This is a genomic window from Paraburkholderia heleia NBRC 101817, assembly GCF_000739775.1.
GTDB classification, from domain to species: Bacteria; Pseudomonadota; Gammaproteobacteria; order Burkholderiales; family Burkholderiaceae; genus Paraburkholderia; species Paraburkholderia heleia.
This window is the reverse complement of sequence record NZ_BBJH01000037.1, coordinates 1-56802: the sequence shown is the minus strand read 5'-3', so window position 1 is coordinate 56802 and position 56802 is coordinate 1. Positions and strand designations below refer to the sequence as shown.

Sequence of the window (56802 nt, the reverse complement as noted above, 5' to 3'; positions counted from 1 at the left end):
AGATTCGCGTCAATGCGATCAATCCTGGCATGATCGAGACGGAAGGCGCACACACGGCAGGCGTAATCGGCTCGGAATTCGAAAGCCAGGTGGTCAGCCAGACGCCGCTCGGACGTGTGGGCCAGCCGGACGATATCGCCACGGCCGTCGTATTCCTCGCATCGGACGATGCCAAATGGCTGACGGGCGAACATATCGTCGCCAGCGGGGGCCTGCGCTAAGGCGGATTGTGAAACTGGCTGGCGCGCAAGAACGCATGCGAGCCTTCCGAAGATCGGTCGTGTCGCCCTCGCGGCGGCACGCCCTCGTCTCCAGCTGATCCGCGCCGCCACTGTACGAAGCCCGCGCGCATCGCTATCTGAAGCGTCGACGCGCGCCTGGCTGGCGCGCCCCCGTCCACGCAGCGCGGCGGCTGGCTGTTCCAGTCGGACCGCTTCGAAGGCGGGTCCCATCGCGCCTTGGGACCCGGTTCGTCAATGCGGACGTTTGTCCCCCTCTATCGTTGCCCGAGCCATCCGCGCTCGCCCGCCTCCGGCAACCGAAAGCGCACTTCACATTATGAAATCCGCCCTGGATTTTCGAAGCGACGCCATTCCGCTTTATGAAAACATGTTCTACAGCGCAAAAATTGCCGACTATCTCATTGATAAATAACGAATAAATAAGTCATATGTCTTATATAAGACTTTGCTGCGACGCATCGAGAAGACCCTACAATTGAGTCATGCAGTTCGCTTCGACAGACGGAGCGGCACGCTGAACGGTTCATTCAATCGCGCTTTCCTCTGAGGAAATAGACATGACTCAATATCAAGACGACATCAAGGCAGTTGCGGGTTTGAAGGAGAAACAAGGCAGCGCCTGGAATGCCATCAATCCCGAATACGCCGCACGCATGCGGGCCCAGAACAGGTTCAGGACGGGCCTCGACATCGCGAAGTACACGGCGAAGATCATGCGCGCCGACATGGCTGCCTACGACGCCGATCCGTCGAAGTACACGCAGTCGCTGGGCTGCTGGCACGGCTTCATTGGCCAGCAGAAGATGATCTCCATCAAGAAGCACTTCAACAGCACCGAGCGCCGCTACCTTTACCTGTCCGGCTGGATGGTGGCCGCGCTGCGCTCCGAGTTCGGCCCGCTGCCGGACCAGTCGATGCACGAAAAGACCTCCGTCAGCGCGCTGATCCGCGAGCTGTACACCTTCCTGCGCCAGGCCGACGCCCGTGAACTGGGCGGCCTGTTCCGCCAGCTGGACGCGGCTGAAGGCGCTGCCAAGGCCGCCATCCAGGAAAAGATCGACAACCACGTCACCCACGTCGTGCCGATCATCGCCGACATCGATGCGGGTTTCGGCAACGCCGAAGCGACCTATCTGCTGGCGAGGCAGTTCATCGAAGCGGGCGCATGCTGCATCCAGATCGAAAACCAGGTGTCCGACGAGAAGCAATGCGGCCACCAGGACGGCAAGGTTACCGTGCCGCACGAGGACTTCCTCGCCAAGATCCGCGCGATCCGCTACGCCTTCCTCGAACTGGGCGTGGACGACGGCATCATCGTGGCGCGCACCGACTCGCTGGGCGCCGGCCTGACCAAGCAGATCGCCGTCACCACGACGCCGGGCGACCTGGGCGACCAATACAATTCGTTCCTCGATTGCGAGGAACTGTCGGCTGACCAGCTGGGCAACGGCGACGTCGTCATCAAGCGCGACGGCAAGCTGCTGCGTCCGAAGCGCCTGCCGAGCAACCTGTTCCAGTTCCGCGCCGGCACGGGCGAAGCGCGCTGCGTCCTGGACTGCATCACCGCGCTGCAAAACGGCGCCGACCTGCTGTGGATCGAAACCGAAAAGCCGCACATCGGCCAGATCGGTGGCATGGTCAACGAGATTCGCAAGGTCATCCCGAACGCCAAGCTGGTGTACAACAACAGCCCGTCGTTCAACTGGACGCTGAACTTCCGCCAGCAGGCATATGACGCGATGAAGGCCGCGGGCAAGGATGTGTCGGCCTACGACCGCGCCCAGCTGATGAGCGTGGAATACGACGAGAGCGAACTGGCGAAGGCCGCCGACGAAAAGATCCGCACCTTCCAGGCCGACGCGTCGCGCGAAGCCGGCATCTTCCATCACCTGATTACGCTGCCGACGTACCACACCGCCGCGCTGTCGACCGACAACCTGGCTAAGGAATACTTCGGCGACCAGGGCATGCTGGGTTACGTGGCCGGCGTGCAGCGCAAGGAAATCCGCCAGGGCATCGCCTGCGTCAAGCACCAGAACATGTCGGGCTCGGACATCGGCGACGACCACAAGGAGTATTTCAGCGGCGAAGCGGCGCTGAAGGCAGCGGGTAAGGACAACACCATGAATCAGTTCTGATACCCGTCATTCCCCTATAAAACGCCAACCCATCCGGGTTGGCGTTTTTTTTGTGCGTCGAGATCGCTCGCAGGGCCCCCGCGCAGGAACGAGGAATGCGACGCTGAGGGCGATTCAACCACCGGAGCGCACCATCATGTCCCATCGGCTCAAAACAGGCGATCGCGTCACGTGGAACACCCCGCAGGGCATGACGACAGGCACCGTCGTCCGCCGGATCATCAGGGATACGGAACTGGACGGTCACACTGTCGCCGCGTCGAAGGACGACCCGTATTACGAGGTCGAAAGCGAGAAGTCCGGTCAGCATACCGTGCAGCCCGCCGACGGACTGGAGAAAGTCCACAAGCACTGACCTGCGCGGGATCGCTCGGTCGATTTCGTCGCCGGTCCGGTGCGGCGCCGGCGGCAGAACCCAGGTCCGACCTCTTTGAGGGGCAGGCTCACTGTTCCCTGATACAACTCGAAACGTTCTGTGCACGATGAGTCGGTAAACTTCTCGTGCGCGGCGAGCCGGGGGCTTGCCGAAACGCACCGGTGTCACCCTCATCATCCTTTTCCCGGCACGCGGCCTCACTTCGCCGCCGGGGAACATGACCTGGAACGTATTGTGGACGACCGATTCGACCGACGCGAACTGTTGCTGCACCTTGGAGAGGTTCTGGAGGCGATGCGCAGCGTCGGCGCGACTCAGCCCTTTTCGCCCATTGCGCATCTTGCGTCGCGCGAGCCTTCCTTGCAGGCGTTGCCCTTTCTGCAGCAGATGTCGCCTCGCACGCTCGCAAGAGATTTTCTCGAACGGGCCACAAGCGCCTACGCGAGCTGGCCCAAGGCGCTATTGGAAACCGAACTCGATCGCGTCGAGCTTGCCTCGACGGTGCAGCGCGAACTCTTCGCGGACGATCCGCAAGGCTGGGCCTCCTACGCCGCCTATGTGAGGCAGAAGGTTAGCTGGTTCGGACTCGAACTCGACAAAACGGCCCACGCCTCGACACCGGTGAACGATCGTGGCGACGAAAACGGCGCAACGGCTCAGTCATCCACGATGAGGACGGGCTGGCCATGGAAACCGGCCGAGTAAGCTACGCTAGCCGAGCGGGCAAAGGCGATCGTCGCGCCGTGCGACTGACTTTGCAGCCGCGTTCGTTCAACTGATCTCGCGCGCGAGATCGCACCATTCCGGGGAGTTGCCCATGCCGCTCGCTTCCGCTACGGCTCGTCTTGCCGCCGATGCGCCCAACTACGTCGTCGCCATCGAGGCTGGCCGCCACCCGCTGACCGGCGACGAAGGCCCGCACGAAGGCGGCCAGGACCGCGGCACCGCGCCGTTCGCGTTCGTGTTGTCCGGGCTTGCCGCGTGCACGGCCGCCACGCTGCGCATGTACATGCAGCGCAAGACCTGGCCAGCCGCCGCGATTGCGGTCGAAGTCAGCCTGCATGTGGATCACGACGGGACCCAGACCATCCGCCGCGGCGTGGCAGTCGACGGACCGCTTGAAGAAGCGCAGCGCGCGCGCCTTGCCGAAATCTGCGAGAAGACGCCAGTCACGCTCTTCATCAAGCGCGGCACGCGCATCGACACGACGTTGCGCATTGCATGACGAGCGCCTGCTCACATTCATAACGGGCTTGCGAAGGCATGGAACAAACCGACGACTTCATCGTGCGCACCATGTCGGCCGACGAGGTGGCCATGTCGGTCGAATGGGCGGCTGCCGAGGGCTGGAACCCCGGGTGGCACGACGCGCGCTGTTTCAGGGAAGCGGACCCGGCCGGTTTCTTTGTCGGCGTCTGGCGCGGCGAGCCGGTCGCGTGCCTCTGCGCCGTCGCCTACGACGACAGCTTTGGCTTCATCGGACTCTACATCGTGAAACCCGGATTTCGCGGCAAAGGCTTCGGCATGCGAATCTGGCAGCACGGCATGCGCTACCTGGGAGACCGTAACATCGGTCTCGACGGTGTCGTCGCCCAACAGGCGAACTATGGGAAGTCCGGATTCCGGCTCGCGTACCGCAACATCCGCTATCAGGGTCGTGTGAGCGGCATCGGGTGCGCATGTGTGGCGGCAGCCGCGGACGTGCCGTTCGAGCAGTTGCTAGCCTGCGATCGCGCCTGTTTTCCCGCGGCGCGCGAGCGTTTCCTCCGCGCCTGGATTTCACAGCCCGATGCCGTTGCGCTCGCTACGGTCGACGCGGGCCGCGTCGTCGGCTACGGCGTCGTGCGTCGCTGCGAGGCGGGCTGCAAGATCGGCCCGCTCTTCGCCGACGATGCGGGCGTTGCCACGGGCCTCTTTCGCGCGCTGGCGGCGAGCATGCCTCGCGAGGTCATCGTGCTCGACGTGCCGGAAACGAACCCCGCAGCCGTCGCGCTGGCGCAGCGGCACGGTATGACGAGCGTCTTCGAAACCGCCCGGATGTACACGAAAAACGCGCCCGCGATTGCAATCGATCGCGTGTTCGGTGTGACGTCGTTCGAGCTGGGGTAATAGCGCTAAAGCCGGAGGCGCTGAACATAGCCCGTGAGTTCGAGATAGCCGCGCCCTAGCGGTTTTCCTGTGGGTTTCGCAGCGGTATTTGCCGCGCCCGCGTTCGTGCCCGCGCTCGCCGCGTCCACGGCAAACGCCGTCACCGCGCCCTCCCAATACACCGCGCCGGTGCTGGCACGGCTGTCGAACTCCTGATCGTCCATGAGCGGCACCAGCGTCAGATGGATGTCCTGCGCATCGACGCGCATCGCGACCGGATACTGTGCGCCGGTATGCGGCGAACGCCACTGGCGCAGCGGCGTGAAGCGAATGCTCTCTGGCGAAAGCGTATGTGTGCTTCCATCGGCGGCGCGCAGCGTGCCGCCCGCCCAGAACTTGCGCCCTGCCCTGTCGCGAATCTGCAAGGCCATGAGCGCGCCGCCGTCATCGAAGTTGATGCCGATCCAGTCCCAGCCGACCGCTTCATCAGCGAGCGGCGCCGACGACCATTCGTGATCGAGCCACGCCTGCCCTCGCACATGCCCGGCATGGCCGGTCGAATCGTCGCCGCGCTTGAGCACGCCGTCGACTTGCAGCCACGGTACGCTGTAGTAGTAGCTCGCTTCGTCCGGCAGCGGACCTTTGCGGCTGTACCCGCCTGCGCCGTTGACGAGCACCGGCTGCGTCGGCGCCAATGTGAAGGCGAACGCAAAGCCGGGCGTAGCGACGTTCAGGCGGTAGCGGCCGTCCGCGTTGCGCGCGAGCGACCAGTCGTCGATGTGGACTGCCGTGTCCGTCTCGCTTGCATCGGCAAGACCGAAGCCGCGGCGCGCAATGCGCTGATCGTGCTGCAGGCTGCCCGCGTGGGGATCGCTCAGCGCCACGTTGGCAAACAGTAGCTGATCCGGCGCGAAGCGGCTCGGGTTCGAGTCGTCGAGCGCGGGGCGCGAGCGGAAGAAGGTCGCTTCGAAGCCCAGCGAGGCACCGGCATCCGCGGCGGCGGCGTCCGTTTGCAGCCAGCCGGTCACGTACCACCATTCGGTGCGATAGCGCGAATGCGCGCCATAGTCGCGCGGAAATACGAGCGGCTGTCCGCTCGTCACCGCCGGATAGTCCGGCATGCGCGCCCGCACGGCGCGTGGCAGGAGCGCCGCGAGCGGCCATGCCAGGCCCCTGTGCAGGAACGTGCGCCGTCTCATCGCGTCACCAGTCGTCGCGCACGGCGCGCACCGCGTCGACCGACATCACCGCGCGCGAACTCAGGAGCGCCGTGAGCGCGGCGGCCACGACGACCGCCGAGGCCAGCGCGGCCAGCAACCCCCACGGCATGTACAAGCTCATCGTCCAATGAAACGACTGCGGGTTGACGACATGCACGAGCACCATCGCGAGACCCAGGCCCAGCGTCAAGCCGGCAAGCACGCCGAGCAGCGCAACGAGCGAGCCTTCCATCGCGAGCATGACCGCGATCTGCCGACGCGTCACGCCGATATGCCGCAGCATGCCGAACTCGCGCGTACGGGCAAGCGCCTGCGACCCGAAGCTCGCGCCGACGCCGAAGAGTCCGATGATCACCGCCACCGCTTCCAGCAGATACGTCACGGCGAAGCTGCGGTCGAAGATATGCAGACTCGCCGCGCGGATCTCGCCAGGCTGCGCGAACTCGAGGCGCTGCCCGCCGTGCACACGCTCGCGCAAGCGTGCGATCGCCTGCGACGGCGCAACGCCCGCGTCGAGCCACAAGGCGGCATCGGTCACGCGTGTGTCGCGAGTCAGCCGGCGATAGTCGCTCGCATCGATCACGATGGCCCCGAACTGGCGTGCGTAGTCGCGCCAGATGCCGGCCACGATGAACGGGAGGCGCTGTCCCGCGAGCGGCAGCGTGATGCGCTGGCCCGTGTGCATCCCATACAGATCGGCGGCCGCCTCGCTGATCCACACCGGCGGCGGCTCGCCGGCTTGCGGCACGCGAGGCGCGGTCGTCAACGGCAGGCGCGCGGCGGGGTGATGCGCATCGATGGGCCGCGCGAGCAGGCTTACGGGCGGCAGGCGAGCGTCGAGCGAGATTTGCGTCGCGCGAAGAAACTCGGCGCGCGCAATGCCGGGCGTGGCGGCAATGACCGCCTGATCTCCCGGCGACAGGAATGCGCTGTCGCCGCCCGGCGAAGCGCGCAGATAGAGCGGCGCGGGCAGCAGCCACTGCAGCCAGTCGTCGACCGCGACGCGAAAGCTCGACACCATGATCGCCATCGCCGCCATCAGGCTGAAGCTCGTGACGATGCCCGCGAGCCCGATCGTCGCACGCCCGGGGGCATTGGCGAGCTGCGCCAGCACGAGCTGCGGCAAGGCGTGATGCGAGCGCGGCAGCACGGCAAAGACGGCGCGCACGAGCGCCGGCATCGCCAGCACGCCGCCCAGCAGCAACAGCGCGATGGAGAGATAGCCGAACACCGGCAAGCCGGCCACGGGCGGCAATAGCGCCGCGGCGAGCCCAGCGGCGAGCGCGAGCAGCGCCGCCGCGACCGCACGCTTCGTGCGCAGCCGGGCGGCCGGCGCTTCCTCGTCGCCGGCCTTCAGCGCCCGCGCGGGTCGCGCCCTCGCGGCTTCGAGCGCCGGTGCGAGACTGCCGAGCACCGACGCGGCCATCCCCAGCGCAAAAAATATCGCCGCGGGCATCGCATCGAAATGCACGCGCGGCTGCACCCCTTCGAAATAGCCGCCGCCCAGATCGCCGCCTGCATAGCGGAGCACGGCCGCAGCGAGCGCGAAGCCGATAGCGAGACCCGCTGCCGCGCCGAGCACGCCGAGCATCGCGCCCTCCGAGACGACGAGCCACAGCACGCCGCGTTGCGTCACGCCGATCGCGCGCAGCAGCGCAAACTGCGCACGGCGTCTCAGTACGGCAAGGGCCTGCATTGTGAAAACGAGAAACGCGCCCGTGAATAGCGCAACGAGTGCGAGCACGTTGAGATTCGCGCGATACGCACGCGAGAGCATCGAGGTGCGGTGTGCGTTGTCGCCCGGCGTGACGGCGGCGACACCCGCGGGCAAGCGTGGCGCGAGCGAATGCGCGAACACTTCGGCATCGACACCTGGCTTGAGCTTGATGTCGATGCGCTCGAGCGTGCCGAGCCGCTGCAAGCGCCATTGCGCGGCGCCGATGTCCATCACGCCGACGCGCACCGCATCGCCCGATGCGGGCAACACACCCGCGACGCGCAGCGCGACCGAGGCCAGCCCGACCTGCACCGTGAGCGAATCGCCGGGCTTGAGCGCGAGCCAGCTCAGCGCGGCGGGCGAGAGAAATACGGTGTCCGGATCGAGCAGATCGAGCGTGGTGGCCTTTGCGCCGTTCGTGCCGTTCGTGCCGTTCGTGCCGTTCGTGCCGTTCGTGCGATCGGCCAGCTCCACGCGCCCGACGAGATTCGGCGTGACATAGCCCGCGCGAAACACATCGACGCCGAGCAGCTTCAACGACTCGTCGCGTCCCGCCACGCGCGCATCGACCTCGACCACCGGGCTGGCCGCGGCGACCTCGGGCAGACGGGCAATGCGCGGGTACAGCGCTTCATCGAAGCCCGCGCGCGGACCGCGCAGCTCGATATCGGCGTTGCCCATCAGCGAGTTGACGGTGGCCGACAGTTCGCTGAGCGCCGCGCGATTGATCAACTGCACGGCATAGCCCATCGCGACGCCCGCCGCGATTGCGAGAACGCCGATCAGCGTGCGCAGCGGATGCGCGCGCATTTCAGCGGCGATGAGCGCGGCGCCGACGCCGCCAGCGGGCATGCGCTTGCCCAGGCAACGTGATGCGCGCGATGCAGCAGCGTCGCGCGATGAACCCACGGCGCCGAACCAGCGCATCGCCTACGCGCCGCCCGCGCCGGGCGTGTACGGCTCGAGCCCGGCGGGCGTGAGCCGCAGCACGCGGTCGGCGGCAGCCGACACGGCACCCGAATGCGTCGCGAGCAGCACGCCCGCTCCGTTCTTTTGCGCCAGCTCGCGCAGCAGCGCAAGGATACGCATCGCCGTGTCGTGATCGAGATTGCCGGTGGGTTCGTCGGCCAGCACGAGACGCGGCTGATGCACGAGCGCACGCGCGATCGCCACACGCTGCAACTCGCCGCCCGACAATTCGCGCGGCAGCGCGCGCTCGCGCCCGCCGAGCCCGACTGCGTGCAGCACGGACGACACGCGCGCGGGCACGTCTTTCGCCCGTATGCCGTTCAGGAGCAGCGGCAGCGCGATGTTTTGCGCCGCCGTGAGGTTCGGCAGCACGTGGAAGGCCTGGAACACGAAGCCCATTTTCTGGCGGCGCTGCAGGGTGGCCGCGTCGTCGTCGAGTGCGCCGAGATCGTGTCCGTCGAAAACGATGTGTCCCGCGTCCGGCCGGTCGAGACCGGCTGCGAGATTGAGCAGTGTCGATTTTCCGGCGCCCGATTCGCCCATGATTGCGACGCATTCACCTGAGCGCAGTTCGAGATTCACGCCGCGCAGCACGTTGCGCGGCGTGGTGCCGTCATAGTGCTTCGATACGTTGGCGAGCGTCAGCATCATGTCGAGCCGCACCCAGCGCCGCTCAGGCGGGACCCATGTCCTGCTGCGGCGACGTCGCGGTAGTGCCCGGACGGCGCAGCATCTCCCGCCCGCCCGGATTCGAGGATCCTGTTCAGCACTGCGACGACGGCCTCCTTCTCGATCTCAGTCATGTTGCCTCCCATGCACGGCAAATGAGCGATGGGCCATGTTCACAACACCTCCGTCTCGCAGAAATCTTGCAGAAAGCGTGTGCAAGCGCACTGACGAATCCGATTGTTGCACTTATCGCCGTTGGCCGCTGCAGTCGATGAACCGTGCCTCGAGCAGGCGCGCAAGCGCGAGGCCGCCTTCGCGCATGATCGAATCGTGATTCCAGCGGAATGCCAGCTGTGCGAAAGGCGCGAGCGCGACCGCGCTCATCCACGCGCTGGCCGTCCTGACGTGCCAATCGTAGCGCACCACCGTGCGGCCGCCGTCGGCCGCGAAATGCCAGCGGCCCACGCCCTGCAGCGCGCCGCTGGCCTCGCCCTCGAGGGCAACAAGCGGCGCGACGCGCGTGACGCGCACGTCGATAACCACGCGATAAGGCAGCACGCCTTTCCACGTGTAACGATGCACCGCCCCCAGCCCGTCGGTCTCGCCCGCCTGCAGCTCGCGTACCGCTTCGACGTTCTTCCACCACCTCGGCCAGTTCATCGCATCGTGGATCGCGTCCCATACCGGCTGAACCGGCGCCTCGATACACCATAAGGTGGTCAGACGGAATTCCGCCATCGTTCGCTTCCTCCTTGTCTGCGCCAGCGCCAGGCGTGGATTGCGCGGTGTGAAGCCGTGCTCCAGAATGACCCATCTTCCACGTTCGAGTATAGGAGGGGGCAATGACGCTCCCAGACCGGGATTTCGTGGCCCTCGCGCAGGCACGCTTCGATGCGCTCGCCAACTACCAGGTCACGTTGAAATCGACTTCGGCGGGCGCTGAAACGGTCGAAGTGCTCTATGGCTACCGCAAGCCCGGCCTCGTCCGGATGGACTTCATCCGGCCGCATGGCGGCGCGACGCTCACCTTCAACCCGGAATCGGGGAAGGTCAAGCTTTGGCCGTTCGGTATCGACACGTTTCCGAGGCTCACGCTGAGCCCCGACAATCACATGATTCAGAGCCCGCAGGGTCATCGCGTCGACGAGTCCGATATCGGCGCGCTGCTGGTCAATGTCCGCGAGCTTCAACTGCGTGGCGACACACAGGTCGTCGGCGCCGAGACGATCGGCAGGCGCGAGGCGGCGCATGTGATCGTGACGTGCCGGACTGGACAGTTCGTGAGCGGCGTGTTTTCCTATAAGTTATGGTTCGACTTGAGCCATGGGCTGCCCGTCAAGATCGTGAGCGAAGGCGAGTCACGCGAGCCGATCGAAACGGTGCTCATGGAAAACCTGCGCGTCGACGTGCCGGAGTCGCAGCTCAGGCCGTTCGGCTAGCCGCGCGAGCGATCACGGGCATTGGGGGATGTTACTTAATCCTCAGGATAATCAACGCGTAAACACGAGATCCTAAAATGCCTCAACCGCTCAGGATGCCAAATATCCAGTCAATCCAGGCGTGCGAGACGATCGAGTTATCGCCGGAAAACATACGTCTCATCCCTCAATCGTTGCTAACGCAGTTAAAGGCGCATCCATCGACGGGTTCTACCGTGTGCGCACCGCTCGCCTGCGAACAGGACGCGGCGTTGCCCGGCCCGAAAGGCAATCCACGTTTTCAGGATCAAAGGGACACGGCATGTTCAGAAACCTCATTGAAATCGCAAGGCAGGTGCGGCGCAGCGAAGGCTTCAAGAATGTGCTCAATACGCCGAATCGCCTTTCCCTCCATGCGAAGCAGCACCTCAACCGTGGCCACTTCGTCATCGAGATTCGCGCCAGTTCGGGCTTTTTTTCCATCATGCAGATCGTCTTGTGCATTCTCCTGTACTGCGACGAAAAGCGATTGACTCCCGTCATTTCGGCGCGCGGAGGCAGTTATGGCGACGCGCAAGGCAAAATCGACTGGCTCGCCGAATACTTTGAAAACCTCGCACTGTCCGCCGTGCCGCACGCCGCAAGAGCCGGTTTGCGAACGTCGATCGTGCGCGATCTCGGCGATCTGGGCTTTCGCCGTTACGAAGCGGGCCTCGGGCTCGCGCGGGCGAGTACGGTATTCCTGTCGAACTTCCGGCCGGGCGAATCGATCCGCGAGGAAGTCGCGCACATCGGCGAGCGGCTCGATATCGGCGCCTCGACATTGGGCGTCCATTTTCGCGGCACCGATAAAAAGTTCGAGGCCCATACGATCGAATGGAGTGCGTTTTGCCGCACGGTCGAGCAAGCACTGGCCGACGATCGCCGGCTCACGAACATCTTCGTCTCCAGCGACGAGCAGGCCTTCCTTGACTTCTTCCGGCAGTGGGGCTTCGCGGTGCCCGTCAACGTCGCGCCTGCCACGCGGCTCGCGAGCGCAGGGAAGCCCGTGCACTTCAGCGGACATCCCGGACTCGCAATCGGCCGCGAAGCCCTGGTCGCGAGCCTGCTACTCGCAAACTGCGGTCAGTTGATCAAGACGCCCTCCTATCTTTCGGCCTGGTCGAAGATCTTCAATCCGTCGCTGCGAGTGAGGCTCGTCGTGCCGCCACGCGAAAACGCATTCTGGTTTCCCGATAGCCAGATCTGGACCGAGCAGAACAAGCACGACAACGATCCGGTGAATCCCGAAATCGCAATTGCGGCTTTCGACTCGCCGTTCACGGCAAACGGAACGACGCCAAACGCGGGCCCCCTGCCCTGACCCCTCGATCTCCGAGGAACGTATCATCGAAGCCAGGTACGCAGGGCGAGGGCAACGGCGAGCATCGTCATGAACTGGCTGGCCAATACCGTTCTCGTGCTGCACGCGCTGCTCGTACTCTTCATCGTCGGCGGATTGCCCGCGATCTGGATCGGCGCATGGCTCGAACGCGATTGGGTGCGCAACCGCGTGTTCCGTCTCACGCATCTCGTTGCGATAGGCGTCGTCGCCCTCCTTGCGGTCCTCGACATCCCGTGCCCCCTCACGGTGCTCGAGGACTGGCTACGCACCGGGCACGCGGGGCCGCAGGGATTCGTCCAGCATTGGGTTAGCGCCTTGCTGTACTACGACTTGCCCGGCTGGGTGTTCGCGACGGCCTATGCAGGATTCCTGCTGGTCGTGGCAGTCACGTGGTTTCGCGTCCCGCCCCGGTCGTAGCGTTGTTCGTCGAGGACCGTTTTTTGCCGCAAGGCTGATCTCGCGGCGCATGTGCAACGTCACGCGCGCGAGCCGCCAGGCGCTTACGCGGCACGTGTCGCGATCCTCGCCTTAAGCGCCTCGATAACAGCCCGCACCTTGCCCGACGGGTAGCTCGTCGGCGCAAACACGGCCTGGACATTCAAAGGCACGCCGGACCATTCGGGCAGCAGGCGGACGAGCGCGCCGGACACAAGATCCGCGCGCGTCGAGAAGTCGGTCAGTGCGGCAAAGCCGCCGCCCGCGAGGACCGCCGCGCGTGCCGAAGTCGCCGTGTTCACGCTCAGCGCATTCACGCAGCGCACGCGGCGCACGACTTTGCCGTGGATGACGCGGCCCGCCGCGAGACGCCCGGCATCGCGCGTCAATTCGAGCGTCGACGGATGCCGCAGCACGGTCATTGCGATATGCGGCAAGGACGCCAATGCGTTCAGCGACCTCGGCATGCCGTGCCGCGCAACGAACGCGGGGCTCGCGACCAGCCAGCGCACGTAGCTGCCGAGCTTCACCGTGCGGTAGTTCGAGTCCGGCAGATTGCCGAGCCGCACGGCCAGATCGATCCCCTCGCCGATCAGGTCGACGTAGTGGTCGGCGCAAATCAGTTCGATGTCGAGCTCCGGATAAACAGCACGCAGATCGACGAGCGCGGGCGCGACGATCTGCGCACCGTAGTCGACAGGCGCGCTGACCCGCAGCGCGCCGCGCGCGGGCGTGGCCTCGTTCGAGACGGCCGCAAGCGCCTCCTCCGTCATCTGCAGGATGCGGCAGCTGGCGTCGTAAAACGCGCGGCCTGCATCGGTCACAGACAGCTGCCGCGTGGTGCGCGCGATCAGGCTCGCGCCGATCTCGCGTTCGAGGCGCTGCATATGCGCACTGACCATCGTCTTGGCGATGCCGAGCCGCTCGGCCGCCGCCGTGAGCGACCCCGCCTCGACCACGGCGACGAACACCGCCAGCCGGTTCAGATTCACTTCGCGTACATCGGTCATCGGCGATTGTCCACTTTCGATAGAAAATGAATGCAAGCTTAGCAGTCTTCCCGCGCGCGCCGTCATTGCCTAATCTGAACGCTCCTTGCCGCTTCATCCCGAAGCGCTATCGTTATGGAGAATGCGATGCCTGCTGTCCGTCCGGCCACGCCGATCCGCCTGTACACCACGCCGCTGTCCGGCCACGGACACCGTGTCCGGCTGTTCCTGTCCATGCTGGATCTGCCGTTCGAGATCGTGCCGGTGGATCTCGCCGCGGGCGAACACCGCCAGCCCGCCTACCTGAAGCTCAACCCCTTCGGCCAGGTTCCGACGATTGTCGATGGCGACACGGTGTTGTTCGATTCGAACGCGATTCTCGTTTATCTGGCGAGGCGCTACGGCGATCCGTCGTGGCTGCCCGACGATCCTCATGGCGCGGCTGCCGTGCAACGCTGGTTGTCGCTCGCAGCCGGCCCGATCGCGTCCGGGCCGTGCGCCGCGCGTCTCGTCCACGTATTCAAGCGCGATCTCGATCTGGCGCATGCACAGCAAATCGCGCGGACGCTGCTGCCGCTGCTCGACGCCGAACTCGCGCACAAGCCGTTCGCCGCGGGCGATCACGTGACGATCGCCGATATTGCCGCGCATACCTACATCGCGCATGCACCTGAAGGCGGCGTGTCGCTGGAGCCGTACCCGCATCTGCGGGCGTGGCTCAAGCGCGTGGCCGCGTTGCCGGGCTTCGTGCCGATGCCGTCGACGAAGGCGGGCCTGCTCGCCGCCTGAGCGGCCCTTGCGCGCCGCCAACCCGGGACCGTCATGACCACTCACCCCGAACTGCATCCGTACCGCGCCGCCGGGCCGTTTCACGACGGCGAGCGCGAGGCCCAATGGCGCGCGGGCGTGGCCGGCGTTGCACTCGAAAACGGCTCGCGCGGCATCCGCGACGCGATGCCGGACCAGCATCGCGCGTTCTTCGCGACGCTGCCGTTCATGGTGTTCGGCGGCGTGGATGCAACCGGTCAGCCGTGGGCGACGCTGCGCGCGAACGCGGCGGGTTTCGTGTCGACCCCGGACAGCCGCACGCTGTGCATCGACGGCGGCGCGCTGCCGGGCGATCCGCTCGAAGGAAGCTGGGTGCCGGGCGCGCGTATCGGCGGGCTCGGCATCCAGCCGCACACACGGCGGCGCAACCGCGTGAACGGCGTGATCCAGACCGTCGATGGCGGCGTGGTGACGCTCGCAGTCAAGCAGAGCTTCGGCAACTGCGCGAAATACATCAATGGACGCGAACCGGCGTTCGCCGGCAATGCGCCGGCGAACGCCACGGTCGAACATGCGCAGGCACTCTCGGAGGAAGACCGGGCGCTGATCGCACGCGCGGACGTATTCTTCATCGGCAGCGCCAATCTCGATGACGCAGCGGGCGCGGCGGGCGGCGCCGACGTGTCGCATCGCGGCGGCATGCCCGGCTTCGTGCGCATCGACGACGCACGCACGTTGACCGCGCCCGACTTCAGCGGCAACCAGTTCTTCAACACGATCGGCAACCTGCTGCGCGATCCGCGTGCGGGGCTGCTGTTCGTCGACTTCGCGCGCGGCGATCTGTTGTATCTGGCCGTACGCGCCGAGGTGATCTGGGACGGCCCCGAAGTCGCGCAATTCCCGATGGCACAGCGGCTGGTGCGGTTTCATGTGGCGCAGGTGCGCCGCGTGCGGGAAGCCCTGCCGTTGCGATGGTCGGCGGTCGAATATGCACCGCAGTTCGCGCAGGCTGCAACGCAATCCTCCCCGGCGGCTGCGCCGAAAAAAGCCGACCCGCGTTCGTGGCGCACGCTGCGCGTGGCCGAGGTGCGCGACGAATCCCCGACGATCCGCTCGTTCCATTTCGAATCGGTGGACAGCGAGCCGCTCGCGCCGTTCGAAGCCGGGCAGTACCTTCCGCTGCGCATCGTCACGCCCGAATCGGACAAGCCGCTCATGCGCACCTATACGCTTTCCGCGGCGCACGACGCCGCACGTCCGGCGCGCTACCGGATAAGCGTGAAGCGCGACGGCGCAGCGTCGCGCTGGCTGCACGACCACGCTCGCATCGGCTCGCTGATCGACACGCTGGCGCCGCGCGGATCGTTCAGTCTCGATGCCCGCAGCCCCCGCGCGATTGTGCTGGCGGCGGCAGGCATCGGCATCACGCCGATGCTGGCGATGCTCGACGCGGCACTCGCGCTCGAACCGCAACGCCGCATCCATGTGTTCCATGGGACGCGCGGCGAGCACGAAACCCCGTTCGCAGCGGCGCTGCGGGAGATTGAACGCGCACATCCGAACGTCTCGGTGCATCTGTACGACAGCGCCGCGCCGCGCGACTCGCTCGATGGAGGCCGGCTCGCGGGCCGCGTGAACGTCGACGCGTTGCGACGCTTCCTGCCGTTCGACGACTACGACTTTTATCTGTGCGGCCCCGAAGCGTTCATGCGCGATCTGTACAACGGACTGCGCGCGCTGAATATTGCCGACGACCGGATCCGCTTCGAGGCGTTCGGGCCATCGAGCCTGAAGCGCGCGCACGATCGCGCTCCCGTTGCCGGCGAGCCAACGACGGCCAGACCGGTGACGTTCGCCCGCGCAGCGCAAACGGTGCACTGGCCGCCGCAGCAGGGCTCGCTGCTCGATGCCGCCGAGCGCTGCGGCGCCGACGCGGGGTCGAGCTGCCGCTCCGGCATGTGCGGAACCTGCGCCACGCGCGTGCTCGATGGCAGCGTGGAATACGACGACCCGCCGGAGTTCGACGTCGAGCCGGGGTATGCGCTGATCTGCGTCGGGCATCCGGCAGCGGGCGGCGTGACGCTGGATCTCTAGCCGCCGTTTCCGGCTAATGCAAGTCGATAGTGATTTCGCTGATTTTTTGGTGGTCTCTCACGCTTCCCGATCTTGTTCGGTCTCCTCTTCTCCCCGATTCAGGCACGACTCATTCAATTTCCTGTCCCCCCGGCTCCGGCAGCGAACCGATCCAGCAAACACTGCAGCCGGCGCTCCTGAATGTGCAAGATCCCCGGTGTGCAACGGAGCTCGAGCACGCGCGAGTGCCAATAGCTCGCACCGAAAATCGCCATCGCCTTGTCCGCGCTGATCGCGCTTTCGAGGTGAGCGATCGCGGTGTCGAGCGTGTGGACAGTGTAGGGACTGGGAGGTCGCCGTTCCGTCTCTGTCTCTGTCTTTGTCTGAATCGTTTTCTCGCGCCCTGCCCGCCTGCCCCCCGCCTGGCTATCGCGCTCGTGCGCAAGCAGGGATTGCAGGCGCTCTTCATCAGGCGCGTCGTACCGGATGGCGTTGTCTCGCATCGCACGGTCTCCTCGTCGGCGATCGCTCACCAATTACCGTCGAGCATCTTCCGGTGCTCGCCGATGATGCCCCTCGGGCCCGGATTGTCGTGATTAACAAGGGTCGCATCGGTGCACATGGTGCCCGCCGCTGCGGCGCCGCGCCGGTGGCGAGCGACCGACTCCAGCAGGCTCAACGTGATGCAGAAACTCCGGTCGATCTGCTCCGTCCAGCACTTCTGGTCGTAGGCGGCGAGGGCCTGCACGAAGACGTCGTAGATCTGGTCGGGGAATTTCACGCCGCTCGACTCGATGCGGACCATGAGCGCCCTTGCCCGAAGCAGTTCCGCGAGGATCGTTGCGTCCGGCTGCGTCGCCGGTTCAGGCTCCGGCTCGCAAGGGCGGGCCCGTGTTTCGTCATCCGACGCGAAGCGGAAAACGTTCAGCAGGCTTTTGAAGTCGGGATGCGGCGTATGCATGATGGTGTCCCTTATCGTCCGAACTGCAGCGACTCCATCCTGCGCGTTGCCGGGTTCTCGCAAAACCGGCCATGGCGGGGGAAAAACGCCTCCAGAAGGTGGCCCCGGAAGCGTCCCCCGCTTTGGGGGGATCGCAACCTGAAGGAATACGGGTACAGTGGGCTAGAGCCTGTTCGCATCGCTAGCGGGCTTGCCCTGGACTAGAGAGACTCCCCAGATGGACAACCAGTATTTCCGGCACGTACTGCTCGTAGAGGACGAGGGCTTGACGCGCATCGCGATGAAGAGCCTGATCCTGACCTCGGAACCGACGCTCGACATCGACGAGGCGGGCTCATACGACGCGGCTGTCGAACGGCTGGAGAACAAGGCGTACGACCTCGTCTTTCTCGACTACCAGATCGGCGGCAATCACACCGGGCTTGACCTGCTGCGCTGGCTGCAGGAGAACGAGCGCGCGGCGCATGTGGTCATGCTGTCCGCGCAGGACGATCGCGAGACCGTGCTCGATTGCATCAAGAACGGCGCTGGCGGCTTCATCTCGAAGGCCAGCGAGGAAGGCGGCGCGGTGTTCCGGGAAGCCCTGCAGACGATCCTGAATGGACGGGTCTATTTGCCCAACAGCGTACTCGGCAAGGGCGGCCATACCCCGCAGCCCCCGGGCCCGAGCAAAGCCATTCCGATCAACTCGCTGAACCTGCCGCCGCGCCTCGCGCAAACCCTGGGTTTTCTTCTGCAGGGCATGTCGAACAAGGCCATCGCGCGAAAAATGAATATCTCGGAGAACACCGCGAAGGAGTACATCAGCGATCTGCTGAGCCGCTTCAACGTCTCGCGGCGCACTTTCCTGATCGTCGAAATGGCACGCCGCGGCATTGAAATTCCCGCCGTCGCGCACGCCCCGGCGGTCTAACTCGCCCGAGCGGATGCCCCCGTCAATTCGAGCATGCGCGCAAGCAGCAGGTCGGGAGCCAACGGCTTGCTGAGCACGCAGCGCTCCGGCAACACACCCTGGGTGCTTGCCACGGCTTCTCCCGTCACCACAAGGCACGGTACGGGCCGGGTAAAGTGCTCGCCGAGGAGCCGGATGACGTCGTGTGCGGTCGAATTCTCCGGCAACCGGTAGTCGCTGATCACGAGGTCGGGCACGCGTTCGATCGTCTGCAACAGCTCGCCGAGTTCGGCTGCGGAGCGAACCGAGTCGGACAGCACCCCCCAGCGTGCAAACAACGCCTCCATCGAGGCGCGCACCAGGCTGTCGTCCTCCACCAGCAACACGTAGAGACCGCGCAGCGACGACGGTGACGGCGACGACGACGCATCGGCGGGCGATATCGCGGCATCCTCGTGCGCGAACGGGTCCGCTACCGGCATGCGCACCGAGAAACGCGAGCCGTGCCCCTCGATCGACTTGAGTTCGAGACGATGCCCCTCGAGCAGCGACACCACCGCGTTCACGATCGACAAACCGAGTCCGAGCCCTTTCTCGCGGTCCCGCTCCGGATTTCCGATCTGTACGAACGGCTGGAAGATGGTGTCCCAATGCTCCGGCGCGATGCCAATGCCGTTATCGAGCACGTCGAGCCGCACATAATTAGGCATACGTACCAACCCGACGAGCACCGTGGAGCGGCCCGCTTTCGACGGATCCGAATATTTGATTCCGTTCGCAATGAGATTGCTCAGCACGCGGGGAATCCAGTCGGCGTCGGTGCGTACCCATGCGGGCTTTTGCAGCGCCTTTGCATAACGCAGCACAACGCCGCGGCTCGCAGCGAACGACGCGAGCTGCTCGACCGTCTCCTCGGTCACGCGGCTCAGGTCGACGCTCGTATAGGTCGGGTTGACGTGCCCCGATTCGAGCTTCGACAGGTCGAGCACCGCATTGAAAAGGCGCGCCGTCAATACCGACGCCTTGCGTGCTTCGCCGATCAGCTTGCTCGATGCCTCGATGTCGCGCGCTTCCAGCGCCTCGTCTGCCGCCGCCAGAAACAGGTTCAGCGCATGCATGGGCTGGCGCAGGTCGTGCGCGGCTGCCGCCAGAAAGCGCGATTTCGCCCGGCTCGCCTGCTCCGCGGCTTCACGCTGCTGCTCGCGCAAGGCGATCAGGGCTTCCGACTTGGTCTGCTGGTCGCGCCGTGCGCGCTCAAGGTCATGGTGCTTTTGCGCGAGTTCGGCGTTCGCGCCTTGCAACGCAGCGTTGCTCTGGGCAAGCGCCTGGACGGCAACATACCGGTCGCGCACATGCCGCTCGGCATTCACGTTGACGCTATGCCCCAGCACGGCGACGTTCAACAGATAGAACATCCCCGCGGCGAAGTTGTCCGGCTCGACCGCCTGGGTGATCAGCTGCGCCATCACGATCACGGCGATCACGCATGCGGTCAGCATGAGCGTCGCCTTGGCTCGCAGGCGCAGAAAGCCAAACAGATAAAAGAGAATTAAATAAAAACCGACAAAAAAATGGGTGAAATTGAATGGGCGTGGGGCAAGGACCGTTTGCATCAGCAGGCAAAAGCACATGAACGCCAGGCCCGACAACAGGATCCAGTGTGCAACCTTGTCCCGATGAAATTCGAGCTTGAAGGCCAGCACAATGCCGACAGTCGCGCCCAGGGCACCGGCGCAACGGAACGCGAAAACTTCCGGAAAGTATGGCCGGAACACCGAACTGGTCTGTGCAAGGCTGATTTCCCAAAAGCCAAAACATACCCAGATCAGGGTGCCGAGCACCAGCGCCGCACGGCGAAAATCGGCGAAGCGCCGGCCATACTCCTGCGTAAATTCCCGTTCGACCTGTGGATCCTCGAACCGGGCGGGCCAGCAAAGCATGTCGACCAGCCATGCGCGAACTGCGCTGGGCACATGCGAGCGTTTGAGGAATGCCGATTCCGTCGCCGATTGAAACCTGAATATGCTCATCGCATCTCGCCGGTATGCTCGCTGGCTAACGAAGCAGGAAGCACGTCTCGTGCTTGCGCGTGCAAGTCCATTCTAGCCGGTCACAGCCTGCCTCGCCCGTTTCCCCGCTGGAAGCGAGGATATCTTACGCCAGCCGACCATAAGAGATGTCATATAACATGGTGCCCGGCGCGCGACGATCGGGCATCGCGGCAGCTCTTTCCAGCCAGTCCACCTATTTCGGATTCCTTTTTTATTTTGACGAAGCAAGACTACGCCGTGGCGAGGCGTTGCTTCACTGAGCGAAGTGGCCGGCCTCCTCTCCCAATCCACGCATTAATCTATTTCCTGTTTTGAGCATCATTCATCACATGTTTTCCGCGCAACGCACGTAATGTCATGATCAGGCTGAAAAAATTTCCATGCGTGACCTTGCGCCATACACACGAAAACGACGCCGGGATGGCCAAAAAACTTTCAATTTCCTTTTTATTTAACGAAATTGAAACGGTGTTTCATCGTCATCAATGCGATCGTGTCATGTTTTGCCTCTAACATCTGTCGCGACGCTTTTACGCAACCTGGCCTGGAGAATAGTATGGATCTGGCAAGAATCCGCCGCGATGCATTCGCGATGCCCATGCACAACCCCGCATATCCGCGGCCGCCTTTTCGCTTCGTCAATCGCGAATATTTCATCATCACGTACGAGACCGATCCCGATGCACTGCGCGCCATCGTGCCCGAGCCGCTAAAGCCGGAAAACAATCTCGTTCATTACGAATTCATCCGCATGCCCGACTCGTCGGGTTTTGGCGACTACACCGAAAGCGGACAGGTGATTTCCGTACGCGATCCGCAAGACCGCCTCGCGAATTACACGCATTCGATGTATCTCGACGACGAAGGCCCGATTGCCGGCGGCCGCGAAATCTGGGGCTTCCCGAAGAAGCTTGCCCGCCCCGTGCTCGCCGTCGATGGCAACGACACGCTGCTCGGCACTCTCGATTACGGCACGCAGCGCATCGCGACCGGCACAATGGGCTACAAGCATCACGTGCTCAACAGCGAAGACGAGCGCCGCAAGCTCGCCGACACGCCCAACTACCTTCTCAAGATCATTCCGCATGTGGACGGCACGGCGCGCATCTGCGAACTCGTGCGCTTCTATCTGCGCGACGTCACGGTGCGCGGCGCATGGAGCGGCCCGGCCGCGATCGAGCTGCATCCGCACGCGCTCGCGCCCGTCGCCGATTTGCCGGTGCGGCGCGTGGTGGGGGCACGTCACGTCATTGCGGACCTCACGCTCGACATCGGCGAGATCGCCTTCGACTATCTTGCCGCCGCATCGGACCAGAGCGCGAGCCGCGACGCCGCCCTGGGCGAACCCGAAGCCGCGCTCGCATGAGCTGTTTAAAATTTTCTTTTAGTAAGGGATACACATGTCTTTGAAAGATAAGGTCGCAGTCGTCACAGGCGCCGCGAGCGGCATTGGCGAACATTGCGCGCGCACGTTCGCGAGCCAGGGGGCGGCGGTCGTGATCGCCGACCTCAATCTCGCGAACGCCGGAAAGGTGGCGGACAGCATCGTGGCGGCGGGCGGACGGGCCTTTGCCGTGGCAATGGATGTCACCAACGAGGAAGCCGTGAATGCGGGGATCGACGAAGCCGCGAGAGCCTTCGGCGGGATCGACGTGCTCGTGTCGAACGCGGGCATCCAGATCATCAGCCCGGTGGACGAGTTCCCGTTCGCCGACTGGAAGAAGATGCTCGCGATTCATCTCGACGGCGCATTTCTCACCACCAAGGCCGCGCTCAAGCATATGTACGGCAGCGGCAAGGGCGGCTCGATCGTCTACATGGGATCGGTGCACTCGCACGAGGCGTCGAAGCTCAAGGCGGCTTATGTCACGGCGAAGCACGGTTTGCTCGGCCTGGCCCGTGTCGTGGCGAAGGAAGGCGGTCCGCGCGGCGTGCGCGCCAACGTCGTGTGCCCGGGATTCGTGCGTACGCCGCTCGTCGACAAGCAGATTCCCGAGCAGGCGGCGGCACTCGGCATTTCGGAAGCCGACGTCGTCAGGAACGTGATGCTCAAGGACACCGTGGACGGCGAGTTCACCTCGCTCGACGACGTGGCCAACACCGTCGCGTTCCTCGCGGGTTTCGGGTCGCAGGCGTTGACGGGCCAGTCGGTGCTCGTCACGCACGGCTGGTCGATGCACTAACGAAGCAAGGGAGAACGTATGCGCAGCAGCAATCTCACCGCCCGCACGGAGCGCAAGCCGTTTGAGCTGCCGCGCTACGACGAAATCGCCCTTGTTTTGCAGGGCGGCGGCGCGCTCGGGTCCTATCAGGCCGGCGTGTTCGAAGGGCTCGCACAGGCCGGCGTCGAACCGCATCGCATTGCGGGCGTATCGATCGGCGCGCTCAACACAGCGATTATCGCGGGCAACGAGCCCGCGCGGCGCGTCGAAGCGCTGCGCGGCTTCTGGGAGTCGATCTGCCATCCGCTCGACTGGTTCGGGAACCTCGGCGCGCTCGCCATGCCGCTGTTCAGCCATCAGGAATTGGCGCGCCGTTGGGCCAGCATGTGGGCCGCGGGCCGCGCGCTGACCGAAGGCCAGCCGGGCTTTTTCGCACCGCGCCGCCCGCTGCCGGTCGCCGGCTGGCAAAAGGCGACACCGAATGCGGTGAGCTACTATGACACCGCCGCACTGAAATCGACGCTGCAACGTTTCGCCGATTTCGACCGTATCAACGATGGCCCGATCCGGGTGTCGGTGGGCGCGGTGAACGTGCGCAGCGGCAATCTCGTCTATTTCGACAACGCGAAGATGCGGCTCGAGCCCGAGCACTTCATGGCATCGGGCGCGCTGCCGCCGGGCTTTCCGGCCGTGGAAATCGAGGGTGAGTATTACTGGGACGGCGGCCTCGTGTCGAACACACCGCTCACGGAGGTGCTGCGCGACGCGGACCACAAGGACACGCTCGTATTCCAGGTCGATCTATGGAGTGCGAGCGGCAACGTACCCGCCGATTTCCTCGACGTGGCCGAACGAGCCAAGGACATTCAGTATTCGAGCCGCACGCGCGCCATCACCAACATGCTTGCCGATCGGCAAAAGCATGCGCGCTTTATCAAGGAACTCCTCGAGCACGTGCCTGCCGAAGCGCGCCGCAACGATCCCCTGTTCCAGCTCGCCGAGAAAGTGGCCGATGGTTCGTCGATCAATGTGGTCCATCTGATCTACAAGAACAAGCCTTACGAAGGGCATTACAAGGACTACGAATTCAGTGCCGACACCATGAAAGAACACTGGTCGAGCGGCGTCGAAGACATTCGCCAGTCGTTTGCGCATCCGGACTGGTTCTCGATACCGAGCCGCGAGCAAGGCTTCGTCACGCACGACATCCATCGGCGCGCGGGCGAAGTGCCCGAGTCGGATCGCGCCGAACTGAGCGCCGGCGCTTCGGGACAGGTGGATCTGACTCGCAAGGTCGCGTAGGCGCAGCGGTCGGGCCGACCCGGCGCCGGCCCGTGTTTGAGGGTTTTCCCTGGCATCGGGCGTTTGCCGTTCATCTCCGGGGCTGTATGGCTGCCGCCGCAATACCCGCTCCAGCGAACGCGCACGCGGCAGACACAACGGCGACGGCACGCAGCGCGTCGATCATGGCGTCCGCTTGCGCACGCGCCACCGGCGTTGCTTGCGGCGGGCCGGCGCCGCCCGACGCGGGCCCGCCTTGCCCGTCCGGCTCCAGCAGTTGCCCCGTCTGGCGAGCGCCCACCGGCACGTGCAACGCGTCGAGGCGCGCCGCCAGCGCCGCGTGATGCGACCACACGAACACGATGCCGAGCACCGCCACCGCCAGCAGGCTCGCCACGCGCGCCACGGCGTTGTTGATGCCGGACGCGATACCGGTGCGCTCGCCCGATACCGCGCCCATCACGGTCGTGGTGAGCGGCGCGACGGTGATCGTCATGCCGAGCCCGAGCACCGCGAGCGCGGGGAAGAATCCGGTCCAGTAGCTTCCTCGCACGAGCGGCAGCGCCAATAGTGCAAACCCGAGCCCGGCGACGCCCGGGCCAACGGTCAACAGCGCGCGTGAGCCAAAGCGGCTCGTCAGTCCACCGGTGAAGCGCGACAGCAAACCGATGATGACGGGCACCGGCAACAGCGCCGCACCCGCTTCGGTCGCGGTGAAACCCTGCGCGCGGATCAGCGTGAACGGCAGGAAGAAGAACGCGCCGCCGAGCCCGAAGTAAAGCAGCAGAGTGACGAGGTTCGCGGCCGTGAAGTCGCGCGAACGGAACACATCGAGCGGCATCATGGGGTTGGCGCTGCGCGCTTCGATCATCGCGAATGCAGCGAGCACAAGCACGCCCACGCCTATTGCGACCAGTACGAACGGATGCCCGAAGCCTCGCGCCGACGCCTGGGTCAGGCCGAAAGTCAGACTCGCAAGTCCTGCTGCCGCGGCCAGCGCGCCGGGCCAGTCGAGCTGCCCGGGCGCATCGGGCCGGTGACTGTTGGGTACCGATGCAACAGCGAGCGCGATCGTAAGCGCGGCGAGCGGGACGTTCAGGAAGAAGATCGCGCGCCACGAAAATGCATCGACGAGCCAGCCGCCCGCCACGGGCCCCACCGCCGACGTGATCGCGCCGACGCCTGCCCAGGTGCCGATCGCCCGCCCACGTGCTTCGTCGTCGAACACCGCGCCGATGATCGCGAGACTGCTGGGTACGAGCAGCGCCGCGCCAATGCCTTGAGCCGCGCGGGCGGCAATCAGCGCAGCGGCATTCGGCGCGAGGCCGCAAGCCGCCGACGCCAGCGTAAACAGCGCAATGCCCGCGATGAACACCGTGCGGCGGCCAAGCTTGTCCCCCATCGACCCGCCGACCAGCACGAGGGAACCGAGAAAAAGCAAATACGCGTTGACGACCCATTGCATCGCAGCGACGCTCGCACCGAGTTCGCTCTGAATGGACGGCAGTGCAACGTTGACGACCGAGCCGTCTATGAACGCCATGCTCGAACCCAGGATCGTCGCAGCGAGCGCAAGACGCTTGCGCTGGCACGGACGGTCGACTACGGAGGGCTGCGCGCGGATAAGGAGCTCGTCGCACGGGCTCGCCTGCGCGGCGACGACATGCACGCCCTTCGGCTCGCTTTCAACAAGATCCCGGTTGGTCAAGTTCGCTCCCGTGTGGATCGATGACTGGAGTCTGTTGATGCCGGGGACGCGCGTCAACCCGGGAGACCGCATACGCGTCGGCAGCGGTCACCGTGCGAACGCGATCCAGATCAGGCTGGCATACATCGGTCTGCCGGCCACAGCGCTGCGCCGTCCCCATTTCGCCACACGCTTGTGCGCGAACGCGCTGAAGGCCGCGCCCCCGTCCTTACCGGTTCCTGAGGCGGCATTCGCCGCCCACGCGTTCCCTCGCGCGCGTACGATTGCGTGCAGCGCGATGACGACGAGAGGGGAGCCATGGCGATAGAAGCATCCACGGGCGGCGTGCAACAGTCCGACCCCAAAGTCGCACTTGCCCTGCAAGGCGGCGGCTCGCACGGCGCTTTCACGTGGGGCGTGCTCGATCGATTGCTGGAATCGACATCGCAGGGCACGCCGTTCAGTGTCGAGGCGATCAGCGGGGCCAGCGCGGGCGGAATCAACGCGGCGCTATGCGCGGCGGGCCTGGCCAGCGGCGGCGCAGCAAAAGCGCGCGAGCGGCTGCGCACCTTCTGGGAAGCGGTGTCGCACGCCGGGGAGCAGGCCGGCAATGCGCTCTTCGGCTTTTCCGAGCCTGGGCCGTTCGGCGGCTGGAATATCGACTGGAGTCCTGGCGCCATATTTTCGGAGATCGTGGGACTCGTCGCTTCGCCTTACAACAATCCCTTTTATCGCGATCCGCTCGGGCCGGTGGTCCGCTCCGCGCTCCCGGAATCTGATCTCTCCACGCTCAATGCGAAACGCGGCGGCCCGCGGCTATTCGTATGCGCGACCAACGTACGAACCGACGAGCGCATCATCTTTACGCAGCCCGAAATTTCTGTCGATGTGCTGCGCGCGTCCGCATGCCTGCCAGGCGAATTCCGCACCGTGAACGTCCACGGCGAACCGTACTGGGACGGCGGCTATCTGGGCAATCCGCCCTTGGCGCCGCTGATCGCCCATGCCCAGGACCTGATCCTGATCCTCGTGAATCCGTTCGTGCGCCACGACATGCCGCCGAGAAATGCGCGTGGCATTCTGAACCGGCTCAACGAAATCGGTTTCAACGCTTCCGTGGTGCTGGAGATCAACGCGATCGAGGCGGTCAACCGCGTGCTCGACTCGGTTGGGGAAGAGGCCGCGAGCAAAAGCCGCTTCAAGACCGTCCGGTTTCACCTGATTCGCGACGACGACTTTCTCGCGCAGTTCGGTTTCGTCTCCAAGAGCAGCACGTCCTGGTCGCTGCTCAAAACGCTGTTCGACCGCGGACGCGAGGTGGCGCAGGTGTGGCTCACAGAAAACTACGCGAATCTCGGGAAAGTGTCTTCGCTCGACGTCAAGGATGCGTTGCTCGATCCAACGCTCAAACGGGTCAGCGGGACGCACACGCAGTAACGCCTGTGGCGTGGCGTGAGACACTGAAGCAGTAGGCCGGTAAACTGAGCGCGCCCGTGCTCATGGCCGGGCAGGAGCGACCGCGCCACGGTTGGGCGGATATTCGGAGCAAAACCAGGTGAACACAGAATTTTCCCGGCTTCCCGTCTACTTCTATGGCTACGACGACATAGAAACCTTTTGCCTGTCTAAAAGAGAGCAGCTGGTTCGGGAAAACACAGGTTTGATACTCGGCATCTTGCGCGGGGGCGCCATACCTGCCCTGATGCTTTCGCAGATGCTGGGCCTTCCGGTCGACTTTGTACACTACGATCGTCGGGAAGCAAGGGCCGAAATCAACAACCAGAAAGTGTTTGCTCTCGTCGATTCCTGCATCGAGCAAGGCAAGACAATCCTTCTCGTGGACGATGTTGCCGGTGTTGGATATACGCTGGCCAACTGCTACGAGTATTTGCTTTCTTTTGTTAAAGACGAGTCTTTGATCAGAGTGCTGACGCTGGTGCACCACGCCGATAGTAGAACGGAAGCGGACCACTACAAAGACTGCTCTTCGGTGCACGCAATATTGCCGTGGGAGCGGTACGTCACCAGTCGCCAGTGCTTCGACGATTTCGTGAAGGCGGAAGCGGCACTGCTGGAAGATCAACGCTACAAAAAGACATTGGCCATTGACGACTCCGCCTACCCTTTGAACCTGAAACAGGAATGGAGGGTGGACAGCCGTCTTGAATTCACGGGCGATCACCACTCGCTCCTGCAAACCATCGAAACCGTTGGGCCGGAGGAGATTTATTGCAACAACGAGTTTCTGATAAAAGTCTTGCTCAAAGCGTTTCCGTTTTCCATCATTTATAAAACGATCAACAACAAGCGATACAGAATCATCGCTTTGGATTAGCGATTGACTCGGTACTCTACCTCCCAGCGAGTACGCGTAGCGTCACATTGTAAGCAAACGGACGCCGTGAGCGTTACGAACGATTGCGATCATGTCCAGTGTGTTTGCGCCGCTTGTGTTCGCCAGATCACATACGCCGACAACCATCCGGACTTTAATTTCCTCATACTGTGCCGGCTGCCCCGACATTCTGACCTAAGTGCTGCGCCGTTCATCGTCCAGAGAACAGGAGTGAATGATGCCGGGTCTCCTTTCGTGCATTGTCAGGACCCTGCTGCGACCCGTGCGCAAGCCCGCCGCGGCTTCGACGCCTCCACCTGCGCCGTCGTGGCAACTGCCTCCGGACTTCTCGCGTCGGGAACTGGAGCAGGTCGAGCGACATCGGATTGCGGTCGATCTTCCCGAATTGCCCAGCGCCACCGATGCCTGCGGCCTGGCCATCTCGGGCGGCGGCATACGGAGCGCCGTATTTTCGTTAGGCATCCTTCAGGCACTGGCCGACACGAAGACGCTGAAGCGCTTCGACTATCTTTCCACGGTTTCGGGCGGCAGCTACATCGGCGCATTCTATGGCAGTCTTTTCGTTCCTGACGAACTACGCGCAGGGAACTTGCGACTTGAGCAATCAGCTTTCATCGCTCAGGCCCAGAGGGCGTCGGGCAAGCTATGCCCGGACGCGGCGCCCGACGAAGCGGACGCAGTCACACCCATCGCCTATTTGCGCGACAACTGCAACTATCTCGTGCCGAACGGCTTGAAGGACTACCTTCAATACCTCGTGTTCTCGATGAGAAACTGGTTCGCCGTACAGTATGTGATCGGCGTGTCGCTTCTGACGATTCTTCTTGCGTTTGGCCTGCTGGACTTCGCCGTGCACGATTTGGCCGCGCAGCTCCTCGGCCCGCCCTCGCCGGCATCGGACGTCTGGTGGTTCTACGTACTTTCGCCGCACCCTGCGTCGTGGTTGACGCATCCATCGATGGCCGTAGCGGATCTCAAGCAGCTGCACCTGGTCTCGCCTGAGGTGTGCTGGTCTCCGTTGCTCTCGTCCGTGCCGGACGTCTGGTGTTCCCCTCTGATCGTGGGCGACCCCTGGTGGGCTCCACTGCAATCGGCCGTACCCGACATCTGGTGGGCCCGCTCGCTGTTGCCCGGGGCCATCGCCGTCCTCATCGCTGCATTTGTTTTTTCTCCGCTCAGCCGCGCCTACTGGCTGACCCAGAACCTCGCACAGAAAACGGGCTTCGTAGGAAAGTGGCTGCCTTTCATATCGCTATTCATAGTCACTTCACTGGCCGTCAGCACAATCGTCGTATTCAATCACGGATCGTCAAAGCCAGTAACGGCACTGCTGCTCGGCCAGCTGACGCATCCGTCCGCCAAGCTTCTCGCCGCGCTCTTCGTCATCAGCACGGGTGTGCTCGGCACCCTGTTTCTGGTCATCGCGTGGCTATATGTCGGCAAGCGAGGCAGCGGCTCAGGCAAATCGTGGTACCGCGGCTCGGTTCCCTCCTCGTCGCCGCGCTCGGATAGCCGGGCCTTCGTCGACCGCTTGCGCAATGCGCTCACGAACGCGTTCACAACACCGCTTCGTCTCTGTGGACATCATGTCGGCGCCGGACCGATTCAGATTGTGCTCTGGATGCTGCTACTCGCGCTCGTCGACGCACTCGGCGGACTCACGTACGAAGCCACTCGCCACCTATCCATGAACTTCCTGAGCGCGCCGAACTCCGGCCCACTGGGTGTGCTGGCCGGCATCGGCGCTGTGCTATGGAGTGTCGCCCGTTTCCTGTTAGCGAAAGGCGACAACATCGTTGGCGGTCTCAGCAAAATTCCGCGCCTCGTTCTCGCATCGGTCGCCGCGGCCTTCGCGGCGCTCGCCACGCTGGCGTTCTGGTCCACCGTGGCCCTCTCGATCTCGATGGTCATATGGCGGCATTACGGCAACGACCAGGACTACGCATCGCGCATGGCAATCCTGTGCGTTGCCTTTCTCGCACTGGCGATGGTGGATGGCCTGTGCATCCAGTTCCTGAATCTCTCGACCTATCAGCGGCTTTACAGCACGCGCTTGACCCGCGCGTTTCTGGGCGCGACCAATGCCACGCGGCTGAACATGCCCGCCATGCGTGACGTGACCAATCTCGTGGCTGGCGACAGCATCACGATGGGGGAATATTTCCACTCCCGTAGTCATGCGCCGGTTCATCTCATCAACGCGACGATCAACAAGACGATCGACTGGGACTCGTCGCTGGTACAGCGTGGCGCCCGTGGGCTCGCCTTTAGCATCGGGCCTGGCGGCATGACCGTGGGCGCCAGGCTCGGCGTGCTCGAGTGCGAATGGGAAAGCGCGAACGATATTTCGACGCCGGCGTGTTACGTCCGTGGGGAATCGCGCACGCGTGACATCTGGCTCGAATCGATGACGCTGGGCGACTGGGTCGCCATTTCCGGTGCCGCTGTGAGCACTGGGCTCGGCCAGAATACGCACGTTGGTTACTCACTGCTGCTTGGCGTGGCGAATATCCGTCTCGGCTATTGGTGGGATACGTTTTCGAAGCCATTCCAGTTGGGTGCGGTGAACTTCGAGCGCAAGCGTGTGCCGATACCCGACGCGAACCTCCCTCACCGTTTTCTCTCCGAGAAACTCTTCGGCACGCAGTTCTGCCTCATGGACGAATTGATGGGTGAATTCGACGGGCCGCGTGGGCGCCGCTGGTATCTCACCGATGGCGGTCATTTCGAAAACACGGGTGCCTACGAATTACTGCGGCGCAAGCTGAAATTCATCGTGCTGATCGACAATGGCTGTGATCCGGAATATCAGTTCGGCGATATTGCAAACTTGATTCGTCGCGCGCGCGTCGATTTCGGCGCCGAAATACGCGAGCCGCGCACACGGCTCCCGCTCCCTTCCTGGTTCCGCCTGAATCCGGCTCACATCGCCTTGTCGATCGGAGAATTCAGGAGGAAGCGAAAGTTCCTCGCGCTCCAGTTCGCGGTTACGTTTGCCAACGGGACTAATGGGCAGATACTGGTCATCAAGCCTCGCGTCACCTCCGCCGCCCCGGCCGACGTGCGCGAGTATCGGAAGCAGAACCCCTCGTTTCCCAACGAGACTACCGCCAACCAGTTTTTCGATGACGTCCAGTGGGAATCGCATCGCGAGTTAGGATATTCGCAGATGTGCAACCTGCTGCGGCCGTGAAGACGGAGATGCACATGTGCGCTATCCCCTACGACCCATCGCGCGACGCGCTCAACTCGCCGGAACTCAGGCCGACGGTGTTCACTGCCGGTGGCAAATACGACATCGGCGGACTATGCGCGGAGTTCGCCCGGCTTGCCTACATACGCTACGAGAAAGGCGGGGCCGAACTCCAGCGGCTCGAACAAGCGCTCGCGCTGGTGGATTTTGAAGGCGCCGTTCCCTTCAACAATGCCGCCGACGACACGCATGGCTTCGGCGCCGCGAGGCAATCCGACAAGCTTGTCGTGCTCGCGTTCCGGGGAACGGAACCGCAGTCGCTTACCGATATCGCAATCGACCTCCAGGGCAGTCTGACAGACTGGACGGAAAGCGCAGGGAAAGTCCACGCCGGATTTGCACATGCCGCCCGCGGCTTGCGCGAAGCGGCCGACAACTGGCTCAAAGAGACAATTGCGCCGGGAACCCAACTCATCTTGACAGGCCATAGCCTCGGTGCAGCCATCGCGACGCTCTTTGCCAGCCTATGCACGCCAAACGCCCTCGTGACGTTCGGTTCGCCTCGCGTAGGCGACGCGACGTTTGTCGCGACGCTCGACGGGGTCGGCATCACCCGCTATGTCGACTGCTGCGATCTCGTCACCGATTTGCCACCGCCCATTGGCGGATACGTCCACGCAGGAGTGTCGAACTACATCACGCGCGAAGGCGCGTTGGCACCGCACGCCGACGATGCCTTCGTGCAGGCGGACCGCGCCGCCGCGCGTGACGACTATCTGCTCAACTACGCGTGGCGCATCGGTAACGTCATGGTGCGCGACCTCGCGGATCACGCCCCGATCAACTACGTGAGATGTCTCGTTCCGTGAAGCGACACGCCGCCGTCAATCAGACTAACCGGGCCCTTTCGCCTGATTGGACGCATCCCCCTCCCGATGCATCGGTTGCGTCTCCCTAAAGCGCTTCGCAAGCCGCGATGCCTCCAGATAGCCGGGGTTCGACGGCCGCTTCAGGTACCGCCCGGCACCGCGCCGCGCCCGCAGATCGCCGTTCGCCCACACGAGTTCGCCTTGCGAGACCGTATGAGTGGGCACGCCGCGTACTGTCATGCCTTCGAAGACGTTGAAGTCGACGTTCTGGTGATGCGTCTTCACCGAGATCGTACGCGTGGCCTGCGGATCCCACACGACGAGGTCGGCGTCGGCGCCGGCCGCCACCGTGCCCTTGCGCGGATACAGATTGAAGATCTGCGCGGCGTTAGTGGAGGTCACTCGCACGAATTCGTTCGGCGTAAGGCGGCCTGTGTTTACGCCCTGATCCCACAGCACCGCCATGCGATCTTCCACGCCGCCGCACCCGTTCGGAATCCTCGTGAAATCGTTGCGGCCCATTGCCTTCTGCGAAGCGCAGAACACGCAATGGTCGGTCGCCGTGGTGTGCAGCAGCCCGCCCTGCAGCCCGCGCCAGAGCGCGTCGCGATGCTCTTTCGTACGGAACGGCGGGCTCATGACATGGGCGGCAGCGCGCGTCCAGTCCGGGTCTCGATAGACGGACTCGTCGATCACCAGATGCCCGGCGAGCACCTCGCCGAACACGCGTTGCCCTTCGCTGCGCGCGCGGGCGATGGCTTCGAGCGCGTCTTTCGCCGAGACATGCACGATGTACACCGGCACGCCCAGCACCTGCGCAATGCGAATTGCGCGATTCGCCGCCTCGCCTTCGACTTCGGGCGGCCTCGAAAGCGGATGCGCCTCGGGCCCCGTGAAGCCGCGCGCAAGCAGCTGCCGCTGCAACTGGAAGACAAGTTCGCCGTTTTCGGCATGCACGGTGGGCAGCGCGCCCAGTTCGAGCGAACGCGCGAAGCTGTTCACGAGAATCTCGTCGTCGGCCATGATGGCGTTCTTGTACGCCATGAAGTGCTTGAAGCTCGACACGCCATGTTCGTTCACGAGGTGGCCCATGTCGCGATACACGCTGTCGTCCCACCACGTGACCGCGACGTGAAAGCCATAGTCGGCGGCGGCTTTTTCAGCCCAGCCGCGCCACTCGCGAAACGCATCCATGAGCGGCTGCTTCGGGCTCGGAATCACGAAATCAATGATCGACGTCGTGCCTCCCGCCAGGCCCGCCGCCGTGCCCGTGTAGAAGTCGTCGCTCGCCGTCGTGCCCATGAACGGCAGTTCCATGTGCGTATGCGGGTCGATGCCGCCCGGCATCACATACTGGCCGCCCGCGTCGATCACCGTCGCGCCAGCGGGCGCGTCGAGATTTTCGCCCACGGCCTGGATCACGCCGCTTTCGCAAAGCACGTCCGCACGCCAGCTCTTGTCCGCATTGACGACGGTGCCGCCTCGAATCAGGATCGCCATGATGCCAAGTCTCCTTCAGTTAAGCGAATTCGCGCTGCAATCCCTCACGCACTTGCCACACTCGGGCGCCGGCTCTTGCCGAGCTTCATCATCACGCCGTAGACGAGCGCCGCAATCGCGAGCCCCACGAACCACGCGTAGGTGTAAATGCTTTTGAACGCGTCGGGAACGGAGGGAAACACATTCGGGAACGCGGTGTTGAGAAAGCCCGGCAAATTGGGCAGCACGCCCAGGAGCAGCGCAATGACGGCCGCCGGGTTCCAGCCGTTCGAATAGGCATATTCGCCGTTCTCCTCGAATAGCTGGGCCGTATCGAGGCGCGTGCCGCGAACGAGGAAGTAATCGACGATGAGAATGCCCGCCACGGGTCCGAGCAGCGCGGAATAGCCGACGAGCCAGGTGAAAATGTAGCCCTGCGTGGTGGCGAGAATCTTCCATGGCATCATCACGATGGCGATACCCGCGGTGATGAGTCCCCCCGCCTTGTACGAGATCGCCTTGGGCCAGAGGCTCGAAAAATCGTAAGCCGGGCCGACGAGATTGGCGGCAAGATTGCAGCACATCGTGTCTAGCGTGAGGATGACGAGCGCGATGCCCACGCCCACGCCTTCCATGCGGCTGGTGAGATCGATGGGGTCCCAGATCGCCTTGCCGTAGATCACCACCGTGGCAGAGGTCACGACGACCGAGACCACCGAAAGCAGCGCCATTGGAATGGGCAGGCCGATGGCCTGCCCAACGAACTGGTCCTTCTGCGTTTTCGCGAAGCGCGTGAAGTCGGGAATATTGAGCGCGAGCGTGGCCCAAAAGCCCACCATGGCCGTGAGACTCGGCCAGAACGTCGCCCAGAAGAGACCTGCCTTCTTGCCGCCAGCGGCGAACTGGGAAGGCTGCGAGAGCATCGACCCCACGCCGCCCGCCTTCGAACAGGCCCACCACACGAGCACTGCGCACATCACGACCTTGATGGGCGCGGACCAGCTTTCGAGCCAGCGGATCGAATCGGTGCCGTGCAGGATGAAGTAGAGTTGCAGCACCCAGAACACAAGGAAGCACGCACCCTGGCCGATCGAGATGCCGAGAAACGGCAGCGCGTCGCCCACCAGAGCGTTGTGCGTGAGGATATTGGCGAGCGTATAGATGGCGCTGCCGCCGAGCCACGACTGGATACCGTACCAGCCGCACGCCACGATGGCGCGCAGCATGGCCGGCAGTTTCGCGCCCTGCGTGCCGAACGAGGAACGCACCAGCACCGCGTAGGGAATGCCGTATTTCGTGCCGGCGTGCCCGATCAGCAGCATCGGCACGAGCACGATGAGATTGCCGAGCAGCACCGTGAGCACCGACTGCCACGGCGACATGCCCTGCTCGGTCAGCCCGGCCGCGAGCATGTACGAGGCGATGTTCATCACCATGCCCACCCAGAGCGCCGCAAAGTGATACCAGCGCCACGTGCGCTGCGCGGCGCCGGTTGGCGCGAGATCGTCGTTGTATAACTCGCTTTCGGCGCGGCGCACGCTGGCGTCGCCTGTCAATGGCTGACTCATGGTTGCAGTTCTCCGTGGCTTTTCGTTGGTCTGGTTCGGTTCGGCTCGGCTCAGTGCTGTTTCAATGCGTCAGGCGGCTTTCGGATCGGCCACGCGTGCCGGGTTGTTGGGATGCGTGGTCCAGTTCGCGTAGCGGCCCGAGTCGACGCGCTCCATCGTGATGCATTGGTCGACCGGGCAGACATGCATGCATAAATTGCACCCGACACAGTTTGCGTCGACTACCTCGAAGTGACGCTTGCCGTCGCGCGTGGCGGTAATCGCCTGATGCGAGGTGTCCTCGCATGCGATATGGCAGAGCCCGCACTGAATACAGCGGTCCTGATCGATGCGCGCCTTGATGTCGTAGTTCAGGTTCAGGTACTGCCAGTCGGTGACGTTGGGCACGGCGCGGCCGCGAATGGCGTCGAGATTCGCGTAGCCCTTGTCGTCCATCCAGTTTGAAAGGCCGTCGATCATATCGCTGACAATTCGGAATCCGTAGTGCATCGCGGCGGTGCACACCTGCACGCTTGCCGCGCCCAGCACGATAAATTCGGCGGCGTCGCGCCAGTCGGAAATGCCGCCGATACCGGAGATGGGCAAGCCGTGCGTTTGCGGGTCGCGCGCGATTTCCGCCACCATGTGCAGCGCAATGGGCTTCGCGGCGGGGCCGCAGTAGCCGCCGTGCGTGCCTTTTCCATCCACGGTGGGCAGCGGCGCCATCACGTCGAGATCGACGCCCACGATCGAATTGATCGTATTGATGAGCGAGACGCCGTCCGCGCCGCCCTTCATCGCCGCGCGCGCGCCGTGGCGTATGTCGGTCACGTTGGGCGTGAGTTTCACGAGGCAAGGCAGGCGCGTACCCTCCTTCACCCAGCGCGTGACCATTTCGATGTATTCGGGTACCTGCCCCACGGCCGCGCCCATGCCGCGCTCGCTCATGCCATGCGGGCAGCCGAAGTTGAGCTCCACCGCATCGGCGCCGGTAGCTTCCACTTGCGGCAGGATCCACTTCCAGTCCTGCTCGGTGCACGGCACCATCAGCGAGACGATGAGCGCCCGGTCTGGCCAGTCGCGCTTCACCTGCGCGATTTCCTTGAGGTTTACGTCGAGCGGCCGGTCGGTAATGAGCTCGATGTTGTTCAACCCTGCCATGCGCTGGCCGCGCCACGTGGTGGCGCCATAGCGCGAGCTCACGTTCACCACGTGCGGATCGAGCCCGAGTGTTTTCCAGACCACGCCGCCCCAGCCCGCTTCGAAGGCGCGGTTGACGTTGTAGGCTTTGTCGGTGGGAGGTGCGGAGGCAAGCCAGAACGGGTTCGGCGATTCAACGCCGGCAATCGTGCAGCGCAGGTCGGCCATGATGCGACTCCTTCGTGTTGTCTGGATTCAGTGTGCTGCTCGCCTGGATCAAGCTGCGCAGTTCAAGCGGCTCTGGCGGACTGACTCGCGAGGTAGCGGTCGATCGCGCGCGCGGCGAGCTTGCCGTCCTGCACAGCCTGCACGGTGAGATCGGTTGCGCCATGGCCCGCGCAGTCGCCACCCGCGAATACGCCTTCGACGGATGTCGCTCCATGCGCATCCACGGCAATGCGCGCGCCGCCCGCGGTAAGTTGCAGGGCGTCGGGGCCAACCAGGCCTTCTGGCAAGAGCTTTTGACCGATGGCTTTCAAGACCATGTCGGCTTCCACGCGCACGATCTCGCCGGTGCCGCGCAACGCGCCGCCCGCATCGAGCGCGGTGCGCTCGAACTCCACGGCCTGCACGCGGGTGTCGCCGGTAATGCGCAGCGGCTTCATCCATTCGACCAGCACCACGCCCTGCGCGCGTGCGAATTCCTGCTCGGCCCAGGTGGCGCTCATCTGCGCCGCGCCACGGCGATAGGCCAGCGTCACCTGCTCCGCGCCCAGCTTGCGGCTTTGCACGGCAGCGTCGATAGCCGTATTGCCGCCGCCGATCACCACGACCTTGCGGCCCACCGCTAGCGTAGAAAGTTCGTCGGCTTCGCGCAGGCGTGCGATAAATTCCACAGCATCGCGCACGCCATCGAGCGCTTCGCCTTCAATGGCAAGCGCCTGCGTGCCGCCAAGGCCCACGCCAATGAACACGGCGTCATAAGCGGCGCGCAGCTCCGTAAGCGTGACGTCACGGCCAAGCCGCTGGCCCTGACGTATTTCGATCCCGCCGATGGAAAGCAGCCATTGCACTTCGCGTTGCGCAAAATCGTCGACGACCTTGTACGCTGCGATGCCGAATTCGTTGAGCCCGCCCGGCTTCTCGCCCGCGTCGAACACGCTCACGCGATGCCCGGCGAGCGCCAGCGTATGCGCGCAGGCAAGCCCCGCCGGTCCGGCCCCGACCACGGCAACGCGCCGTCCCGTCTCACCCGCGCGTTTGAAGAGCGCCGGCGCGCCGGCGGCTTCGCGTGCCATCTGAAAGTCGGTGGCATGGCGCTGCAGCGCGCCGATCCTGACTGGTTCGCCATCCTGATGATTCCGCACGCACGCGCCTTCGCAAAGAATTTCGGTCGGGCACACGCGCGCACACGTGCCGCCCAGCGGATTCGCGCTCAATATGTCGCGCGCCGCGCCCTTGAGATTGCCGTTGCCGATCTTGCGGATAAAGCCCGGAATGTCGATGCCAGTCGGGCAGGCAGCGACACAGGGCGCGTCGTAACAATAGTGGCAGCGGTCGGCGGCAATGACGGCTGCGTTGGCGGAGAGTGGCGGTGCGACGTCGGCGAAGTTGCAGCCTAGCTGCTCGGCCGTGAGGCGGCCAGGCGCGATGCCGTCGGCGGCATTCGGGTTGGACTGGGACATCCGGGTGCTCCTTGCGAGGCAAAACACGGGTCCGCCGGCTGTGCATGACATGCGCAGCCGGTACGTGGGATAACGTAAAAGACAGCGCGGCTCTCAGGCCGCTTGCGTTGGCATCACAGGCGTCAGCCGGATTCGTTCGCGCGTTCGAGCATGGCGTGCAGCAGCACGTTCGCGCCCGCCTCGATCCATTCGATCGTCGCGTCCTCGACCTCGTTGTGACTGATGCCGTCGATGCATGGCACGAACACCATCGAAGTCGGCGCGACCGTTGCGAGATAGCACGCGTCGTGGCCCGCGCCCGAAACGATCTCGCGGTTCGAGTAGCCAAAGCGCTGCGCCGCCGCGCGCACGGAGTTCACGCAGGCCTTGTCGAACGGCACCGGTGCGTAATAGAAAATCTGCTCGACCTGCGCTTCGAGTTTGCCTTGCCCGGCAATCCGTTCGATGCCTTCGCGCAACTCGGCGTCCATCTGCGCGAGCACGTCGTCCTGGGGATGGCGGAAATCGATGGTAAAGAACACGCGGCCCGGAATCACGTTGCGCGAATTCGGGTGCACCTGCATCATGCCGACCGTCGCACAGGCTAGCGGTGCATGGCGCAGACCAATTTCGTTCACGAGCTGCACGACACGCGAGGCGCCCAGCAGCGCGTCGCGGCGGCGCGGCATGGGCGTCGGGCCCGCGTGCGCTTCCTGCCCCGTGAGCACGACTTCGTACCAGCGCTGCCCCTGCGCGTCCGTCACGACGCCGATCGTCTTGTTTTCGGCTTCGAGTATCGGCCCCTGCTCGATATGCAGTTCGAACGCCGCGTGAATCTTGCGCCCGCCGCACGGCAGTTCGCCCGCATAGCCGATGCGCTGCAACTCCTCGCCGATGGTCTTGCCGTCGACGTCCTTGCGGGAGAGCCCGTAGTCGAGCGTGAAAACGCCCGCGAACACGCCGGAGGCGACCATCGCTGGCGCGAAGCGCGAGCCTTCCTCGTTGGTCCAGATCACGGTTTCAACGGGGCGCTCGGTTTGGATGCCGTGATCGTTGAGCGAGCGGATCACCTCGAGCCCGCCCAGCACGCCATAGATGCCATCGAAGCGCCCGCCCGTGGGCTGAGAGTCGGCGTGCGAGCCGGTCATCACCGGCGGCAGGTCGTTGTTGCGCCCCGCGCGGCGCATGAACACGTTGCCCATCTGGTCGACGCTCACCGTGCAGCCCGCCTCTTTCGCCCATTGCACGATGAGATCGCGCCCTGTCTTGTCGAGATCGGTGAGCGCGAGACGGCACACGCCGCCCTTGGGCGTGGCGCCGATTTTCGCCATCTCCATCAGGCTGTCCCACAAACGCTGGCCGTTCACGTGAATCGCGGTCGTCAGCGCGGCTTCGCTTACTGCGTTCATGCGTGTCCTCCTGTCCGTGTTCGTCAAACGTGCATTCGTGCCACCTTCCGGGGCGGGAAGCGCCATGGCGGTGCACACTCGAATGGCGCATCGCGGCTCCCGAAACCTCGCTCCGCGAATCCTGTCCGATTGGACAGGTTGTAGGCGATAAACTTCGCGAATTCAATGCGGTGTTACCAGCGAGAAGCGTGCCACCGATGCTGCAGTGCGCGAAAGCCCGCCCGCGTTCCGCGCGTTTTTCCCGAGGGCGGTGAATGCACGAGGTGCTTACATCGTGGCTACAATGAAGCCGACACGGCCGTGGCAGCCGTGCGCCGCCTCTTCGCTTCTGAACGGACCGACCATCATGCGCGACGACGAACCCACGACACGAGCCGCGGCCCACGCGATGCGCGGCACGGCGCTCGAACGCGAAGCCGCTGACGCAGCGCACAAGCCGCGCCGGCGCAAAGCCGCCATTCGCGAGTCGAACGAAGCCCATCTGCTCGCCTGCGCGGAGGCGGTGTTCGCCGAGCGCGGCTTCGAAGGCGCGAGCACCGCGCTGATCGCGGAGCGTGCGGGCCTGCCGAAGGCCAATCTGCACTACTACTTCCCGACCAAACTCGCGCTCTACTGGCGCGTGCTCGACGATCTGTTCGAGGAATGGAACGCGGCCGCCAATACCTTCGACGCGAGCGACGATCCGGTCGAGGCCATTGGAGGCTACGTGCGCGCGAAGATGGAACTCTCGCGGCGCAGGCCGCTTGGATCGAAAGTGTGGGCGAACGAGATCATCAGCGGCGCGACGCACATGCAGGACATCCTGCTCAAGCGCGTGAAGCCGTGGATGGAAACGCGCGTGACGCTGATCGATCACTGGATTGCGCAAGGATTGCTCGCGCCCGTCGATCCGAAAACGCTGCTTTTCATGATCTGGGCGACCACGCAGCACTATGCCGATTTCGAGGCGCAAATTCGTGCGCTCTCGGGCAAGCGCGCACTTTCAACGGCGGGGTTCGACGCGAGCACCGAGGAGGTGGTGCGGTTGATCTTGCGCGCGAGCGGCGCGCGATCGCCTGGGCTCTGAGCGAAGCGGCGACGGTGTTCTGCTCGCGCAAACGTGGCACGCGCCGCTTGCCTCCCTTTTTCCGCCTCATCCGATAACAAACGGATAGAAACGGATAGCAAACGCTGGCGCGAAATATTAAAAACATGGCGTCCAATCGTAAATGCAAGTTCTGCATTTGCCGTATTGTGCGATCTCAGTCGTGAACCCAGTACCGACGACACTTCGTGTGAAGAATCACGACATGACGCACGGGCCGCGACAGCATTCTCCACCCCGCTATGCGAGGTGATCGTCTTTCCCGCACGGACCGGCAAGACGGCCGAATGCGCTCCCATTTCCTTAGGATCACATATGAACGACATTGCAGGATACGACTTCGAAGACCTGTCACCAGGGATGAGCGCGAGCTTCGCCAAGACCATTACCGACGCGGATATCGTGCTGTTTGCCGGCGCGTCGGGCGACAACAATGCCGTGCACATCGATGAAGAGTTCTCGCGCAAAACGCCCTTCAACGGACGCATTGCGCACGGCATGCTCAGTGCAAGCATCATTTCCGCGGCCATTGCGGGCCGGTTACCCGGCCCCGGCACGATCTATCTCGGGCAGAACCTGCGCTTCAAGGCGCCGGTCAGGCCGGGCGATACGGTGCAGGCCACGGTGACGGTACGCGAACTCATTCCGGGCAAGCGCCGGGTCGTGCTGGACACCGTTTGCACCGTCCAGGGCAAGGTTGTCATCGACGGCGACGCGCTCGTCATGCCCACTTCGCACGCGGATCGCACTAGCGAAGCACGTTGCGCAGACGCTTCGACGAATACCGCAGTGGAACCGGCATGAACCATCACTTCAATATGCCGGACGAGGTTGCGCACGGATTTTCCCACTCGGCGACGGCCTTCCTGAGCGCATGGGCCGGCATCCCGGCGAGTGCAGCCGTTGCGCCGGCTCTGTTGCATGGAGCCGGCACTCGCTACTGGGAACAGCAGTGGTCGCTGTGGACGAACATGCTGAACCCGCAGGCGGCGGCCGCCCAGTCATGCCGCGACCAACGGTTTCGGGCAGACGAATGGACCAGCAACGCCTGGTACAGCCTGCTGCGGCAGAGCTACCTGGCCAACGCGGGCCTGCTTGAAGACATGGTCGGCGCGACGGGCCATGACGAAAGTGAAAAGCACAGGTTGCGCTTTTTCATGCGCCAGTTCATCGATGCGGCGAGTCCCACCAACTATGCTGCGACCAATCCCGATGCGATCCGGATGGCCATCGAGTCGAACGGCGAAAGCCTTCGTACAGGCATGACCAATCTGTTTGGCGACCTCGCGCGCGGCACCATTACGATCACCGACGAAGCCGCCTTCGAGGTGGGCCACAACGTTGCCGTGTCCAAAGGCGCGGTGGTCTTCGAGACGCCCCTGTTTCAGCTGATCCAGTACGCGCCGCTCGGCACGCACGTAGCAAAACGTCCTTTGCTGATCGTGCCGCCTTGCATCAACAAGTTCTATATTCTCGACCTTCAGCCCGAAAACTCGTTTGTGCGTTTCGCCGTCGAGCAGGGACAAACGGTATTCATGGTGTCGTGGCGCAACCCCGATGCGGAAACTGCGCAAACGACGTGGGACGACTATCTGGAAGCCGGCGTGATGCAGGCAATCGATGTCGCGCTTGCGATCACCGGTGCGGACAAGGTCAACACGTTAGGCTGGTGTGTTGGCGGAACGATCCTCTCTTCGGCGCTTGCGGTGATCCGCGCGCGCGAAGAAGAAAAAGTTGCGAGCCTGACGCTCCTGACGACCATGCTCGACTTCACCGATCCGGGCGATCTCGGCGTGTTCATCGACGAGCAAACCGTGTTGCAGCGTGAGCGCTCGATAGGAAGCGGCGGCATCTACCCGGGGCGGGAACTCGGCTTCGTATTCCAGATGCTGCGCGCCAACGATCTGATCTGGCCTTATGTGATCAACAACTATCTGAAGGGAAAGCGCCCCGCGGCGTTCGACCTGCTCTACTGGAACGCAGACAGCACCAATCTGCCCGGCCCGATGTACACCTGGTACCTGCGCAATATGTACCTGGAAAACAACCTGCGCGAGCCCGGCAAGCTCACCATGTGCGGCGTGCCGGTCGATCTCGGCCGCGTCGACATGCCGGCCTACGTACTGGCGACCCAGGAGGATCACATCGTGCCGTGGAAATCGGCGTGGCGCAGCACCCGGCTTCTGGGCGGTGAGGCCCAGTTCGTGCTCGGCGCGAGCGGACACATCGCGGGCGTCATTAATCCGGCGAAAAAGAACAAACGCAGCTATTGGGTCGGCGGCGCGAACGGCAATCCTGAAAGCGACGCCGACGGTTGGTTTGCATCTGCGCAGCAGACTTCGGGCAGCTGGTGGAATCACTGGATCGCGTGGCTGCAGCCGCACGCGGGTGGTCAAGTCAAGGCGCGCACGAAGCTGGGAAACACGAAGTTTCGGCCAATCGAGCCCGCACCCGGGCGTTATGTCAAGGCGCGGGCGGATTGAGCCCTTGCGCGAGCAGACACAGATGCGCGCTGGGTCATTCGCCGCGCATCTTCTGGCGAAGTTCAGGTACGCATTGGAACGCTGATCGCGATTTACTGACTACACTCCGGATACACGTGCTCACACAGCACGACCTCCCGATTGCGGCGTCGCTTTAACATCGGTCATTTTATGCGCCGCGATTCACGCCATCGCGGCGCGATGTCTATGGGAAGCACTGCGCATGATCAAAGGCCGGGTTCGCGCAGCATTGCTGGGTCTTTTCGTCGCCGTAATTGCACCTGCCAGCTACGCGCAATACACGACCGACTGGCTCGCCAACACCTTCGGCACGCTCGCCGCACACGTCGGTAACGGCGCGCGCTCGATGTGGGTCGCCCCCGAGGGTGTCATCTATACGTCATCGCGCTGGGACGAAAACGCGGGCGGTGTCGCGCTCTATCAGAACGGCGCAACGCTCGGCACCATTGGCGCGCACGACGAGTTCCAGGGCAGTGCGATCACGGGCAACGCGACGTCGATCTTCGTCGCGCTCGGTTATAGCCGGGCATTCGGCAGCGGATCGGTGGGCCGCTACGACCGAAGCTCGAACACACGCGACCTTCGCATCGCCGTGAGCACATGGACCGGCATCCAGAACGCGGACGTGATCACCGGTCTCGCGACAGCGGGCACACTCCTCTACGCCAGCGACTATTACGGCAATCGCATACGTGTGTACACAACCGACGGCGTCTGGCAGCGCGACATCGGCGTCCAGCAACCCGGCGCACTCGCAGTCGACGGCGCAGGCAACGTCTGGGTCGCGCGCGAGAACGCAGGCGTGATCGCACAGTTCAGCCCGGCTGGCGCGCCGATGAACACGATCCAGATGGCCGCGGGCGCCCGGCCATCGGCACTCGATTTCGACGCGCCGACGAACCAGCTGCTGGTTGGCGACGAAGGGCCCGACATGAACATCAAATGTTATGCCCTGACCGGTGTGCCGGCGCTGGTCGGCACGTTCGGCGTGCAGGGCGGCTATCTCGACACCACGACGGGCATCAAGGGGCAGGTCGGCGACAAGCGCTTCACGCGCGTCGTCGGTATCGGCAAGGATGCAGCGGGCAATCTGTACGTGCTCAACAACGCATGGGGCGGCGACTGGGACCTCGGCCGCAACGGCAGCACCGACATTCATTCGTACAACTCAACGGGCACGCTGCAGTGGACCTTGCAGGCGCTCAATTTCGAGGCGATCGCGGCGCCCGACCCGGCGACCGATGGCGCGAACTTCTATAGCGGCAATACGATCTACACGGGTACATCGGGCGGCACGTTCCTGGCGAACACGATCGATCCGTTCAGTTGGCCGGCCGACCCGCGCCTGAACATGAACGACTATCAACGCGGCCAACTTTTCGGGCAGCTCGTAGTGGTGGGCGGCAACCGCATTCTCGTCGCCTCCGGGCAGAATCCCGACACGTTCAACTTCTTTCATTTCCAGCCGTCGAGCGGATACATTGCCATCCCCGACGGTTCGATCCCGGGCAAGGCGTTCAACACGAATACGAAGGTGACGGCCGGCTTCTCAATCGACGGTAACGGCGACGTCTGGGCAGGCCTCGACCGGACCAACCAGATTTATCATTACCCGCTGACCGGCTTCGACGCGAACGGCAAGCCGTCATGGGGCGCCGCCAGCACGATCCAGATCCCGCGGACCGTGCGCCCGCTCACGCGAATCATCTATCAGTCGGACAGCGACACGATGATTCTCGCGCAAGGCATCGCGGGGAGCTGGGACTGGACAGCGATGAACGGACACATCGAGATCTATCACGGCTGGAAAGCGGGCAACATGAGCGCGCCGGGGCCGGTGATCGATCTCACGAGCGCGAATCCGAAATCGATCGCGGCGGCGGGGCACTACCTGTTCGTCGGCTACGTGCACACGGTTCCGAATATCGACGTGTTCGACCTCGATACCGGCAGTCTTGTCACGACATTGACGAACTCGAACCCAACGACGATGGACGTCGGCAACGACGTGGATTCGATGTACGGCATTCGTGCGTACCTGCGCTCGACCGGCGAATACGTCGTCACGAAAGACAATTACAACGGATCGAGCGTCGTCGTTTATCACTGGCACCCGTGACGACTGTCCATGGAGGTGCCTTTGCATCAGGACGCGCTGCCGGGCCTGACCCCGTTCAGGTCTGAACGGCGCCGGGTTCCCGAACCTACGCCATTCGCTAGTCTTTCTTCGCCAACCCGTTCCAACTCAACTGCCAGCCCTGACAATCCACATATAGGCCATGTCGTTTACCGGGTCTGCGAAACATACGAGTGCGATTGATTCGCAATGCGAATCAAATGAGAGATGGCGCGGATTTCCAGTCGCCTTATTCTGCCGCGATAAGTCATTGCGCTCCGCTTATGAGAGGCGCAGTCGCAACGAAGAGAGTTCTTCTGAACAATGCCGACGACACGCATCGGGAGGAACGTGTGGGGAACATCGCTTGCGCGCCCGTTGACATACGCGCGGAGCGGCTTTGCGCGGGCAGGTCGCGTGTTTGAAGCGGCTTGCGCGAAACAGGGGGGAACCATGATCCGATCAACGAAGCAGACCGTGGTATGGGTGCTCGCTTTGGCCCTGTCGGGTGCGGCTTATGGCGCAGCCGGCGGTAATGGCGGTGGGAACGGTGGCGGCAATGGTGGAGGTCACGGCGCCGGTGCGGGCGGTGGTCACGGCTCTGGCTCTGGCTCTGGCTCTGGCTCTGGCTCGGGCTCGGGCTCGGGCTCCGGATCTGGCGCAGGTAGCTCGGGCGCAGGCGGCTCCGGCGCAGGCAGTTCCGGCGCAGGCGGCTCCGGCGCAGGCAGTTCCGGCGCAGGCAGTTCCGGCGCAGGCAGTTCCGGTGCAGGCAGTTCCGGTGCAGGCAGTTCCGGCGCAGGCAGTTCCGGCGCAGGCAGCTCCGGCGCAGGCAGTTCCGGTGCAGGCAGCTCCGGCGCAGGCAGCTCCGGTGCAGGCAGCTCCGGCGCAGGCAGTTCCGGCGCAGGCAGTTCCGGTGGCAGTAGCGCCGGTGGTGGTAACTCCGGCGCAGGTGGTAGCTCGAGTGCGGGGAGTTCCTCAGGTAGCGCGAGTGCAGGCGGCCCAGGCGGACCTTTAGGCCGCAGCGCACCGGGCATGGGTGCGCCTACGGCCATGGTGGAAATCGTGCCACCTCCTCCACCGGCGCCGATCATCGACGCGCCGGTTACCAACGCATACGCCCCACCGCCGCAACCTCCTGATTCGGCTCAACGCATGAGAACAGTGGCAGTGCCCGCACCAGCGAGGAACGACTATGCCCCGCCAGCGAGCGTAACCATGTCGGTCCGAGGCGCAACCAACGGCCCCCCCAGTGCGCCCGTTGCGAACTTCGCGCCGCCGCCGGGCGAAGTGCGTTCGGCCCCCGTTGCGGTTGCGAGGCCAGGTGCCGAGCCGGTTGCGAACGACTACGGCCCGCCAGGCGTGTCCGGCATGGGCAGCGGCGCGGGCTACGGCGCCGGTCCCGCCCGGGCTGCGAACGGCGATGGCCCGGCGGGCGGGGGCGGAACAACCAAAGCGGGTTTTGCCGTGGACACGGGCGGGTACGAACCCCCCATCCTGACTCCAACAAGCACACCCTGACCGCATTCATGCGCTCCCGAGGCAGGTCGCATCGATATCGGCACGGTGACGAATCGCCGTGCCGATATCCGCTGCCCGGACGTCCGTTAGCGGCCCGCCCAGCGACCAGAAATTGACAAGAATCAATGCATCGTGAAACGCCGGGCGCATAGTGAATCAGCCGCGGCTGACCACACAGCGCTGTCCCCACTCCCTCTGCTCCCTTGCCCAAGGTCGGCCGCTCCTCTCACGGAGCCCGACATGGAACTCGCCACCCGCCGCAATGCGACACAAGTGATCCTGAGCGAACACCGCCGCCTGAAGAGTATCGTCAGCGGCATGTTGCGTGTGGTCGATGGCATGGCGTCCGGCTCCGGCCTACGCAGCGCCATGCTGATGCGGGCAATGCTCTACTACATCAGCGAATTCCCCGAGCAGGTCCATCATCCCAAAGAAGAACAATATCTTTTCGCGCGGCTTCAAGAACGCACCGATGAATTCGACGCTGCCATCGGGGAACTCGCGCGCCAGCACGAGGAGGGCAAGCTGCGCGTTCACGCACTCGAACGCGCACTCACACGATATGAACTTGCCGGCGCCGACTTGTTGCCCGCGTTGCGTGAGGGCGTATATGGTTACGCCGACTTCTACGCCAGTCACCGGCACCTCGAAGAATCCGTCATCCTGCCCGGCGCGCAACGTTATTTGACGCTATCCGACTGGATGGAGATCGATGAGGCGTTCGGCGCGAATCGCGATCCGTTCGAGAGTCTGGAGTCCGAGGACAATCTCAACGATCTTTACAGCTTGATCGTCCAGACGATGCCCGAAGCGCAAGGCTGAACGATCTCACCGCGATGCGCATCGCCGATTGCCCCTCCGGTCTTGCGGACCCTCGATCGAGACGCGGATCTCGCGCGAAAAAGGCACGTGCAGCCGGGTTACACGAATTCACGACAACGTGGCAAGGCCTGCGGCAAATAACCGCACCCCCAACGCGAGATGACGTTAGGCCGTGCAATCAGTCCACGTCGTACACTGTGTGTTTGGACGCTCGTAGCCTGGAACGCCGTCGTGCCCATTCACTATCTGCGCAGCTTCACCTCTATCGAACGCACCGAGCAGGCCAACCTGCGGCTTGGCCGTGCACTGGCCGGGGTCGCCGGTGCAATCAATGCCGGCGGTTTCCTCGCCGTTGGGCAATACACGTCGCATATGTCGGGCATCGTCTCTTCGCTTGCCGACAGCACCGCGCTTGGCAATAGCGACATCGCGTTGTCCGCTATCAGTTCTGTCCTTGCCTTTGCAAGTGGTGCCGCGACTTCCGCCATTCTGATCAACTGGGGGCGCCGTCGTTGCGCGCGCAGCGTCTACGCGCTGCCGCTCCTGCTCGAAGCCGCCCTGCTCCTTTGCTTCGCCGCGCTCGGTGCGAATCTCGGCATCCATCGCGTTCTCTTCGTGCCGCTGACGGTGGCTGTGCTCTGTTACATCATGGGCGTGCAGAACGCCATGATCACGAAAATCTCGCAAGCCGAAATCCGCACGACGCATGTGACCGGCATCGTGACAGATCTGGGAATCGAACTTGGGAAGGCGCTCTACTGGAACTGGGGCGTGCCAGCCTCAGCGTCGCATCACGTGGCGGCCGATATGCAGCGCATACGCATACTGGGCTCCCTGCTCGGCATGTTTTTGCTGGGCGGAACGCTGGGCGCACTGGCGTTCCGGCATTATGGATTTGCCGCGGGCGTTCCCCTATCAATGCTGCTGGTGGTTCTGGCGAGCGTTCCGGTCTCCGACGATTTGCGTCGCCTGCCGCTGCGCGACCTGTTCTGAGGATAACGTCGGTCGCCGTCGGCCGATACCGTGCAACTCACTCGCTTATCAAAAACCGGTCGCGATTCCTGGCGTCCTTGATCCAGTTCGGTGCGCGTCCCCTGCCGGACCAGGTCGCACCGCTTGCGGGGTCCCGATATTTCGGGGGCGCCGCGCCATGCGAAAGCCCCGACCTGCCGCGACGGCTACCAAAGATGTCTTGCTGCGTGTACCCGAATTCGGCCACCTTTGCGCGGATATCGGCGAGAACCGTCTCGAACTCCTGTTGACGGGCGATGGCCGCCTGACGCTCGAGTTCCGCGAGTTGCGCCTTGAGTTCCTTGTACGTTGCCACGAATCGTCTCCTACGCGAGGACACCACTCGCTAATCATAGTGGCTTTCGCTCACGGCCCCTTCAAACGTGATCGCATACTTTTGCGGCCGCGAAAACGCCCATGCAGCAGGCCACTCAGGCCGTGACGAAGACGATTGCTCCCACGTCGGCAGCCTGGGCGAACAACCGTACGAAACGATAGTTTTGTGCCTGGATCGTCAGTTCGTTGAGCCCGGAGCGCGTGCCATCCAGTATCGCCCGAGCCACCGGTTCCGCAATCGCGCCGAGGTGCGTCCAGTCTTCCGGCAACAGCGCGGGGTCGCCCAGATAGACCTCGTTCTTCCCGCCAGGCGTTCGAACGAGAATCAGGCTTCCCCCCTTATCGAGCGCAAGCTCCAGGTACTCGGACAAGGTTGCCAATGCCTCCGTGTCGACATCGCGGGCGGCATGTGAGTTCGAAGTCATAGGATGGCCACGCTGAGTAGTGTATTGGCCACTATCGTAACCCCGCTCCTGCCTGTTCGGCTCATTTTGGCAGCGTGACGCGTTCAGGGATGTAACCCGAACATACCGTGCCAGATCGTACTAAAGAAGTTGGCTTGACGACGATCGTCGGACTTTTGCGATTCCTCGTCGCCTGCGCCGTGTGACGAAGACGGCGGCATGGCCTCCCCCGGCTCGCCGGCATTGCGCGGCGCGGCGCTGCCCGCCTGACGCGACAGATGCAGTTCGATGGCGCCGTCGGCAATGCGCCCGGCCAGTTGGGATTCGCAATCGCCGGCGAGCAGCGCGCCGAACACGACGTCGCGGTTGTAGCCTTGCTGCGCGAAGCGCATGGCAACAGACACGTACCGCGCGTATGCCTCCTGACGGGCCGCCTCCTGCAAACGCGCCTCTTCTTCCTGTTCACGGGCGATACGCCCCATCTCCTCGGCATAGACCGCATCGTAGACGCTGCGTTGCGCCGGATCGGAAAGAATCGCGTACGCTTCCTTGATCTCCTGGAACTGCGCATGCGCAGCGGCTTCGCGTCCCATATTACGGTCGGGATGCGCTTTCATCGCGGCCCTGCGGTAGGCCCGCTTGATGTCTGCGTTGCTTGCGTCGTCGCGTACGCCCAGCAAGTCATACAACGTCGCCATGGCTCGCACAAATGGAAGTGGGATGCGCTCGATCCTAGCATGCCACGCGCATACGCATCGCGCGATCGATGGCGCTCGCGAGGCGCCAACCGATCAATTGTCCTAAACAAAAGGGCGGCGGATACCGGAATCCGCCTGCGCCACCCGAGCGCAGCACGGGGTTCTCAGCGTCGAACCCGTGTCCAGCGACACCATTCGTGGTGATCGAGGTTGCGCAGCAAATCGGCCCTGCGCCGTTCGCGCCGGTAGTGAGCGGTGACACCAACTGCGGCTATTACGAGCACGATCGTGCCGGCAGCCATACCCAGCCAGGACGGGTCCACGTCAGCCTCCTCCGATCCATGCGGATCGCAACCCAATTGTGAGCAACGCACTCTGAATATAGCCCGTCCGTGTGACAGACTATGCGGTCTCGACCGCCAATCAGCGCACGCGGGCGACCGCCCTCAGGAGCGCGTCGCCTTGAGGCGTCACGCGGGGCGTGGGGAAGCCGGATTCGGGCGTATCGACGACGACCAGGTGAAGATCGCGAAGCGCACCGAGTTCCTCCCGGTCCGGCTCGATCCGCCCAGGCGCATTCTTTATCAGCATCAACGTGGCAAGTTCGTGGGGGCTCAACATGGTATTTCCCTCCCGCTTGATCCTGTTTGATCACGCTTCTTCGCGACTGCGAGCGCACTCGCGACCCGGACGCGATGCGTGCTAGCGCAGTTTCGCCGCAGTCTCCGATGCGATATCCATGCATGCGCGAGTGTACCCGGCCGTCTGCGAAGCAACCCACGGCAATATCTCGACCTGGTTGCGGGCAAATTGCTCGGGCGTCTGCGCGGACAACATGCCTTCGAAGTGCTGTTGCGATCCGGCGAATATCGACCTGCAAGTTGCGAGATTCAGGCGCGAGAGTTCACAAAAACCATCGAATAGATAACCAGTCAACGTTGTGAACTTTGCGGCCCACGATTCGCTTCCCGTCGCAGCCAATTTTTGATTAGACATACTAATTTATCCCCCGTGCATCTCATCAATCGTTATGTCTGTATCGACAACGTTTGATGTATGGCGTTTCAACGCGAGTGGCGTTGCCCATTCAGAAGCAAATGGGCGGCGTCGATCTAGAACGTTCATTCTAACTTTGTTAAATCCGCCTCATGAATGCTAGTTGAGTCAGGAGTTTCCCCAATTCATTACGCGGACGGACTCACCCCGAAGTATGGCGGCGACAAATGTCGAACAGGTTTGCGAAAAGTTCACTTGTCAAATTGGGGCTCAGCTAGTCAGACAAGAAAAGATGACCGATGGGTTTCGCGCAATCCGAGGAGGCAAGACGTCAAACAAGACATCGCTGCGATGAGGATTCGTCGCAAGCGGTACGAGAATGCAACCCTGTTGCGCCCCGACCAAGGGGAAACCGGCCGATCAATGCGCGCCCGCTTTTGCCGCGTTGCGTTGCGCAAGCAGCTCGCGTATGCGCGCCAGATGCCGATCGCCAACGGCCGTATGAACGGGCTCGACTTTTCGGGCACGACGCGCAGCAGGCGGCCACGCCCCGAGGTATCTGCACAGCGCGGAAACAAACGGCCGCTTCCCTCCGCCAGCAAGCCGCCGGGTCGCTGCGGCCACGCGATCCGCCCCTACATTTGCCACCAGCCAATCCAACGCCTGACGGTCTTCGTCATTCACAATGCGAATCAGAGATTCCATGCGACGCTCCTACTGGACGTAAACACATACTGTGAATTTATACAGTATTATGCGTCGGCGCAAGGCAAGTTTGGACTGGCAGCATCCCGGCGCCGTAGCTGCGCACCAGGTTCAGTGGCGGCACCGGCGCCGCTCCGGCACGTCCGATGCCGGACAACACGTCTGCTCCGTTGGTCGAGGCCGGACTCCACCCGAATTCCAGGTCGGGGAAGGAGCGTGGGTCAGATGCCGGCCTGGTTGACGCGCTTCATTAGTTCCCCTGCGCTTTCCTTGCGTTCGCTGTACCGGTCGACAAGATAAGGACCCATATCGCGCGTGAGCAGCGTAAACTTCACCAGCTCTTCCATGACGTCCACAACGCGATCGAAGTAGGCCGAAGGCTTCATGCGACCCGCTTCGTCGAATTCCATGAATGCCTTGGCCACCGACGACTGGTTCGGGATGGTCAACATGCGCATCCAGCGTCCGAGCACACGCATCTGGTTGACGGCGTTGAACGACTGCGAGCCGCCACTTACCTGCATTACCGCAAGTGTCTTGCCTTGTGTCGGGCGGATTGCACCAACGGAAAGCGGAATCCAGTCGATCTGCGATTTCATGACGCCGGTCATCGCGCCGTGGCGCTCCGGCGAGCACCAGACCATGCCTTCCGACCACAGCACCAGGTCGCGCAGTTCCGCCACCTTCGGGTGTGTGTCGGGCGCGTCGTCCGGCAGCGGCAGGCCGCTCGGGTTGAACGTGCGTACCTCTGCGCCCATCGCCGCGAGCAGGCGCGCCGCCTCTTCGCTCAGCAGCCTGCTGAACGAGCGCTCACGCAGCGAGCCATAGAGCAGCAGAATGCGCGGCGGACGGGGCAAGCTCGTCGCGACGCGAAGGCGGTCGATATCCGGAACGCGGAACAACGCCGGATCAACCTGCGGCAGGTCACGCGTGAGATCGGACACGTTTGCCCTCCGAATTGGCAACCATCCCGTTGTGATCGATATCGATGCTGCTCATGGGGTTGTTTCCGTCAACTTCAGGCACACTCGTACCAGTTCTTCGAACGATTGACGATGCGCACGACGAGCAGCATGACCGGCACCTCGATCAGTACGCCCACGACCGTTGCCAGCGCAGCGCCCGAGTTAAAACCGAACAGGCCGATTGCCGTGGCCACGGCCAGCTCGAAGAAGTTCGACGCGCCAATCAGGGCCGACGGACAGGCGATGTTGTGCTTTTCCCCGACCGCGCGATTGAGCCAGTATGCCAGCGCCGAATTGAAGAATACCTGGATCAGGATCGGCACGGCGAGCAGCACGATGACGAGCGGCTGCTTCAGGATGGCCTCGCCCTGGAAAGCGAACAGCAGTACCAGCGTCGCGAGCAGCGCCGCGATCGACCACGGGCCAATTCTCGCCATCGCGGCCTCAAAAGCCGCCTCGCCTCCCGCGAGCAGCACCTTGCGCAGGATCTGCGCGAGGATCACCGGAATGACGATGTAGAGCACGACCGACGTAAGCAGCGTCGCCCACGGCACCGTGATCGCCGAGATCCCGAGCAGCAGACCGACGAGCGGCGCAAACGCGACCACCATGATGCTGTCGTTGAGTGCGACCTGCGAGAGCGTGAACAGAGGATCGCCGCCCGTCAGGCGGCTCCAGACGAACACCATCGCCGTGCAGGGCGCCGCGGCCAACAGGATCAGCCCGGCCACATAGCTGTCGAGCTGTGCCACTGGCAGGTGCGTATTCCATCCGGCCAACCGCCTGAAAGACGCCGGGCAGCAGCTTGCCGAGCAGGATGCCGGCGACAATGCAAAGCGCGACCCAGACGCTCAGGTATCGCTCGAAGAAGCTGATGGCCGGCTTGTCCGCAGTCTTGCGCGAAGCCGCAACGTCGGAGGTGTTCATTTGTTGACTCGAAGCAGAAGGTTTCAGCTGTGCAGGATGGCGTTGAGTGCCTGCTGAAGCTCGGCATTCGTCAGACGGTCGATGGGCAGTTCGAGCAGTTGCAGCATGCGATAGCCGATGGCCTGGCGGGTGAGCTCGAATGCCTGACGCTTGCCTTCGTCACCGCCCGATGCGTTCGACGGATCGGCGTAGCCCCAGTGGACCTTGACGGGGCTACCGGGCCAGAACGGACATGCTTCAGCGGCAGCGCTGTCACACACCGTGATGACGATGCGCATTGGCGGCGCGCCGTCCTGCGCGAACTCGTCCCAGCTTTTGCTGCGATAGCCTTCCGTATCGATACCCGCGTTCGCCAACGCTTCGAGCGCGAACGGGTTGATGCGGCCGCTCGGGGCGCTGCCGGCACTGAACGCGCGTACGTCCTTGCCGAGCTGCTTCGCCCAGTGGTTCAACATGGCTTCGGAAAGCACGCTGCGCGCGGAATTGTGCGTGCAGAGAATCAGGACGTTGGTGGTCATGGTGTTAGCAGACGCGTTGTGTGATCAACAACAGGCCGAACCGGCCGGTTTCACGGGAATGGCAACAGGCTTCCCGCCAGGCCCGCAGCAGGCCGCCGCGCCCGATGCCGGCACCGGCTGCCGGCTTTCGCCATAGACCGGGGCGGTGTCGAGCGTATGGAAGCGCTCCCACGCGATGCCTTGCGGATCGAGAATCCAGTGCTTGTCGCTGCGCGCATAGCAGCAGGTCGTCTCGCCCTGGTCGAGCAAGGTCATGTCCGCAGCCTGTGCGCGCTGCGCGAGTTCGGCCAGTTCCGCCGTGTCGTCAACCTGGAAACCCAGGTGGTCGATCCCGGCCTTCGAACCGCGCGTCGAGATCGCGAAGTTCACGCGAGGATCGTCCAGCATCCACTTCGCGTAGTCCGCTTCGATTCGCGTCGGCTCTGCGCCGAACAGCTTCGAATAGAACGCGACACTGGCTGCGATATCGTCGACGTGGACGTGAATGTGAAACCGCTTCATGGAGGTTCTCCGTCAGCATTGACATGAATCTGCGCCCGGCGCGAGGCAAGCCTGCCCCTGGCAGCAGTTCTCGGTCAGAAAGCCGAGGACTGCATTCATCTGCCCGTAGGCAGCCCGATAGATCAGGCTGCGCCCATCGCGTTCCTGAGTCACGAGCCCGGCGTGCATCAACTCCTTCAGGTGAAAGGAGAGCGTTGCATTGGGCAGATCCAGCTGTGTCGCGATGGTGCCGGGCGTCAAGCCGTCCGGCCCGGCGACAACCAGCATGCGGAAAACGCGCAGGCGCAATTCGTGAGCAAGCGCCGCAAGGGCGCGGACAACGTCTTTCTCTTCCATATTTCCAATATATTCGAAATTAAGACTGGCTGCAAGAAATTCCTGGTCAACTTTGGGTCATGCCGCGCAGCACCCAATCGATTTCAGCTTTACCGCACGATTTAGCATACCCCCCTACCCTATTTGCGTTACACTTCGCCCGCATCCAGGAGAACAGGCATGAGCCATACGATCCGCGAAAAGCAGAAGCTGCTTAACCGTATTCGTCGAATCAAGGGGCAGGTTGAAGCGATTGAAAGGGCGCTAGAGGAAGAGCGCGGCTGCATGGAAGTGCTGCAGCAGGTTACGAGCTGTCGCGGCGCCATGAACGGGCTGCTCGCCGTCGTCCTCGAGGACCATATTCGCACCCATCTGGTCGACGCGGAGCCCGACGACGAGCATGGCAGCGCAACCGGGCAGCTAATCGAAGTGGTGCACAGCTACTTCAAGTGAGAAAACGATGAGCAAGTTCGAGGACACCGCCTTTGGGGCGGGACACGACCATATCTTCCTGGGCGCTGCCCATGAGGACAACGAGCGCAGAACCTGGATGGTGATTGCGCTGTGCAGCGCGATGATGGTGGCCGAGATCGTCGGCGGCAGTCTTTTCGGTTCGCTGGCGCTCGTCGCGGATGGCCTGCACATGTCGACACACGCCGGCGCGATGCTGATCGCCGCGCTGGCCTACACCTACGCGCGCAAGTATGCGAGCGACAGCCGCTTCGTATTCGGCACCGGGAAGCTGGGCGACCTCGCGGGCTTTACGAGCGCCATCGTGCTCGCCATGATCGCGCTGCTGATCGGGTACGAGGCCGTTTCGCGCTTCCTTTCTCCAGTACCCATTCACTTCGGCCAGGCGATCCCTATCGCGGTGCTAGGTCTGCTCGTCAATCTCGCCAGCGTCTGGCTGCTCAGCGGCGACCATCATGGGCATGGGCATGGGCACGGGTACGAAGACGACCACGACCATGAGGAAGAGGCGCATCGCATCTTCGGTAGCGCGGGCGTTTTCGCCGTATCGATCTTCGAAGAGGGTGTGCCGCCCGTCTTCCGCATTACGCCGGAAACGGCGTCTTCAAAGCTGCCTGCCGATGCCGTTTCAGTCACGACGGTTCGCCCCGACGGGACCCGGCAAACTTTCGCGTTTGCCGACCGGGGGTCGTATCTGGAATCGAAAGACGACATTCCCGAGCCGCATGCATTCACGGCCGTTGTCCTCCTGCCCGATGGCGAGCATCCGATCGGGTTCGAGGAACACGCACACGATCACGACAGCGCACAGGCTGCGACGCAGCGCGACCACAATATCCGTTCGGCCTACATTCACGTTATCGCGGACGCAGCGGTTTCCGTGCTCGCGATCATCGGCCTCCTGCTCGCCCGCGCGTTCGGCTGGCTCTGGATGGATCCGCTTGCGGGCGTGGTCGGCGCCCTGGTGATTGCGAACTGGTCGTGGGGCTTGATGCGCGACACGGGACGCATCCTGCTCGACATGAATCTGGACAGACGCATGGCCGAGAACGTTCGCCACGTCATCGAGGACAATGGCGACACCGTGCTCGACCTCCATGTATGGCGAGTCGGTCCCGGCCACATGAGCGCCGTCGTATCGGTGATTACGCGAGAGGCGCAACGCAGCCCGAACTTCTATCATGCGGCGCTCAAACGCTTCAAGGGGCTGTCACACGTGACGGTCGAAGTGAATCCGGCGCGCGCCGCCGCCTGAGCGATGCCACTCGAATCGCCTTGCTGTAACGGTGTGCGCAGCTTCGTCACCAGCAGATCGATCGCCTCCTCGGTGAGGATCAACTCGGCGTCGGTGCCGTCGGCGGCGCACGCACCGATCAGCCAGTACAGGTATTCGCGCTGACTGCCTGCGATGCCGTCGAGCGAGAAGATGTCGGTCCGGTAGCCGATCTCTTCCATCGTCGCGCGCCGCAGGTCGTTGCGCAGCTTCGGGTGTCCGGCAAGGATCAGGGACAGGCTGCCGCCGCCGTCCTCGACCAGTTCCATCAGGCGCTTCAGGCCGATCAGCGTGTTGCCGTTCAGGTCGTGCGCCTCTTCAACGAACAGGGCGACAGGCCGCTTGCTCTTTCGGGCCAACTCGCGAAAGTCACGTTCTCGCTTCTCCCCTTGGGTCGGAATGCGAATCTGCTTCTCGGTCGACAAGTCGTAGAACAGCACGGCGATGAACGTGTGAGTTCG

Annotated in this window: 52 protein-coding genes and 2 pseudogenes (1 of these 54 only partly in view); 28 read left to right on the top strand and 26 right to left on the bottom strand. The window is 63.6% G+C overall.

The window, feature by feature from the left end:
• The 6 genes from BHE01S_RS27105 to BHE01S_RS27080 form a co-directional block, all read left to right on the top strand.
• On the top strand, nucleotides 1-221 hold the 3' end of the coding sequence (locus BHE01S_RS27105) for a glucose 1-dehydrogenase (RefSeq protein ID WP_042269296.1). The gene continues 526 nt to the left of window position 1, outside the view; 221 of the gene's 747 nt are visible here — the last part of the coding sequence; its start codon lies beyond the left edge, outside the window; its stop codon occupies nucleotides 219-221.
• Nucleotides 222-799: 578 nt separating this feature from the next.
• Entirely contained in the window at nucleotides 800-2380 is a 1581-nt protein-coding gene (locus tag BHE01S_RS27100; RefSeq protein ID WP_042269294.1) for an isocitrate lyase, read from the top strand.
• A 136-nt stretch (nucleotides 2381-2516) separates the two neighbouring features.
• Nucleotides 2517-2735 (top strand): hypervirulence associated TUDOR domain-containing protein, encoded by a 219-nt coding sequence (locus tag BHE01S_RS27095; protein WP_042269291.1) that lies wholly within the window; start codon nucleotides 2517-2519, stop codon nucleotides 2733-2735.
• Between the two features lie 255 nt (nucleotides 2736-2990).
• Nucleotides 2991-3461, top strand: a complete 471-nt coding sequence (locus BHE01S_RS27090) for a hypothetical protein (protein WP_052406144.1) — start codon at nucleotides 2991-2993, stop codon at nucleotides 3459-3461.
• A 112-nt stretch (nucleotides 3462-3573) separates the two neighbouring features.
• A complete protein-coding gene (locus BHE01S_RS27085) occupies nucleotides 3574-3981 on the top strand; it encodes an OsmC family protein (RefSeq protein WP_042269290.1) in 408 nt (135 codons plus the stop codon).
• Nucleotides 3982-4019: 38 nt separating this feature from the next.
• Nucleotides 4020-4865 carry a GNAT family N-acetyltransferase gene (locus tag BHE01S_RS27080; protein ID WP_042269289.1) on the top strand — a complete coding sequence of 282 codons (846 nt, stop codon included), beginning with the start codon at nucleotides 4020-4022 and terminating at the stop codon, nucleotides 4863-4865.
• A 5-nt stretch (nucleotides 4866-4870) separates the two neighbouring features.
• Here the strand turns inward: BHE01S_RS27080 and BHE01S_RS27075 are convergent, their stop codons facing one another.
• From BHE01S_RS27075 to BHE01S_RS27060, 4 genes are all read right to left on the bottom strand, one after another.
• Nucleotides 4871-6043: a lipocalin-like domain-containing protein gene (locus BHE01S_RS27075; protein ID WP_042269288.1), complete on the bottom strand. Its 1173-nt coding sequence runs from the start codon at nucleotides 6041-6043 to the stop codon at nucleotides 4871-4873.
• A gap of 4 nt (nucleotides 6044-6047) precedes the next feature.
• Nucleotides 6048-8633, bottom strand: coding sequence for an ABC transporter permease (locus tag BHE01S_RS27070; protein WP_042269384.1), 2586 nt, complete (start codon nucleotides 8631-8633; stop codon nucleotides 6048-6050).
• Nucleotides 8634-8711: 78 nt separating this feature from the next.
• Nucleotides 8712-9398 (bottom strand): ABC transporter ATP-binding protein, encoded by a 687-nt coding sequence (locus BHE01S_RS27065; RefSeq protein WP_042269382.1) that lies wholly within the window; start codon nucleotides 9396-9398, stop codon nucleotides 8712-8714.
• Between the two features lie 267 nt (nucleotides 9399-9665).
• Complete coding sequence (locus BHE01S_RS27060) at nucleotides 9666-10157, bottom strand: SRPBCC family protein (RefSeq protein ID WP_042269287.1); 492 nt, start codon at nucleotides 10155-10157, stop codon at nucleotides 9666-9668.
• A 104-nt stretch (nucleotides 10158-10261) separates the two neighbouring features.
• On the opposite strand from BHE01S_RS27060, the gene BHE01S_RS27055 reads away from it, so the two are divergent.
• The 3 genes from BHE01S_RS27055 to BHE01S_RS27045 all read left to right on the top strand — a co-directional run bounded on the left by BHE01S_RS27055 (nucleotide 10262) and on the right by BHE01S_RS27045 (nucleotide 12638).
• A complete protein-coding gene (locus BHE01S_RS27055) occupies nucleotides 10262-10858 on the top strand; it encodes a hypothetical protein (RefSeq protein WP_042269286.1) in 597 nt (198 codons plus the stop codon).
• A gap of 301 nt (nucleotides 10859-11159) precedes the next feature.
• Nucleotides 11160-12200, top strand: coding sequence for an O-fucosyltransferase family protein (locus BHE01S_RS27050; protein WP_063769107.1), 1041 nt, complete (start codon nucleotides 11160-11162; stop codon nucleotides 12198-12200).
• Between the two features lie 69 nt (nucleotides 12201-12269).
• Nucleotides 12270-12638 carry a DUF2784 domain-containing protein gene (locus BHE01S_RS27045; protein WP_042269282.1) on the top strand — a complete coding sequence of 123 codons (369 nt, stop codon included), beginning with the start codon at nucleotides 12270-12272 and terminating at the stop codon, nucleotides 12636-12638.
• Nucleotides 12639-12721: 83 nt separating this feature from the next.
• Here the strand turns inward: BHE01S_RS27045 and BHE01S_RS27040 are convergent, their stop codons facing one another.
• Nucleotides 12722-13666, bottom strand: coding sequence for a LysR family transcriptional regulator (locus tag BHE01S_RS27040; protein WP_042269280.1), 945 nt, complete (start codon nucleotides 13664-13666; stop codon nucleotides 12722-12724).
• Nucleotides 13667-13792: 126 nt separating this feature from the next.
• Here BHE01S_RS27040 and BHE01S_RS27035 point away from each other — a divergent pair, with 126 nt between their 5' ends.
• Nucleotides 13793-14434, top strand: coding sequence for a glutathione S-transferase family protein (locus tag BHE01S_RS27035; protein WP_042269378.1), 642 nt, complete (start codon nucleotides 13793-13795; stop codon nucleotides 14432-14434).
• A 33-nt stretch (nucleotides 14435-14467) separates the two neighbouring features.
• Nucleotides 14468-16507, top strand: a complete 2040-nt coding sequence (locus tag BHE01S_RS27030) for a 2Fe-2S iron-sulfur cluster-binding protein (RefSeq protein ID WP_042269278.1) — start codon at nucleotides 14468-14470, stop codon at nucleotides 16505-16507.
• A gap of 113 nt (nucleotides 16508-16620) precedes the next feature.
• Here the strand turns inward: BHE01S_RS27030 and BHE01S_RS27025 are convergent, their stop codons facing one another.
• Both BHE01S_RS27025 and BHE01S_RS27020 read right to left on the bottom strand, forming a co-directional pair.
• A complete protein-coding gene (locus BHE01S_RS27025) occupies nucleotides 16621-16989 on the bottom strand; it encodes a hypothetical protein (RefSeq protein WP_052406142.1) in 369 nt (122 codons plus the stop codon).
• Between the two features lie 26 nt (nucleotides 16990-17015).
• On the bottom strand, nucleotides 17016-17447 hold the full coding sequence (locus BHE01S_RS27020; RefSeq protein ID WP_157025668.1) for a hypothetical protein: 432 nt from the start codon (nucleotides 17445-17447) through the stop codon (nucleotides 17016-17018).
• Nucleotides 17448-17664: 217 nt separating this feature from the next.
• Here BHE01S_RS27020 and BHE01S_RS27015 point away from each other — a divergent pair, with 217 nt between their 5' ends.
• Nucleotides 17665-18360 carry a response regulator gene (locus BHE01S_RS27015; RefSeq protein WP_042269274.1) on the top strand — a complete coding sequence of 232 codons (696 nt, stop codon included), beginning with the start codon at nucleotides 17665-17667 and terminating at the stop codon, nucleotides 18358-18360.
• Here the strand turns inward: BHE01S_RS27015 and BHE01S_RS27010 are convergent.
• Entirely contained in the window at nucleotides 18357-19838 is a 1482-nt protein-coding gene (locus tag BHE01S_RS27010) for an ATP-binding response regulator (protein ID WP_167337712.1), read from the bottom strand. The two genes, BHE01S_RS27015 and BHE01S_RS27010, sit on opposite strands and share 4 nt — an antisense overlap.
• Nucleotides 19839-19910: 72 nt before the next feature.
• On the opposite strand from BHE01S_RS27010, the gene BHE01S_RS38520 reads away from it, so the two are divergent.
• From BHE01S_RS38520 to BHE01S_RS26995, 4 genes are all read left to right on the top strand, one after another.
• Complete coding sequence (locus tag BHE01S_RS38520; protein ID WP_167337711.1) at nucleotides 19911-20705, top strand: hypothetical protein; 795 nt, start codon at nucleotides 19911-19913, stop codon at nucleotides 20703-20705.
• A gap of 241 nt (nucleotides 20706-20946) precedes the next feature.
• Entirely contained in the window at nucleotides 20947-21756 is an 810-nt protein-coding gene (locus BHE01S_RS27005; RefSeq protein WP_042269271.1) for an acetoacetate decarboxylase, read from the top strand.
• Nucleotides 21757-21790: 34 nt separating this feature from the next.
• A complete protein-coding gene (locus BHE01S_RS27000; protein ID WP_042269269.1) occupies nucleotides 21791-22573 on the top strand; it encodes a 3-hydroxybutyrate dehydrogenase in 783 nt (260 codons plus the stop codon).
• 18 nt (nucleotides 22574-22591) lie between these two features.
• A complete protein-coding gene (locus BHE01S_RS26995) occupies nucleotides 22592-23854 on the top strand; it encodes a DUF3734 domain-containing protein (RefSeq protein WP_042269267.1) in 1263 nt (420 codons plus the stop codon).
• A gap of 70 nt (nucleotides 23855-23924) precedes the next feature.
• Here BHE01S_RS26995 and BHE01S_RS26990 read toward each other — a convergent pair whose 3' ends face one another.
• Nucleotides 23925-25541 (bottom strand): MFS transporter, encoded by a 1617-nt coding sequence (locus BHE01S_RS26990; protein WP_042269265.1) that lies wholly within the window; start codon nucleotides 25539-25541, stop codon nucleotides 23925-23927.
• Nucleotides 25542-25838: 297 nt separating this feature from the next.
• Here BHE01S_RS26990 and BHE01S_RS26985 point away from each other — a divergent pair, with 297 nt between their 5' ends.
• The 4 genes from BHE01S_RS26985 to BHE01S_RS36150 all read left to right on the top strand — a co-directional run bounded on the left by BHE01S_RS26985 (nucleotide 25839) and on the right by BHE01S_RS36150 (nucleotide 31938).
• A complete protein-coding gene (locus tag BHE01S_RS26985; protein WP_042269263.1) occupies nucleotides 25839-26957 on the top strand; it encodes a patatin-like phospholipase family protein in 1119 nt (372 codons plus the stop codon).
• 118 nt (nucleotides 26958-27075) lie between these two features.
• Nucleotides 27076-27855 carry a phosphoribosyltransferase gene (locus BHE01S_RS26980; RefSeq protein ID WP_042269261.1) on the top strand — a complete coding sequence of 260 codons (780 nt, stop codon included), beginning with the start codon at nucleotides 27076-27078 and terminating at the stop codon, nucleotides 27853-27855.
• Nucleotides 27856-28090: 235 nt separating this feature from the next.
• The gene (locus BHE01S_RS26975; RefSeq protein ID WP_084069280.1) at nucleotides 28091-31069 is read left to right on the top strand and encodes a patatin-like phospholipase family protein; all 2979 of its coding nucleotides are present in this window, start codon (nucleotides 28091-28093) and stop codon (nucleotides 31067-31069) included.
• A complete protein-coding gene (locus BHE01S_RS36150) occupies nucleotides 31066-31938 on the top strand; it encodes a lipase family protein (protein WP_052406140.1) in 873 nt (290 codons plus the stop codon). The genes BHE01S_RS26975 and BHE01S_RS36150 overlap by 4 nt, the downstream gene beginning before the upstream one ends.
• 24 nt (nucleotides 31939-31962) lie before the next feature.
• Here the strand turns inward: BHE01S_RS36150 and hydA are convergent, their stop codons facing one another.
• The 5 genes from hydA to BHE01S_RS26945 form a co-directional block, all read right to left on the bottom strand.
• Nucleotides 31963-33438, bottom strand: coding sequence for a dihydropyrimidinase (gene hydA / locus BHE01S_RS26965; protein WP_042269253.1), 1476 nt, complete (start codon nucleotides 33436-33438; stop codon nucleotides 31963-31965).
• 44 nt (nucleotides 33439-33482) lie between these two features.
• Nucleotides 33483-34985, bottom strand: coding sequence for an NCS1 family nucleobase:cation symporter-1 (locus tag BHE01S_RS26960; protein ID WP_042269251.1), 1503 nt, complete (start codon nucleotides 34983-34985; stop codon nucleotides 33483-33485).
• Nucleotides 34986-35054: 69 nt separating this feature from the next.
• On the bottom strand, nucleotides 35055-36332 hold the full coding sequence (gene preA, locus BHE01S_RS26955) for an NAD-dependent dihydropyrimidine dehydrogenase subunit PreA (RefSeq protein WP_042269249.1): 1278 nt from the start codon (nucleotides 36330-36332) through the stop codon (nucleotides 35055-35057).
• Between the two features lie 62 nt (nucleotides 36333-36394).
• Nucleotides 36395-37789: an NAD(P)-dependent oxidoreductase gene (locus tag BHE01S_RS26950; protein ID WP_042269247.1), complete on the bottom strand. Its 1395-nt coding sequence runs from the start codon at nucleotides 37787-37789 to the stop codon at nucleotides 36395-36397.
• 122 nt (nucleotides 37790-37911) lie between these two features.
• Nucleotides 37912-39177, bottom strand: a complete 1266-nt coding sequence (locus BHE01S_RS26945) for a Zn-dependent hydrolase (protein WP_042269245.1) — start codon at nucleotides 39175-39177, stop codon at nucleotides 37912-37914.
• Nucleotides 39178-39523: 346 nt separating this feature from the next.
• Here BHE01S_RS26945 and BHE01S_RS26940 point away from each other — a divergent pair, with 346 nt between their 5' ends.
• The 6 genes from BHE01S_RS26940 to BHE01S_RS26910 all read left to right on the top strand — a co-directional run bounded on the left by BHE01S_RS26940 (nucleotide 39524) and on the right by BHE01S_RS26910 (nucleotide 48214).
• On the top strand, nucleotides 39524-40243 hold the full coding sequence (locus BHE01S_RS26940; RefSeq protein WP_042269372.1) for a TetR/AcrR family transcriptional regulator: 720 nt from the start codon (nucleotides 39524-39526) through the stop codon (nucleotides 40241-40243).
• Between the two features lie 333 nt (nucleotides 40244-40576).
• Nucleotides 40577-41065, top strand: a complete 489-nt coding sequence (locus BHE01S_RS26935) for a MaoC family dehydratase (RefSeq protein WP_042269243.1) — start codon at nucleotides 40577-40579, stop codon at nucleotides 41063-41065.
• Nucleotides 41062-42744, top strand: a complete 1683-nt coding sequence (locus BHE01S_RS26930) for a PHA/PHB synthase family protein (protein ID WP_042269241.1) — start codon at nucleotides 41062-41064, stop codon at nucleotides 42742-42744. Before BHE01S_RS26935 ends, BHE01S_RS26930 begins: the two co-directional genes overlap by 4 nt.
• A 223-nt stretch (nucleotides 42745-42967) precedes the next feature.
• Nucleotides 42968-44884, top strand: coding sequence for an NHL repeat-containing protein (locus BHE01S_RS26925; RefSeq protein ID WP_042269239.1), 1917 nt, complete (start codon nucleotides 42968-42970; stop codon nucleotides 44882-44884).
• Between the two features lie 1755 nt (nucleotides 44885-46639).
• The gene (locus BHE01S_RS26915; RefSeq protein ID WP_042269237.1) at nucleotides 46640-47221 is read left to right on the top strand and encodes a hemerythrin domain-containing protein; all 582 of its coding nucleotides are present in this window, start codon (nucleotides 46640-46642) and stop codon (nucleotides 47219-47221) included.
• 231 nt (nucleotides 47222-47452) lie between these two features.
• Nucleotides 47453-48214, top strand: coding sequence for a YoaK family protein (locus BHE01S_RS26910; RefSeq protein ID WP_042269235.1), 762 nt, complete (start codon nucleotides 47453-47455; stop codon nucleotides 48212-48214).
• A 37-nt stretch (nucleotides 48215-48251) separates the two neighbouring features.
• On the opposite strand, the gene BHE01S_RS26905 is transcribed toward BHE01S_RS26910, so the two are convergent.
• The 11 genes and pseudogenes from BHE01S_RS26905 to BHE01S_RS26860 all read right to left on the bottom strand — a co-directional run bounded on the left by BHE01S_RS26905 (nucleotide 48252) and on the right by BHE01S_RS26860 (nucleotide 54618).
• Nucleotides 48252-48548, bottom strand: coding sequence for an H-NS histone family protein (locus BHE01S_RS26905; RefSeq protein WP_042269233.1), 297 nt, complete (start codon nucleotides 48546-48548; stop codon nucleotides 48252-48254).
• A gap of 115 nt (nucleotides 48549-48663) precedes the next feature.
• Nucleotides 48664-48993 (bottom strand): hypothetical protein, encoded by a 330-nt coding sequence (locus BHE01S_RS26900; protein ID WP_042269231.1) that lies wholly within the window; start codon nucleotides 48991-48993, stop codon nucleotides 48664-48666.
• An 83-nt stretch (nucleotides 48994-49076) separates the two neighbouring features.
• Nucleotides 49077-49670 (bottom strand): J domain-containing protein, encoded by a 594-nt coding sequence (locus BHE01S_RS26895; protein ID WP_042269229.1) that lies wholly within the window; start codon nucleotides 49668-49670, stop codon nucleotides 49077-49079.
• 423 nt (nucleotides 49671-50093) lie between these two features.
• On the bottom strand, nucleotides 50094-50291 hold the full coding sequence (locus BHE01S_RS26890) for a hypothetical protein (RefSeq protein WP_042269226.1): 198 nt from the start codon (nucleotides 50289-50291) through the stop codon (nucleotides 50094-50096).
• 81 nt (nucleotides 50292-50372) lie between these two features.
• A complete protein-coding gene (gene phaP / locus BHE01S_RS37150; RefSeq protein ID WP_084069275.1) occupies nucleotides 50373-50666 on the bottom strand; it encodes a TIGR01841 family phasin in 294 nt (97 codons plus the stop codon).
• Between the two features lie 420 nt (nucleotides 50667-51086).
• Nucleotides 51087-51371, bottom strand: a complete 285-nt coding sequence (locus BHE01S_RS37145) for a hypothetical protein (protein ID WP_084069273.1) — start codon at nucleotides 51369-51371, stop codon at nucleotides 51087-51089.
• 221 nt (nucleotides 51372-51592) lie between these two features.
• The gene (gene arsH / locus BHE01S_RS26880) at nucleotides 51593-52315 is read right to left on the bottom strand and encodes an arsenical resistance protein ArsH (RefSeq protein WP_042269224.1); all 723 of its coding nucleotides are present in this window, start codon (nucleotides 52313-52315) and stop codon (nucleotides 51593-51595) included.
• Between the two features lie 74 nt (nucleotides 52316-52389).
• Nucleotides 52390-53263, bottom strand: a pseudogene (locus tag BHE01S_RS26875) (arsenic resistance protein).
• Nucleotides 53264-53286: 23 nt separating this feature from the next.
• Nucleotides 53287-53781 carry an arsenate reductase ArsC gene (locus tag BHE01S_RS26870; protein ID WP_042269222.1) on the bottom strand — a complete coding sequence of 165 codons (495 nt, stop codon included), beginning with the start codon at nucleotides 53779-53781 and terminating at the stop codon, nucleotides 53287-53289.
• A gap of 24 nt (nucleotides 53782-53805) precedes the next feature.
• Nucleotides 53806-54282: an ArsI/CadI family heavy metal resistance metalloenzyme gene (locus tag BHE01S_RS26865; protein ID WP_042269220.1), complete on the bottom strand. Its 477-nt coding sequence runs from the start codon at nucleotides 54280-54282 to the stop codon at nucleotides 53806-53808.
• Nucleotides 54283-54294: 12 nt separating this feature from the next.
• A complete protein-coding gene (locus tag BHE01S_RS26860; protein WP_042269218.1) occupies nucleotides 54295-54618 on the bottom strand; it encodes an ArsR/SmtB family transcription factor in 324 nt (107 codons plus the stop codon).
• Nucleotides 54619-54777: 159 nt separating this feature from the next.
• Here BHE01S_RS26860 and BHE01S_RS26855 point away from each other — a divergent pair, with 159 nt between their 5' ends.
• Both BHE01S_RS26855 and dmeF read left to right on the top strand, forming a co-directional pair.
• Nucleotides 54778-55050 (top strand): metal/formaldehyde-sensitive transcriptional repressor, encoded by a 273-nt coding sequence (locus tag BHE01S_RS26855; RefSeq protein WP_042269215.1) that lies wholly within the window; start codon nucleotides 54778-54780, stop codon nucleotides 55048-55050.
• 7 nt (nucleotides 55051-55057) lie between these two features.
• The gene (gene dmeF, locus BHE01S_RS26850) at nucleotides 55058-56323 is read left to right on the top strand and encodes a CDF family Co(II)/Ni(II) efflux transporter DmeF (protein WP_042269212.1); all 1266 of its coding nucleotides are present in this window, start codon (nucleotides 55058-55060) and stop codon (nucleotides 56321-56323) included.
• Here dmeF and BHE01S_RS26845 read toward each other — a convergent pair.
• A pseudogene (locus BHE01S_RS26845) lies at nucleotides 56248-56802 on the bottom strand (hypothetical protein); the annotation flags it as partial. The gene dmeF and the pseudogene BHE01S_RS26845 overlap by 76 nt on opposite strands.

What these genes read in the sequence shown, in the direction of transcription:
- BHE01S_RS27080 (WP_042269289.1), top strand. Translation starts at nt 4,020, where the DNA reads ATGGAACAAACCGACGACTTCATCGTGCGCACCATGTCGGCCGACGAG.
- BHE01S_RS26890 (WP_042269226.1), bottom strand. Translation starts at nt 50,291, where the DNA reads ATGTTGAGCCCCCACGAACTTGCCACGTTGATGCTGATAAAGAATGCG.
- phaP (WP_084069275.1), bottom strand. Translation starts at nt 50,666, where the DNA reads ATGTCTAATCAAAAATTGGCTGCGACGGGAAGCGAATCGTGGGCCGCA.
- BHE01S_RS26870 (WP_042269222.1), bottom strand. Translation starts at nt 53,781, where the DNA reads ATGACCACCAACGTCCTGATTCTCTGCACGCACAATTCCGCGCGCAGC.
- BHE01S_RS27015 (WP_042269274.1), top strand. Translation starts at nt 17,665, where the DNA reads ATGGACAACCAGTATTTCCGGCACGTACTGCTCGTAGAGGACGAGGGC.
- dmeF (WP_042269212.1), top strand. Translation starts at nt 55,058, where the DNA reads ATGAGCAAGTTCGAGGACACCGCCTTTGGGGCGGGACACGACCATATC.
- BHE01S_RS26950 (WP_042269247.1), bottom strand. Translation starts at nt 37,789, where the DNA reads ATGTCCCAGTCCAACCCGAATGCCGCCGACGGCATCGCGCCTGGCCGC.
- BHE01S_RS26945 (WP_042269245.1), bottom strand. Translation starts at nt 39,177, where the DNA reads ATGAACGCAGTAAGCGAAGCCGCGCTGACGACCGCGATTCACGTGAAC.
- BHE01S_RS27045 (WP_042269282.1), top strand. Translation starts at nt 12,270, where the DNA reads ATGAACTGGCTGGCCAATACCGTTCTCGTGCTGCACGCGCTGCTCGTA.
- BHE01S_RS37145 (WP_084069273.1), bottom strand. Translation starts at nt 51,371, where the DNA reads ATGGAATCTCTGATTCGCATTGTGAATGACGAAGACCGTCAGGCGTTG.
- BHE01S_RS27020 (WP_157025668.1), bottom strand. Translation starts at nt 17,447, where the DNA reads ATGCATACGCCGCATCCCGACTTCAAAAGCCTGCTGAACGTTTTCCGC.
- BHE01S_RS27010 (WP_167337712.1), bottom strand. Translation starts at nt 19,838, where the DNA reads ATGCTGACCGCATGCGTGATCGCCGTGATCGTGATGGCGCAGCTGATC.
- BHE01S_RS26925 (WP_042269239.1), top strand. Translation starts at nt 42,968, where the DNA reads ATGATCAAAGGCCGGGTTCGCGCAGCATTGCTGGGTCTTTTCGTCGCC.
- BHE01S_RS27065 (WP_042269382.1), bottom strand. Translation starts at nt 9,398, where the DNA reads ATGCTGACGCTCGCCAACGTATCGAAGCACTATGACGGCACCACGCCG.
- BHE01S_RS27035 (WP_042269378.1), top strand. Translation starts at nt 13,793, where the DNA reads ATGCCTGCTGTCCGTCCGGCCACGCCGATCCGCCTGTACACCACGCCG.
- BHE01S_RS26915 (WP_042269237.1), top strand. Translation starts at nt 46,640, where the DNA reads ATGGAACTCGCCACCCGCCGCAATGCGACACAAGTGATCCTGAGCGAA.
- BHE01S_RS27095 (WP_042269291.1), top strand. Translation starts at nt 2,517, where the DNA reads ATGTCCCATCGGCTCAAAACAGGCGATCGCGTCACGTGGAACACCCCG.
- BHE01S_RS27085 (WP_042269290.1), top strand. Translation starts at nt 3,574, where the DNA reads ATGCCGCTCGCTTCCGCTACGGCTCGTCTTGCCGCCGATGCGCCCAAC.
- hydA (WP_042269253.1), bottom strand. Translation starts at nt 33,438, where the DNA reads ATGGCGATCCTGATTCGAGGCGGCACCGTCGTCAATGCGGACAAGAGC.
- BHE01S_RS26860 (WP_042269218.1), bottom strand. Translation starts at nt 54,618, where the DNA reads ATGGAAGAGAAAGACGTTGTCCGCGCCCTTGCGGCGCTTGCTCACGAA.
- BHE01S_RS38520 (WP_167337711.1), top strand. Translation starts at nt 19,911, where the DNA reads ATGGGTGAAATTGAATGGGCGTGGGGCAAGGACCGTTTGCATCAGCAG.
- BHE01S_RS27060 (WP_042269287.1), bottom strand. Translation starts at nt 10,157, where the DNA reads ATGGCGGAATTCCGTCTGACCACCTTATGGTGTATCGAGGCGCCGGTT.
- BHE01S_RS27070 (WP_042269384.1), bottom strand. Translation starts at nt 8,633, where the DNA reads ATGCCCGCTGGCGGCGTCGGCGCCGCGCTCATCGCCGCTGAAATGCGC.
- BHE01S_RS26900 (WP_042269231.1), bottom strand. Translation starts at nt 48,993, where the DNA reads ATGACTTCGAACTCACATGCCGCCCGCGATGTCGACACGGAGGCATTG.
- BHE01S_RS26940 (WP_042269372.1), top strand. Translation starts at nt 39,524, where the DNA reads ATGCGCGACGACGAACCCACGACACGAGCCGCGGCCCACGCGATGCGC.
- BHE01S_RS27040 (WP_042269280.1), bottom strand. Translation starts at nt 13,666, where the DNA reads ATGACCGATGTACGCGAAGTGAATCTGAACCGGCTGGCGGTGTTCGTC.
- preA (WP_042269249.1), bottom strand. Translation starts at nt 36,332, where the DNA reads ATGGCCGACCTGCGCTGCACGATTGCCGGCGTTGAATCGCCGAACCCG.
- BHE01S_RS27025 (WP_052406142.1), bottom strand. Translation starts at nt 16,989, where the DNA reads ATGCGAGACAACGCCATCCGGTACGACGCGCCTGATGAAGAGCGCCTG.
- BHE01S_RS26960 (WP_042269251.1), bottom strand. Translation starts at nt 34,985, where the DNA reads ATGAGTCAGCCATTGACAGGCGACGCCAGCGTGCGCCGCGCCGAAAGC.
- BHE01S_RS26975 (WP_084069280.1), top strand. Translation starts at nt 28,091, where the DNA reads ATGATGCCGGGTCTCCTTTCGTGCATTGTCAGGACCCTGCTGCGACCC.
- BHE01S_RS27100 (WP_042269294.1), top strand. Translation starts at nt 800, where the DNA reads ATGACTCAATATCAAGACGACATCAAGGCAGTTGCGGGTTTGAAGGAG.
- BHE01S_RS27055 (WP_042269286.1), top strand. Translation starts at nt 10,262, where the DNA reads ATGACGCTCCCAGACCGGGATTTCGTGGCCCTCGCGCAGGCACGCTTC.
- BHE01S_RS26935 (WP_042269243.1), top strand. Translation starts at nt 40,577, where the DNA reads ATGAACGACATTGCAGGATACGACTTCGAAGACCTGTCACCAGGGATG.
- BHE01S_RS26855 (WP_042269215.1), top strand. Translation starts at nt 54,778, where the DNA reads ATGAGCCATACGATCCGCGAAAAGCAGAAGCTGCTTAACCGTATTCGT.
- BHE01S_RS27000 (WP_042269269.1), top strand. Translation starts at nt 21,791, where the DNA reads ATGTCTTTGAAAGATAAGGTCGCAGTCGTCACAGGCGCCGCGAGCGGC.
- BHE01S_RS26930 (WP_042269241.1), top strand. Translation starts at nt 41,062, where the DNA reads ATGAACCATCACTTCAATATGCCGGACGAGGTTGCGCACGGATTTTCC.
- BHE01S_RS27030 (WP_042269278.1), top strand. Translation starts at nt 14,468, where the DNA reads ATGACCACTCACCCCGAACTGCATCCGTACCGCGCCGCCGGGCCGTTT.
- BHE01S_RS26895 (WP_042269229.1), bottom strand. Translation starts at nt 49,670, where the DNA reads ATGGCGACGTTGTATGACTTGCTGGGCGTACGCGACGACGCAAGCAAC.
- BHE01S_RS26995 (WP_042269267.1), top strand. Translation starts at nt 22,592, where the DNA reads ATGCGCAGCAGCAATCTCACCGCCCGCACGGAGCGCAAGCCGTTTGAG.
- BHE01S_RS26985 (WP_042269263.1), top strand. Translation starts at nt 25,839, where the DNA reads ATGGCGATAGAAGCATCCACGGGCGGCGTGCAACAGTCCGACCCCAAA.
- BHE01S_RS27075 (WP_042269288.1), bottom strand. Translation starts at nt 6,043, where the DNA reads ATGAGACGGCGCACGTTCCTGCACAGGGGCCTGGCATGGCCGCTCGCG.
- BHE01S_RS26865 (WP_042269220.1), bottom strand. Translation starts at nt 54,282, where the DNA reads ATGAAGCGGTTTCACATTCACGTCCACGTCGACGATATCGCAGCCAGT.
- BHE01S_RS27005 (WP_042269271.1), top strand. Translation starts at nt 20,947, where the DNA reads ATGGATCTGGCAAGAATCCGCCGCGATGCATTCGCGATGCCCATGCAC.
- BHE01S_RS27050 (WP_063769107.1), top strand. Translation starts at nt 11,160, where the DNA reads ATGTTCAGAAACCTCATTGAAATCGCAAGGCAGGTGCGGCGCAGCGAA.